Raw genomic sequence first — 57,671 nt, 5'->3', positions numbered from 1 at the left:
AGCAATTCAAGACGCTGTTAACAGTGAGTTAAAAAGACTTCAAACCGATTATATTGATTTATTTCAACTGCATTGGCCCGAAAGACAAACCAATTTTTTTGGAGTACGCGACTACAATCACAATCCAAATGATGCTTGGCAAGATAACTTCAATGAAATTTTAAATACATTAGATGTACTTATCAAATCGGGCAAAATTCGCCACATTGGCATGTCGAACGAAAAAGCTTGGGGTGCTATGCGTTATCTAGAAGAATCCAAAATTAATAATTTACCACGAATGGCAACCATCCAGAACGCTTATTCTTTATTAAATCGTGTTTTCGAAGGTGACATGGCCGAAGTTTCAATTCGAGAAAATTTAGGTCTCTTAGCCTATTCCCCTATGGCCTTTGGAGTACTTTCTGGTAAATACGTAAAAAAGATAGATACCGAAAACTCAAGACTTAATTTGTATCCAAGATTTGCAAGATACAGTAGCGAACAATCTACCAAAGCTACAAAGTGCTACTTAAAAATTGCAGAAGACAATAATATGTCGCTTGCACAACTGTCACTAGCCTTTGTAAATCAACGTCCGTTTCTTACGAGTAACATTATTGGAGCCTCTAACTTAGAACAACTAAAAGAGAATATAAATAGTATTAATATTACTTTATGCGAAGATATTTTGGAACAAATAAATGCAGTACATGCTGCCATTCCAAATCCAGCACCATAGAAAAAGACTTTAAATAAATAAAAGCAAATCAAGATTTTAAATTTATTTACTATATTTAAGTTCTCTATATCAACTAATTACATAGCATTAACGTATTTAAACTTTACATTATGCTAGGAGACACATTAAAAATAGCTTTAGGAGAATTGGGCCAAAAAGAAATTCACGGAGCCCAACACAACGAACGTATTTTAGAATACCAAGAAATGACTGGTCTAAACTTTGGTAACGACGAGGTAGCTTGGTGTAGTATTTTTGCAAATTGGGTAGCCTTACAAGCTAATTTAGACCGATCCAACAGTGCTATGGCTCGTAGTTGGTTAAAGATAGGTCATAAAACCGACTGGCCTCAACCTGGCGACGTTGTCGTGTTTTGGAGAACAAATAAAAAAAGTCCATTTGGACATGTTGCTTTTTTTATGGGGTATACAAAAAGTGGAAAATCTATTTATTGTGTTGGCGGAAACCAAAATGATGAAGTTAACATACAAACCTTTACTTTAGATCGTATTTTAGAATTTAGAAGTTTAACCGATAATGTTGAAGCTCCTTTAATTATACCAACAGGGTACTTACGTAAAGGTGATAGTAATGAAAACGTAAAAATGTTACAAAAGCTATTAATTAAACTAGATTATCTTACCGGAAATGCCGACGGTGTTTTTGGTTCAAACACAGAAAAAGCACTTAAAAAATTCCAAACCGATAATAATATTACGGTCGATGGTATTTATGGAAGTCAATCAAGAACAATCTTCGAAAGTATATCGACCTCTTAATACTCTTACAAATATTTAGGACAAGAAATCAATGTAACCACCTAAGCATCAATCATAAATTGTTTTGATGCTTTTTTATCGCGCTTTTACTTAGTTAATAAATTCAAATTATTTTTAGTATTTATCATTCCTTTTAATTCATAAACAAATGTTAAATCTAATTTCGAGATTAAACACTTCTACATTAATACGGTCCTAGTAGTATTAATAACAATAAAATTAAAAAACATGAAGACCATATTTAAAACAACAATAGCCCTTTTATTAGTAGCAGGATTTACAACAACTAGTTTTGCTCAAAATAGTAATAACAAAAAATCAAAACGAACTACTGTTACCAAAACGGTCACTAAAACAACCTCTAGAAATACGCCTATTTCCCGTAACAAAGTAGTCTACAAAACACCCACTAGAAAAGTTGTATCGGTTAGAAGTATTCCAAAATCTTCCGTGGCAATAAAACATAATGGCGTTTCTATATATTACGATAATAACAAGTTCTTTAGATTGAATGCAGGACGATATATACCAACCGTACCAACTGTAGGATTCCAAATTAGAACTCTTCCTGTTGGATACAAAAGATTAAATTACAACAATAGAAGTTACTTTATACAAAACGGTATTTACTTTGTAAAAGTAAATGATTATTATCAAGTAATTAATCCAGAAATTGGAACCATAGTTTACGAATTACCACAAGATATTGAAAAAGTAACTATAGATGGTGCTAGATATTATGAGTTTAATAATGTGCTTTATGAAAAAATTCAAATTAATGGCGCTCGAGCTTATGAAGTTATTGGTTTTATAGGAAACTAATTTTAAACTTCTATTCCCAAGATATTATAAATATTACTTAGCTTTTGTAGGTGTTTATTTTTAACAAACTAAGCACCTACTCTTCTATAAACTCAAAGCTTTCAAGCCAACCTACTGCTGCTTCGTGAGTTGAAAACACTTTATATTTATATTTCTTATTTCGAGCTATTGCACCATATAAAGTACTTATGGCCGCAGTTGTTGGGCTATTTATCACTACTGCACTTACCACAATAGTATAGCTTTTTAGAGATTCCACTTTAGCCTTATTAAACGATTTTAAGGCTTTATAGGAGAATGTTAAGGTCGCATCTCTAGCATCTACCATGGTTCGTAATTGTCTTGGGTAACTCGTTTTCTCTTTAAAAGACAAAAGATAGTCTACAATATCTTGCATGCCTACTTCATCTTTAAATTGAGTTTCTAAAATATTTAGTTCATGGTTAAAAATGGAACGTATCATGTGAGGCTGTATTATAAAAGAATTATATTTTTAAGCGCGTAAAATTACTAATTATTCGCTGTTTTATTAAATATGATTGTATAAAAGCGCTAAAAACAAGCAAAACACAACCAAGTTAATCGATAAAATGCGTTAGGGATTGGAGCATTGTTGGAGCTCTTTTTGTGTTGTTGCACCTATGCAACACAAAAAAGCGACTGTGAAAAGCCCGACCCATTTCGGGTAACGCCCAAAATTTTTCTCATAAAAAAACCCTTACTAATATTTAGTAAGGGTTTTTTATATTATTTAATTTGATTACCATCTTTATCGAAAAAATGATATTCTAGATACGTGTAAGCATCTCTTGGTAAAATTTTAACCCATTTCTTGTGTTCAAAAAACCATTTTGAACGCATAGATGGAAAGCCCTTGGTAATAAAGGCCGCTATAAAAGGATGTGTGTTTAAAGTCAACTTTTTATAGTCTTTTTTTAATAATTTTTCTAGGTCGTAAGTAATTTTTTCTACGATACCTATTGGTGCTTCTACCTCTGAACCATTAATTATTACATCGGGATTTTCCTCACGTGTTTTAATGTTCATTTCTGGTCGAACGCGTTGTCTCGTTATTTGTATTAGGCCAAATTTACTCGGCGGTAATATTTTGTGTTTTGCTCTGTCGTCCTTCATTTCGTCACGAAGGTGATTGAAGAGTTTTTGCCTGTTTTCAGCATTGGTCATATCTATAAAATCGACTACAATTATGCCTCCCATATCACGTAAACGCAATTGGCGAGCCATTTCGGTAGCTGCGATTAAGTTAACCTCTAGCGCTGTGTCTTCTTGACTGTTGGCTTTGTTGGATCGGTTTCCACTGTTTACATCTATAACGTGTAGGGCTTCGGTATGTTCTATTACCAAATAGGCGCCTTTTGCCATAGATACAATTTTACCAAACGATGTTTTAATTTGTCGTTCGATACCGAATTTTTCGAAAATCGGGGTTTTGGACTGGTGCAATTTAACGATAGATTCTTTTTTAGGTGCAATTTCTTGCAAATATTCTTTAATTTGATCGAAAAGCGTTTCATCGTCCACGGTAATTCCTGTAAAGGTGTCGTTGAATATGTCTCGTAAAATTGATGAGGCTTTATTCATTTCGCCCAATACTTTACTGGGATGATGTGCTTTCGGTAATTTTTTACACATTGCGGCCCAACGGCCTAGCAATGTTTGTAAATCCTTATCCAGTTCGGCTACTTTTTTGCCTTGTGCTACTGTACGAACAATAATACCAAAACCCGGAGGGGTTATGCTTTTTACCAGTCGCTTTAATCTGTCTTTTTCTTCGCGGTCTTCTATTTTTTGAGAAATAGAGATACGGTTTGAGAAAGGGACTAAAACGATGTACCTACCAGCAATAGACAGCTCGGAGCTTATTCTAGGGCCTTTTGTAGATATTGGTTCTTTTACTATTTGTACTAATAGCGATTGGTTTGATTTTAAGGCATCAACGATTTTACCGTCTTTATCGATGTCTTTTTCAAATGGGAAATTTTTTAAAGAAAACTCTTTAAGTTTACCTGTGCTTACACGTTTTGTGAATTTTAAAAGTGAAGGTAGTTTTGGTCCTAAATCGTGATAATGCAAAAATGCATCTTTCTCGTAACCTACATTAACAAATGAGGCATTTAGACCTGGAACAGTTTTTCTTATTTTGGCAATAAACACATCGCCAACCGAAAAATCGTTACCATCTTCATCTTTCTGTAATTCAATAAGTTTTCCATCTTTTAATAAGGCAAAATCAACATGCTCGGAACTAGATCGAATAATCAATTCTTTATCCATTTTGTTAATTTTTATCCACCTCGAAAAATCGAGACAGATGGATTATACAATATTTTGGTTTGATAAATTACTTTACCAAACTCACAGGATTTTTTAATAAATCTGTGGAGTTCATTATTTTTAATTGAATGAACTCATTTCAAAGAACTTTGTTACTTTTTAAAAAACAAAAAAAGTAGCTAATCTAACTACTTTTTTGATTTATTTTTTCTTCTTGTGACGGTTAGCGCGTCTACGTTTTTTACGTTTGTGCGTTGCAACCTTATGTCTCTTACGTTTTTTACCACTTGGCATAAATAGAGTGTTTTAAAATTAATAATTCCGTTTAAAATACTGAATCGATTCCAGTACTTGTGTTTTTATTTTACGTCTACATTTGTTTTAACGCCTTCTACAAATACTTTTGCAGGCTTAAATGCAGGGATATTGTGTGCAGGTATTTTAATGGTAGTGTTTTTTGAAATATTTCTACCAGTTTTTTCTGCTCTAGTCTTTATAATAAAGCTACCAAAACCTCTTAAATATACATTGTCTCCACCTTCTAAAGAAGTTTTCACTTCTTCCATAAATGTTTCAACAGTTGCTTGAACATCTCCTTTTTCAATTCCTAACTTCTCAGAAATTTTTGCTACTATATCAGCCTTTGTCATTATTGCTATTATTTTTAATGTTTCTATAAATTCTAAAAGGGATGCAAATATAGGAATTAAATTTTCAATATTTCAAACCTAATTCATTAAAATTTAAGATTATAAACGTTTATTTTTGCAGCCGCTATAAATTCGATTATGATATTCTCTAAAATTTTAATTAACTGGTACTCAATAAACAAGCGGGAATTACCATGGCGAAAAACCATTAATCCCTATTACATCTGGCTATCGGAAATTATTTTACAGCAAACTCAAGTTAAACAAGGGTTACCATATTATGATTCTTTTACCGCTAAATACTCTACTATTTTCGATTTAGCAAATGCAAATGAAGACGATGTTTTAAAACTTTGGCAAGGATTAGGGTATTACTCTCGCGCTAGAAATTTACACGCTACAGCAAAACATATTGCAAACGATTTAAATGGAGAATTCCCAAACACCTATAAAGAACTACTAAAATTAAAAGGCGTAGGCGATTATACAGCAAGCGCCATAGCGTCTATTTGTTTTAACGAAGTTACCGCTGTGGTGGATGGTAATGTTTATAGAGTATTATCGAGATATTTTGGAATTTCCACTGCCATAAACTCCAGCAAAGGCGCAAAAGAATTTAAACTACTTGCTCAAAAATTAATTGATAAAAAGCAACCTGCGGAATTTAACCAAGCCATTATGGAGTTTGGAGCTACACAGTGCAAACCAAAAAACCCAGATTGTAATGTTTGTCCGTTTAATAAAGGTTGTATTGCTTTCAACAAACATCTAATTGGAGAATTGCCGGTAAAAATTAAATCGGCTAAGGCTAAAAAGAAGCATTTCAATTTTTTAGTTTTTATTTCAGAAGACGAAAAAACTATTATACAACAGCGCCAAGGCAAAGGTATCTGGCAAAACTTATATCAATTCCCTTTAGTTGAAACAGACAACTATGTAGATTCAAAAAGCTTTAAAGCTTTAATTGAAAGCCACGAATTACTTGCGAATCAAAAATTTGAATTATTCCTATATAATAAGGAATCCATTGTGCATAAATTATCACACCAGCATCTTTACACAAAGTTTTGGATTATTAAGGTTGAAAAACTTCCTATAGATGGCATCTCTGTTGATAATATTCGTGATTTCGCTGTACCGATCTTAATAGGTGATTTTATTGAAGCTTTTAATTTTTAATCAATTAACACTTGCAAACAATATTTTTTTATTAATTTTAGAGATAGCAATATAAAATGCTTTTTTGTTAAAAATGACAATCGACTTTGGTTGATTTAATATTAAAGATTAATAGAAATTATTTATCTATTTTTGCATTCTCAAAAAACTAGAAATTATGTCTGGAACATTAAATAAAGTTATGCTAATTGGGCATTTAGGCGATGAAGTAAAAATGCACTACTTTGAAGGTGGTGGATGCGTTGGTCGTTTTCCTTTAGCAACTAACGAAACCTACGTTAGTAAACAAACTAATGAACGTGTTACAAACACCGACTGGCATAATATTGTGGTTAGAAATAAAGGTGCCGAAATTTGCGAAAAATATTTGAGTAAAGGCGACAAAGTATATATTGAAGGCCGATTAAAAACCAGAAAATGGCAAGATGAAAAAGGCAACGATAGATATTCTACCGAAATTCAATGTAGCGATTTCACCTTCCTTTCTACTAAAAAAGAAAGCGAAAATAATGCTGCAAATGCACCCGCACAACAAAAACCTGCTGCCACTAGTCCGCAACCAGAAAGCAAACCCATTGAAGATACCGATGACGATTTACCTTTTTAATATAATGCTCGACCTTGTTTCGAGAATACTGTGTTTAACTAAAACCCCAGCTCTTGGATCCTGATCCCGCCAGTTTGTTCAGTTTATTTATTGCAATCGATTTTTCTATTGCATTAGGATACCTGCTATTATTTTTACTCTTATTCTGCTCGGCGCTAATTTCAGGAGCCGAAGTTGCCATGTTTTCATTATCAAAATCTGATGTGGAAGCCGATTTAGCAGCAAAGTCTAAAAAGATTCAAATTATTTCACAACTTTTAGAACGTCCAAAAAAACTATTAGCCACTATATTAGTTGCCAATAATTTTATAAATATCGCCATTGTTATTTTATACGCTTATATAAGTAGCAGCTTGTTTATGGGTATTACAAATCCCATTTTAAAATTCACTTTAGACCTTATAATTGTTACTTTTTTAATTTTATTGTTTGGTGAAATTTTACCTAAAATCTATGCTAGCCGTAATAATTTAAAGTTTGCAACTTTTATGGCCTATCCTCTTAAAGTTTTAGATGTTTTACTTTCTCCAATTAGCTTACCCATGCGCAGTGTAACGCTCGCAATACATAGTAAGCTAGGTAAGCAAAAATCTAATTTAAGTATAGATCAATTATCACAAGCATTAGAACTTACAAGCGAAGAGGATACTACCAAAGAAGAACAACGAATTCTGCAAGGCATTGTGTCTTTCGGAAACACCGATACCAAGCAGGCTATGCGCCCAAGAATTGATATTTTCGCTCTAAATATCGAGCAAAAATATATGGATATTATGGCGGAAATTGTAGAGAATGGTTATTCAAGAATTCCCGTTTATCAAGACAATATAGATAACATAAAAGGTATTCTTTATGTTAAAGATTTACTACCTTTTATTGATAGAAAGCAATTTGATTGGTCTTCCTTAATTCGTGAACCCTTTTTTGTTCCAGAGAATAAAAAACTAGATGATTTAATGGCCGAATTTCAAGAGAAAAAAGTCCATTTAGCAGTTGTTGTGGATGAATATGGTGGAACTTCGGGTTTAATTTCTTTAGAAGATATTATAGAAGAAATAGTTGGTGATATTAGTGATGAGTTTGATGATGAAGATTTAAAATACTCCAAACTAGATGATAACAATTACGTTTTTGAAGGTAAAACAGCTTTAAAAGATTTCTACAAGATTATTAAAATTGAAGATGAAACTATTTTTGAAGACCATAAAGGTGAAGCAGAAACGGTTGCAGGCTTTGTTTTAGAAATATCAAAAAGCTTCCCAAAATTGAACAGTAAAATAAATTTTAAAAATTACGTTTTTACTATTGAAGCTTTAGATAAAAAACGAATAAGGCTTATTAAGTTCACAATAACATAATTATGAAAAGGTTTTACTTATTATTTTTAACTGTAGCGTGTTTGTCTTGTAACGAAGATTATATACCAAAACCAAAGGCCTATTTGCGCTTAGAATACCCGACACCTAATTATTCCGAATCTCATTTAGATAGATTACCTTTTACGTTTGAAACTAATCAATTAGCCGAACAAATAAAAATAAAACCATTACGTGCTTCAACTGAAAGCTATGGCTTAAACATTGAGTATTCAACTTTAAAAGGCACTATTTTTTTAACTTACAAAGCCGTTGAAAATAATAAAAAGAATTTAGCCGATTTTATTGAAGACGCACAAAAACTCACTTTAGAACACACCAAAAAAGCAGATGAAATCCCAGCATATCCTTACGAAAACAATGAACACAACGTTTACGGTTTATTTTCTGAAGTAAAAGGAAACGTAGCATCTCCAGCACAATTTTATATTACAGATAGCGTGAATCATTTTTTAACAGCTTCACTATATTTTAATATAAAACCTAATTACGACTCCATACTTCCAGCAGCTAATTATTTACAAAATGATATGAAGCGTATTATGGAAACCATTAAATGGAAATAAAAAAACGCTTTAGTTAAAAAACTAAAGCGTTAATTTTTTTTAAAGTATAATAATGATTACTTAACAACTCCTTCTTCTGAAGAAAAAGCATCAACTTTTTTCATATCCTTTACACTATATAAATCTGCAACACTCGTAACAGTTTTAGTAAGTGATTCTGGAGAAACTTTAGCTTCATCATATTCAACCATTGCTAATTTTTTATCAAAATCAACTTTAGAAGATTTTACTCCTTCCATTTTAGCTATCCTTTTCTCAATTGTTGCAGCACATCCTATAGCACACGTCATCCCTTCAATTGTAAATTCAGCTTTAGCATAAGTCGCATTTGGATCTAATTTCGCCACGGCTTCATTAGTATTAGTATGCTCAACGGTTTTCACTTCTGCTTTAGCATCATTTTTACAACTAAATGCAAAAGTTACTACAACTGCAAGCATCAAAATATTCTTTATCATTTTCATAACTAGTTTTTTTAAGTTTTTGGAATTACAAAACTACTAAATACTTGTTATCTAGAACATCAAATGTTCAATTTTTATGATTCTTATAACATTGAAAACATAATAATATTATGATAAATCATAAATTTTCACGAAATTGAAAAGAACTAAACTAAAACAACCATGAAAAAAATATCGCTTTCACTTAGATTCGGACTCGTTACAAGCGCCATTTTAATTGCATACTTCTTAGTTTTAGCGCTATTTGATTTACACAAAAACCCGTTATACAGTTTATTCAATTCTATAATTACTGGTTTTGGTATTTATGAAGTTATTCGTTTACGTAAACTTCAAGACATTAATACTTTTAGTTATGCTGAAGGTTTTAAAACTGGAATATTTACTGGTTTTATAGCTACTCTAATTTTTACAGGCTTTTTCTTAATTTATTCAACTGAAATAGACAAAGAATATCTACCAGAACTTACCAATTCAATGAATGGAAACTTCAATATTAATGCAGGTTTAATCACATTTATTGTTGCTGTAATGGGGTTAGCTACAACGCTAGTTTCGGTGTTTGTTATCATGCAACGCTTTAAAATAAGCCGAAATATCCTTGAAAATAAATAATAACGTTTGTTAATTAATTAATTAGCAGTATATTTGCACCCGCTTATGGACAAAATAAGCACATTTTATAAACAAATTAATTAATAAAAACGTTACGCTATGTACGCAATTGTAGAGATAGCAGGGCATCAATTTAAAGTTGAAAAAGACCAAAGAGTTTTTGTTAACCGTTTAGCAACAGAAGAAGGTAAGAAAGTTTCTTTCGATAACGTACTTCTACTTGGTGATGGTGACAATGTAACTGTAGGCGCCCCAGCTATAGATGGAGCACAAGTAAGTGCAAAAATCTTAAGACACCTTAAAGGTGACAAAGTTATAGTTTTCAAAAAGAAAAGACGTAAAGGTTACCGTGTTAAAAATGGTCACCGTCAATCTTTAACGGAAATTGTAATTGAAAGTATCGCTGCTTCTGGAGCTAAAAAAGCTGCACCAGTAAAAAAAGCAGAGCCAAAAACCGAAGCTGCACCAGCTGCTAAAAAAGCAACAGGAAAAGCTGATGACTTGAAAAAAGTTGAAGGTATTGGACCAAAAATTGCTGAAACGTTAGCGACTGCAGGCATTACAACTTTTGCTGAATTAGCAAAAACAGATGCTGCTAAAATTTCTGAAATCATCACTGATGTTCGTGGAAACCACGTAACTGATACATGGCCAGCACAAGCTCAATTAGCTGCTGATGGTAAATGGGATGAATTAAAAAAATGGCAAGACGAATTAGATGGTGGTAAAGCTTAATCGCTCAATCACTTAAGTATAACAATATAAAACCTTAGATCATGGCTCATAAAAAAGGAGTTGGTAGTTCGAAGAATGGTAGAGAATCCGAATCAAAACGTTTAGGCGTTAAGATATTTGGAGGACAAGCTGCTATTGCTGGAAATATCATTTTAAGACAACGTGGTAACACGCATCACCCAGGTGAAAACGTATACCAAGGAAAAGATCATACATTACATGCATATGTTGATGGTCTTGTAAAATTTACTAAGAAAAAAGATAATAAATCTTACGTTTCTATCGAGCCTTTCGAAGCTTAGAAATTAACGTTCTTAATAAAAACAAAAACCTTTCTGGAAACAGAAGGGTTTTTTGCGTTGTCCAAAATTAGTATTTTCTAAACGTTTTTTTAATGTTAACTACAGATTAAAAGACCGATTTTTCTTCCACACAGTTAACATTAACTTAAAAAATACATAATCCGATTTCATTCTCATTTTTATTATTTCGTCTCGACGAAATAACTAACAATAATCATGAGAAAAAACAATGTAATTTTGATAATAACACTACTACTTTCCCTGACAGGAATATGTCAAGAAGGTAATATTCAAGGTGTTATTACCGATAGCGACGGATTAAAAGTACCTTTTAGTAATATTATAATCGAATCTTTAAAAAAGGGAACAATTTCCGATGTTGATGGAAACTTTACGCTTATTGGCGTTCCTACTGGTAACCAAACCGTAACAGTAAAATATATTGGTTATGATGATAGTAGCTCAAACATTTTAGTAAAAGCAAACGCAACTTCAACTTTAAACTTCACTATTACTCCAAAAGCATTAGAGCTAGATGGTGTAACGATTACAAGTTATGTAAGTGGTCAAGCAAAAGCGCTTAATGCTCAAAAAAACAAGCAAAACATTACCAATGTAGTCTCTACCGATCAAATTGGGAAATTTCCAGATGCTAATATTGGCGACGCTATAAAACGTATACCAGGTATCACCATGCAAGTAGATCAAGGTGAAGCTAGAAACATAATTATTCGTGGTTTAGCACCACAATTAAACTCTGTAACTTTAAACGGTAGTCGTATCCCTTCCGCCGAAGGGGACAACCGTAATGTACAAATGGATTTAATTCCTGCAGATATGATTCAGCTTATTGAAGTGAGCAAAGCGGTAACACCAGATATGGATGCTGATGCTTTAGGTGGTTCGGTAAACTTGGTAACAAGAACTTCTCCAGAAGGTTTCCGTGTATCAGCAACTGTGGGCTCGGGCGTTAATTACATTTCAAATAAAAAAATACTTAATGGTTCTTTTTTAATAGGAAACAGAAGCGATAACGGAAAATTTGGATGGATGCTTTCTGCATCGGTAAACGATAATGATTTTGGAAGTCATAATTTTGAAGCCGAGTGGGAAGATGAATTTGAATATAATGCGAATGATGACGAAGATAATTTAGAAGAAGTTGTCGTTAACCCTTACGCAAAAACCTTTGAAATTAGAGATTATATTGTACAACGTACACGACGTAGCTTTTCAGCTAATTTAGATTATAAACTAGATAAAAATAACAGTATTTATTTTAAATCCATCTACAACTGGAGAGACGATCGTGAAAACAGGTTTAGATTAGAGCATGAAATTCTAGACGGTGAAGATATTGAGCCAGGTGATTTCACGGTAGACTCAAATAGTAACTTAAGCATGTTTCCGGTAGAAGTAAAACGCCAAACTAAAGGTGGTATTGACAACGACAGAAACCAAAACACCAGACTAGAAGACCAACGTATGCAAAACTATAACATTGGTGGTGCACACTTAGTTAACAAACTACAAATAGACTGGATGGCAGCTTATTCTAAAGCTTCTGAAGAGCGTTTAAACGAGCGCTACCTAGAATACGAGAGCGAATACACCATTAACTACAACAACAACTCTAGACACCCTCTATTTACTCCTGTTAACAATAACGATGCACTTTACAATAGCTTTGAATTTGGTGAATTAACCGAAGAAAACCAATACACGGAGGAAAAAGATTTTAATGTTGTAGCAAATTTCAAATTGCCTTTAAATTTATTTGATGATAATAACGGATCTTTAAAATTTGGTATAAAAACAAGGTTGAAAAATAAAAATAGAGATAACGATTTTATTGAATACAGCCCAGAAGGTTCGAGCTTCGATTTATTAGGTGGTATCCCTACTAAAAATTACAGCAATCCAGATTTTTTAGCAGGCAGTCAATATGCTATTGGATCTTTTGCAACGACCGAGTTTCTAGGACAATTAAATCTTAACGATGCGACTTTGTTTGAAGCTGAAGATTTACCAGAAGAATACCTAACAGCGAACTTTGATGTAGATGAAAATGTGTTTTCTGGCTACGCTATGACGAGCCAACAAGTAACCGAAAAACTAAACGTTCTATTTGGTATTAGATTAGAACACACAAGTATTAACAGTACAGGAAACGAAATTATTTTTGATGAAGATGGTGATTTTGCAGGAAGCAATAGTGTTACAGATAAAAACTCGTACACCAATGTTTTACCTGGTTTACACTTAAAATACGACTTAACAGAACAAACTGTGTTACGTTTTGCTTGGACAAACACATTGGCTAGACCAAACTATATAGACCTTGTTCCTTTTAGAGAGATTAACAATGAAGATGAAGAAATTAAGTTAGGAAACTCAGAACTTGATCCAACAACATCAATAAATTTTGATGTTATGGCAGAACACTATTTCAAATCTGTTGGTATTATTTCTGGAGGTGTTTTCTATAAAGATATTCAAGATTTTATTTATGTTTTTCAATATGAAGATGAAAACGAATACGACGTTTATCAACCCTTTAATGGCGATAAAGCTTCTCTTCTTGGATTTGAATTTGCTTTCCAACGTCAGTTAGATTTCTTACCAAGTTTTGCTAGAAACCTAAGTATTTACTTAAATTACACACATTTATCGTCTAGTGCAGATGGCATTAGAAATGAAGATGGTGAAGAACGTACCGATTTAGATTTACCAAACACGGCGCCAAATATGTTTAACGCATCTTTAGCTTATGCCGATAAAAAGTTTAACGCTAGGCTTTCGGGTAATTATTCAGGAGCTTATGTAGACGAAATTGGTGGTCGTGCTTTTGAAGATCGTTATTACGACAAACAATTTTTCTTAGATTTTAACGCTGGTTATAAATTCAACAAAAATCTAAGTATTTACGCGAGTTTAAATAACATTACAAACCAAGCTTTACGTTATTATCAAGGTGAAAAATCGAGAACTATGCAGTCTGAGTCTTATGGACAGCGCTTAACTTTTGGCTTAAAATACGATCTATTTAAAAGAAACTAAACATGACGAATTACAATAAAATAATAATCATAGGAAGCTTAACATTATTAATAGCATGCGGAACTCAATTTCCAGAAATTGCACCAGATGTTATTACAGAAAACACGTTGCATGATACTGATGATCCTGCTATTTGGGTAAACCCAAACGATGCATCAAAAAGCATAATTTTTGGAACAGATAAAGAAACCAATGGTGCTATTTACGCTTTTGATTTAGACGGGAAAATTATAGAAAATAAAACCATTAGAAACATAAAACGACCGAACAACATCGATTTAGAATATGGTTTTAAACTTAACGATTCTACCCAAACCGATATTATTGCCTTTACGGAAAGAGAAAACAAAACCATCCGTTTGTATTCTGTGCCCGATATGCAACCTCTAGACAACGGCGGTTTTCCTGTTTTTGAAAATGAAACGACACCTGAGTTTGATGCTCCAATGGGTATTGCGCTTTATAAGTCGCCAAAAACGAATGATATATATGCTATTGTTGGTCGTAAAAACGGACCAAAAGAAGGTTATTTACATCAATATTTATTGACTTCAGATAGTTTAGGTGTACACTCAAAACTAGTAAGAACCTTTGGAGCCTTTAGTGGCAAAAAAGAAATAGAAGCGATTGCTGTAGATAATGAAACGGGCATGGTTTATTATTCTGATGAAATGCATGGAATTCGTAAATATCACGCAGAACCATCTAAAGGAGACAAAGAAATTTATGCTTTTGGAGGTGAATATTTTGAGCGCGATATTGAAGGTATTGCTATTGCAAAATACGCCGACAAATCGTTTTTAATTGTATCTAACCAACAAGCGCATACGTTTTGTGTTTTCGATTTAAAAACAAATGCTTTTATTAAAGAAATTAATTTAGGTACTTTGGAAACCGACGGTTGTGATGTTACAACAGTTGCTTTAGGCGATAAATTCCCTTACGGCGTTTTTGTTTCTATGAATGATGAAAAGAATTTCTTCTTCCACGATTTAGCGAAATTGAAATTATTAGAATAAAAAACTAACCATTTCTAGTTTTAAAGGTTCTTTGAAAAATTTTCAAAGAACCTTTTTTTATTTATCTAAAATATCACGAATAATTTTTAAATGATGGTTAGTATGTATTTCTATAAAACGAAGTGTTTGTTTTTTATTCAGTACACCAAAAATATGATGATTAAAAAAAGCAGTTTCAGGTAATAATTCAATTTTTTTAAGGTTAGCGTAAGCTTTTTGAAATTGCGCTTCTATATTGGCTTCTAAAATGGTTTCAGGAGGTAAAACGGCTTTCGGAGCTCTAGCTTTTCCTCTAGGCAAGAAGCCTAATCTAAATAACACCGATCGTTTAAAATTAAAGCTTGTTTTATAATCTTCTGGATTCGAATTTATAGCTTGCTCAATTACAGCATTAAACACTTTTATGGCGTGATCTAATTGCCAACCCACTGTAGATTTTGAAATTTCAGTATTAATTTCATCTTTAAACGAAATGTTCTGTTTTATTTTAAATAATATTTTTGTTAAAATCACACTCATTTACTATTAATTTAATAATTTTATTGAAAGATATTGAATAAATCATTAACTTTAGAGTATTGTGTTTGCAATTACTTAATGTTTAATTTAATACTTACGCCTATGCTACCGTTTAGATCTGAAATTAGAAATTCTCCGAACCAGCAAGCTATCAAGATTTTTTTGAGCGATGAATCGTTAGACTCAAGAATTAAAAAACATTTAGAACATTTTAATGAGATTGAAACCATTGAAATTATAGAAAGTATCGGGCAAAATAGAGTTAGTGAAAATATTACCGTGGTTTTAAAGGATCATGCCGATATTACTAAAATGAAATCGTCTATAGATTCTAGTTTATGGTGGTATTTTGAAGAAGACCATGTGGATTAATTATTTTTAATCTAGAATAATATTAGAATTTTTATGTGATGTTTTCCTGACTTAATATGTCGTTTTTGGATTGAAAGCATAAAGTGAGGCCTGAAAACACCAGACTTATATAAAAAAATTAAGGTTCCAATGTCATTTCGACATGAGGAAAAACCACACACTAACAGCGTTTGTTTATATGATGCCTCTCTTTGATTGACCATGACAAATATAAATTCAGTGGTTTATTTATTCGTGTAGCTTTGCCGTTGTTGGACGGTAATTACAGCGATAGCGATTGCAGCGGCATCCTTTTTGGTGCAGCTCTACTCTTTTTACAAAAACTAATTTAACGCATTTAAACATACTTTTTAAAATTTGCTAATACTTGTTGTACCAAAAAGATATAGTGGAAAGCGCGGTTTATTTTGGCCACTAAAAGCCAAAATAAAATTGCCCAAATTATACTAAAACAGCCGCTATAGTTTAAATATTTATTACTTTAGTTGCATGATTTTAGTTACGGGTGGTACGGGTTTAGTTGGAGCACATTTACTGTATAAATTAACTAGCCAAAAGGAAAAGGTTAGAGCTATTTACAGGAGTGAGCACAAGTTACGGTTGGTTAAAAATGTGTTTGCATCTTTAGGCGCTAATTCTGAAACGCTTTTTACCTCTATCGAATGGGTTGAGGCGGATATTTTGAATATCCCTGAGCTGCTTGAAGCTTTTTTTGGTGTTACACATGTATATCATTGTGCGGCATTAGTTTCTTTCGAACCGAATAAATACCATCTTTTACGACGAACAAATATTGATGGAACTGCCAATATTGTTAACTTATGCTTATCTGAAAATATTAAAAAACTATGCTATGTGAGCTCGATTGCCACATTAGGCAGTGAATTAAATAATAAACCTATTAGCGAAGAAACGATTTGGAACCCTGAGGATGATAATAGTGCTTATGCTATTACTAAATATGGTGCTGAAATGGAAGTTTGGCGCGGTACTCAGGAAGGTTTAGATGCTGTTATTGTAAATCCTGGAGTAATTTTAGGTTCTGGTTTTTGGGACAATGGTACTGGTAATTTATTTAAGAAAGCTAAAAAAGGATTTCCGTTTTATACTTCGGGAACTATTGCTCTAGTTACGGTTGATGATGTGGTGCGAGCCATGACTACTTTAATGAATAGCGATATTACTAATGAGCGTTTTGTTTTGGTGGCCGAACATTGGACTTACAAACGCTTTTTAGAAACTTTAGCTACAGCCGTTAATGGAAAACTGCCTAAAAAACTAGCGCCAAGTTGGTTGCTAAATATAGGTTGGCAATTAGATTGGTTTAAAACAAAACTTACGGGTATGCGTAGGCAATTAACTAGTAATTTAGTACGCACGCTATCTACCGATACGCAGTACAATAGCGATAAAATAAAAACAGCTTTAAATTTTAAATTTAAAGCTGTTGATGATGTTATTCGCGAGACCGGACGTCTTTATCTGAAATAGGTTTTACTAATTTCGATTTTATCTTGGAAAGTGTTTCACGATCCACATTTTCTACTTTTTTTAACGCTTCGTCTGTTATAGATTTATTTTCTATTAAGATTTTTTTGAACTTTTTAACTAATAGTGTTGAGTCTAATAAAATTTCTTTTTTCAGACGTGTTTTAATAGAATCGTGAAGTTTTAGGTTAGAAATAGAATCTTTTAAGGTTGTTAACATCTGTAACGAATCTTGCTTCCGTTTTTCTTTAACCACGGCTTCTTCCTTTTCTTCCAGGTCTTTATAAAATATTTTTAAAGCTTCTAAACTATCCTTTACTTTTTGGTAAATCTCGTCGTATTCCTTAATATGAAAAGTATAATACTCATTACTTAAAGCAAATTGAAGGCTATCAATATTATGTTTTTCAAATACGTAGCTTTCTAAATCCACACCATGGCTTTCCATAATACGTTTATTTGCCATATTTGCTGAGCCTACTATTTTGGCATCGATTAAAATATCGACCATGTTTTCCTTAGAAATTAAATTCTTAGGTTTTTTTGGTTCTTTAAATTGATAACAAGCTGTTACCAATAGTATAATGCTTAAATATGTTAGAAATCGCTTTAAAATCATCTATCGAAAGTTAATCGTTTTGCTGCTTTTACGTCGCTAAATTTACCGTTATGGTAAACCATAGATCCGTTTAAAAAGGTGTGTGTTATTCTAGATTTAAATGTAGCGCCTTCAAACGGAGACCAACCACATTTATATAAAATATTGTCTTTTTTTACTGTCCATGGGTTGTTTAAATCTACCAAAACTAAATCGGCAAAATAGCCTTCCTTCACATAACCACGTTTTTCTACTTGAAATAAAATAGCTGGATTATGACACATTTTTTCAACAACCTTTTCAATAGAAATTTTTCCTTTATGATACATTTCTAACATAGCAGGCATAGCATGTTGCACTAATGGCCCACCCGATGGCGCTTTTGTATAAACGTTATTTTTCTCGTCTATAGTATGTGGTGCATGGTCGGTTGCTATAACATCGATACGATCGTCTAGTAAGGCTTCCCAAAGTTGCTCACGATCTTCTTTAGTTTTCACGGCAGGATTCCACTTAATTAGTGTTCCTTTTTTCTCGTAATCTTCATCACTAAACCAAAGGTGATGTACACAAACTTCGGCTGTTATTTTTTTATCTTTTAAAGGTATTTTATTACTAAACAAGCTAGTTTCCTTTCCTGTAGATAGATGAAAAACATGCAATCTTGCTCCTGTTTTCTTTGCTAATTCTATCGCTTTTGATGATGAGATATAGCAAGCTTCCTCACTTCTAATAATAGGATGATATTTTACAGGAATATCATCACCAAATTTATCAACATATTCTTGTAAATTCTTTTTTATTGTAGCTTCATCTTCACAGTGTACCGAAATTACCATATCGGTGCTTTTAAAAATATTTTCTAAAACTGCTGGATCGTCTACTAACATATTCCCTGTAGAGGAACCTAAAAACAATTTTAATCCGGCCACCGATTTTGGATCAACCTTTAAAATTTCTTCTAAATTATCGTTAGTTCCACCAAACATAAATGAGTAATTCGCGTATGATGTTTTTGCGGCAATTTCGAATTTTTCTTCTAGTTTTTCTACCGTTGTAGTTTGCGGATTAGTATTAGGCATTTCAATAAACGAAGTAATACCACCAGCTATAGCTGCTCTAGATTCTGTTTCTATATTAGCTTTATGCGTTAAACCTGGTTCTCTAAAATGAACCTGATCATCTATAGCACCAGGTAAAACATACTTACCTTCTGCATCAAGCACATGTACATCTGCTGATTTGGCACTTATTGAATCGTTAATCTCCTTGATATAATTACCTTCAATTAGTATATCGCCTTTTATTGTTTTTCCATCGGTAACAATATGAGCGTTTTTAATAAGTGTCGTTCTTTGTTTCATATCTTCCTATTTTTTAAATAGACTTTTTAGTTTCATAGTAATCACTCCAAAAATAGCTTCGGAAATAATACCGCCGCTTAATTTAGAAACTCCTTTTGTTCTATCAGTAAAAATCACAGGAACTTCAATAATTTTAAATTCCTTTAAATAAGCTTTAAATTTCATTTCAATTTGAAACGCATAACCTATAAACTTAATAGCATTTAAATCTATAGCTTCTAGCACTTCTCGCTTATAACAAACAAAACCGGCTGTGGTATCATGAATTTTCATTCCAGTAATAACGCTAACATATTTCGATGCGAAATACGACATAAGTACCCGGTTCATAGGCCAGTTTACAACATTAACACCCGTTTTATAGCGAGACCCTATGGATACACCAGCTCCTTCGATCGCACAAGCATTGTATAATTTAATTAAATCTGTTGGATTATGAGAAAAATCGGCATCCATTTCAAAAATATAATCATATTTTCTATCGATAGCCCATTTAAAACCATGAATATAGGCAGTGCCTAATCCCGATTTTTCTTTTCTAACTTCCAAAAATAATCGATTAGGGAATACATCTTGAAGTTCCTTAACCTTTAAAGCTGTTAAATCCGGAGAGTTATCATCAACAACAAGCACATGATTTGCTTCCGACTGACTTAACGCTGCCTTAATAATAGCCTCTATATTTTCTATTTCGTTATATGTTGGAATAATTACAACGCTATCCTTCATCATTATCCTTTTGAAAGCCTACAATTTTTTAGCAAATGTACATTTTTTAAAATACGGGTTCTTTAAAAATTCCTTAATATTTTAGGTGTTTTATTAATAATTATAATAATTTTAACCTGTGATTAGAGCAATACCATCAAACGAACTATTTACCATCCTATTATTTATAGGCTTGGTGGTAATCGCCATAGCGAAACTCATTGAACCTAAGCGATTTAAAGACTTTGCTTTTGTAGTGATAAACTCCAAATACCTCAATATTTATGCCCGAGATCAGAAATTTTTCGACAAATTTGACGCACTTCTATTTGGAAATCTAATACTATCAGCGTCGGTATTTGGTTGTATTATATATAAGTACTTCTATAGTATCTCAAATATCTCTATTGATTTAATGTTTAAAATAGCTGTCGGAATTTCTGTTTTTATATTAATAAAAGTACTACTAGAACGCCTTTTGGGTAGTGTTTTTTCTATGGACGAGCTCTTTGACCAATATGTTTTTCAAAAAATAAGTTACAAAAATTTTTTAGGCCTTATTTTACTGCCTATAGACGGCTTTTTACTTTATACGCTTTCGCCAACAGCACAGCTAATCTACGGCTTTATCGGGCTACTCCTTTTGGTGAATTTAATAGGGCTAATAACCTCATTTAAAAGACATCAAAATCTAATAAAAAACAACTTGTTTTATTTTATTTTGTATCTTTGCGCACTTGAAATCGCACCTTACTTATTTTTATATAAGGTTTTGGCTTCAAAATAACAGAACAAAACTGATTGCGCTTATGAAAGTGAAAACCATTTTAGTATCTCAACCAGAACCTAAAATAGAAAACTCACCTTACTTCGATTTAGAAGAAAAACAAAAGGTGAAAATAGATTTCCGTCCTTTTATTCATGTTGAAGGGGTTTCTGCAAAAGAGATTAGACATCAAAAAATAGATTTAGGTCAGTATACCGCCATTATATTAACAAGTAGAAACGCTGTAGACCACTTTTTTAGAGTGGCTGAGGAAATGCGATTTAAAGTTCCGGATAGCTTAAAATATTTCTGCCAATCGGAAGCAGTTGCTTATTATTTACAGAAATATGTGGTTTATAGAAAACGTAAGATTTATGTTGGAAAACGTACTTTTTCTGAACTTTCGCCACTTATTAAAAAATATAAAGACGAAAAATTCTTACTACCAACTACAGATAAAGTAAAACCAGAAGTACCAAATACTTTGGATGCTTTAGGTGTAAATTGGAAACAAGCTACGTTTTATAAAACTGTAGTTAGTGATTTAACAGATTTAGCCGATGTACTTTACGATGTTTTAGTATTTTTTAGCCCTTCTGGAATTGAATCATTATTTCAAAATTTTCCAGATTTCAAACAAAACGAGACTCGTATTGCTGTATTTGGAAATACCACAATTAAAGCTGTTGAAGAAAAAGGTTTACGTGTAGATATAGCTGCGCCAACACCAGAAACACCTTCAATGACAATGGCTTTACAGAAATACATTGATAAAGTAAACAAAGGAAAATAAAACCTTTTTTTAAATGATAACAAAAACGCCCGATTTAATTAAAATCGGGCGTTTTTAGTTTTATATATTTTCATTACCTCACACTACTCCTTCTCTTCCACCACATCTCCATCATCACTCAATTTAATAACCTCATCTATCATAATGTCACTCTGATTAAAAATTTCATCAAAAGCACCGTTACCAAACAATTGATCTCCTAAAGTTGCTTTAATAAACTGTTTAATTTCTTGATGGTATGCCACAAAAGTTATAGCAGAATCTGTTCTTACATTTAAATAGTCTTGGAAAGCAAGTACCATATCGTCACTAATTTCAAAAGAATCTATAAAATCTCGACGTGATATATCATCATATTTATGACGATCTTTTTCTAATTCTTCAAACACAAAATACCCCATAAAACCACGACGTTGTAAAAACGTTAATGTTTCATTTTGCATACCCGTATCAATAGGTACAAAAACATCGGGAATAATACCTCCGCCACCGTAAACCACCTTTCCGCCAGGCGTTGTAAACTTCAAGGAATCTGCAACTTCTATCTTATCCGAGTCCAGTAATTCTCCACTTTCTAAGCGTTCAAAATAATCATCGTAATAATCCTTATTTCCGTTTTTATATGGCCGTTGAATAGACCGCCCTGTTGGTGTATAATATCGAGATACCGTTAGGCGTACAGCACTACCATCACCCAAATCCATTTCGCGTTGCACCAAACCTTTACCGTAAGAGCGCCTTCCAACAATAATTCCCTTGTCATTATCTTGTATAGCACCAGCAACAATTTCACTAGCCGAAGCCGAGTTTTCGTTAATTAGCACGTAAATTTTACCGTCTTCAAAATCACCTTCATCTGTAGCAAAACTTTTATTAATACGTCCGCTTTTATTTTTGGTAAATAACAAGAGTTTTTCATCTTCAAGAAACTCATCTAAAATTTGCTCTGCAATGGTTAAAAAGCCTCCTGGGTTATCACGTAAATCCAAAGCGATTTCCGTAGCACCTAAATCTTGTAATTTATCTAAACCTGCTTTAAATTCTTTATAAGTAGATTCCGCGAAGCGATTCACCTTAATATACCCCAATTTATTAGTAAGCATATAAGCCGCATCCACACTTTTAATTGGAATATTATCGCGTCTTACAGTAATATCTAAAAGTTCTGGCTCGCCCCTTCTAAAAATCTTAAGTTTCACATTGGTATCAATGCGACCTTTAAGCTTTTTAACCATATCATTTTCTCGCAATTTACTTCCGTAAAGCGAATCACCATCAGCCATCACAATTCTGTCCCCACCTTTAATTCCAGCCTTTTCACTCGGGCCACCTTCTATTGCACGAATAACCGCAATAGAATCTTTATAAGGGTAAAAACTAACACCGATACCCACAAAATCACCTTTCATGTTTTCGGTAACACCCTCCATTTCTTCCTTCGGAATATATACTGAATGTGGATCTAAATTCTCTAAAATGCCATTTACCGTAACATCAACAATACTATCTGTATTTATATCATCAACATAATCGTAATCAATATAATCGATTAATCTGTTAAGTTTTTCTTTTTTGGTATTCTTCGTAAAAACACGATCCGACGACCCCGAAAAGCTCAACTTTCCACCAATAAAAATACCGGCAGCTATAGCTATACCTAAAATTAAGGGCAAATATTTTTTTTGATATGTCATTCTGCTGTTAAATCAACTATTTGTTCTAGTTCAATACCGGCTTTTTCAAGAAATTTCAAGCCCGAATCATCTTTATAAGAGTCATGATAAACCACCTTTACAACGCCAGCCTGATGGATTAATTTACTACATTCCTTACAAGGCGACATGGTAATATATAACGTTGCACCCTTACATGACTGCGTAGAAGCCGCAACTTTTAGAATGGCATTAGCTTCAGCATGCAAAACATACCATTTGGTGTAACCATCATCATCTTCACAAAAATTCTCGAAACCCGATGGCGTACCATTATATCCATCAGAAATAATCATTCGGTCCTTTACAATTATTGCACCAACCTGTCGGCGCTTACAATACGATAACTTCCCCCATTCTTTCGCAATACGCAAATAGGCCTTATCGTATTTTTGTTGTTTATTTTTTGGCATCAATTCGTTTTAATTATGGCGTTACCCTCATTTTAAATTTCAAGCATTAATCATGAAACAAAAGGCATATTCGGGTCGGGCTTTCCGCTATATCTTTTTTCTATTAACCTTCCTGCTTAGGCAGTAATTCTAATAAAAAAAAGGATAACGCATCAATCCCTAACGCAAACCCGTTCGTTCAATTAAACGAATATAGTTCGATTGTATTTTAATTACAACACCTGTAAGTTAAAGTTTTACGAAAATTAAGATAAAAAGTCGCTATTCAATATCATCGGAATAACCAAACCAACTACAATAGATGAGATAACCATAACCCAATCGCGCTTAGAAAATCTAAAAATAGTTTGTATTAAATAGCCCAAAAATAATACCACAAAAACAATTATTACTTGAGCCAACTCAATACCCAAAGCAAACTCTAGGAGTAATAGAATCTTATTATCATTACTACCTAAAAGCATTTTAAATTCACGAGCAAAACCCAAACCATGTATTAAACCAAAGAAAAGTGTGGTTAAAAATAAAATACCTATTTTTTCCTTTTGCGCGCCTTTTCCAGCCGTAAACACGTTAAAAAGTGCCGCAACTAATATGGTAATCGGTATTAAAAACTCTACAACCGCTCCATTTACAGTAACAACGCCATAAGCAGCCATAACAAGAGAAAGTGTATGCCCTAAAGTAAACATGGTAACTAATAAAAGTACGCGCTTCCAGTCTCTAAATAAATACGGGATCGTTAAAACAATTAAAAATAAAACATGATCGTAGGCGTTTATATCAAGTACGTGATTAATACCATACTCCACGTTAAACCAAAAATTTTCTAACATATTAATTACAATTTAGGGATTACACCAAAGTAATATTAAAAGGTTATTCCTAAACTTATAAAACTAAAAGCTATGAGGAAATTTAAAACACATTTGGCATTGCTCAAAGATACAATTAATTACAATTATCTTAAAAACACTTTATTTTTTTACAAATCAAGTATTTACGGGTACTACAATAATAAAACACAACAAAATACAGAGCCATTTTCTCCTGTATTTTATCAAACACATTATGGATTAGTATATATTTGTAACCTATTCTTTTTAATTGAATGACCATGAAGTTTAAAATTTTAATCGCATTAAGTATTCTGCTCTTATTTTCGGCTTGTAAAAAAGTACAAGATACCGAGGTAGAAACTCAAACAGAAGAAACCACCTCTCAAGATCTTTCAGAAAAAAACATAGCTAAACTAAAGTATATAGAATACGCTTTAGATGCCAAAACACAAAAGGCTATTCAAGATTGGCAAGAATATTTTCAATTAGAAACCGTAATAAACAACGTAAAAAAAGCCGATTTAACCTTTTTTTACGACAATGATAAAAATATTAAAACACTTTTAAGAGACTTAAAGAAAGACATCCCAAAAGAAGTAAACAGTCCTGCTACTTTGGCCAGGATTTCCGCTTTGGAAACTCATCTTTATAAACTAAAAAGCTTATCAAACTTAGATTCTACAAGTAAAAAAGAACTGCTTTTAACCATAAAGGATTTCTTAAAATCATTCTCGAACCTCAACTTTCAAATGAATCAAAAAATTGAGGCTGATAACATTAACATCATCAAACCTTAACTATACTTTTCACTTTCGTTTTCATTTTTAAACTAATCCACTTCTATAAAGTGGAATTTATATGTATTTTAGCAGTTAAGATTACATCTTAAAACAATAACTTACTATAAATCTAAAAAATGAAAATGAAACCGAATTATTTATCACTACTAAGTGGACTCGCATTTTTATCTGTTGTTGCCTGTAAAACCGATAAAAAAGAAGCTGTAGCCCAAGTTAAATCCATTCCAGGAATCAATGTAGAATTCATGGATACCGAAACAAAACCAAACGACGATTTTTTTAGATACGTTAACGGAAAATGGTTAGACAACAACGAAATTCCATCAGACAGAACACGCTGGGGAAGTTTTGATGAACTTAGACAAAAAACTGATGACGATGCACTTACTATTCTAAAAGCAGCAATATCAACAGATAAAGATTTAAAGAAAACAGAAGTTATTCCAGGCTCGGATCAAGATAAAGCGGTAAAACTATACCAAACCATAATGGATACTATTGCTAGAGATAAGCAAGGTTTAGAGCCATTAAAACCATACTTAGCAAAAATAGACGCTATAAAAAACATCGAAGATTTACAAAACTATATAATCGAAATGGAATCTAAAAGTGGTTCTGGATTTGTTGGTTTCTACGTGGGTGCTCACCCTAAAGACAGTAACAAAAATGTTGGATATATAGGAGGCGGTAGTTTAGGCTTACCCGATCGTGACTATTATATTAATGACGATGAAAACTCTAGAGAGATTAGAGCAAAATATGTGGCACATATCTCGAAAATGCTTCAATATTTAGGAGAGCCAGAAACAGAAGCTACCTTAGAGGCTAAACATGTTTTAGATTTCGAAACCCGATTAGCCGAATCTAAAATGGACAAAGTAGAGCGTCGCGATGCTCGTAAACGCTACAATCCAAGATCTATAGCTGATTTACAAAAAATGGTGCCAGCTCTAAATTGGGACGCTTACTTTAAAGGTATTGGCGTAAAATCTATCGATACCGTTATTGTGGGAGAAGTAAAATACTTTGACGCCTTACAAACCATTTTAAAAGAAAATAATGTAGCCGATTGGAAAGCCTATTTACGCTGGAATACCTTTAATGACGCTGCTGGACTTTTAAGCACCGAGTTAGATAAAGCAAACTGGGAATTCTACAATAAAGAACTTCGCGGTGCAAAAGCACAAAAACCATTAAACGAGCGCGCTTTAGGAACGGTAAACAATACAGTTGGAGAAGCTTTAGGGAAACTATATGTAGAAAACTATTTTCCACCAGAAGCAAAAGCGAAAGCCGAAAGAATGATTAAAAATGTTATTCTAGCATTTCAAAACAGAATTTCTAACGTATCATGGATGACGGAAGAAACCAAGCAAAAAGCTATTGAAAAACTTTTAGCCTTAAAAGTAAAAATTGCTTACCCTGATCAATGGACAGATTATGCTGAGTTACAAATAGAAGGTCCAGAAGAAAATGGATCTTATTTACAAAACATACTTAATGTTAGAGCTTGGAATCATAAAAAAACTATTGAAGATTTATCTAAACCAGTAGACAAAAGCGAATGGGGCATGGCACCACAAGTAGTGAATGCTTACTTTAACCCACCGTACAACGAGATTGTTTTTCCTGCTGCTATTCTACAACCACCATTTTACAACTTCACAGCCGATGATGCTGTAAATTATGGAGGTATTGGTGCTGTAATTGGTCATGAAATCTCACACTGTTTTGATGATTCTGGATCACGCTACGATAAAAACGGAAACCTAAATAACTGGTGGACTGATGAAGATTTAAAACAATTTGAAGCTTTAGGTAAAAACTTAGCCGATCAATATAGTGCTATTGAAGTTTTACCCGATGTGCATATTAACGGTGCTTTTACACTTGGTGAAAACATTGGTGATTTAGGTGGTGTAAATGCTGCTTACGATGCCTTACAGATGGATATGGAAGCTAACGGCAGACCAGAAGCAATTGATGGCTTTACACCAGAACAACGCTTTTTTATGAGTTGGGCAACTGTGTGGAGATCTAAAATGAGAGACGATGCTTTAAAAACAAGAATAAAGACAGATCCACATTCTCCTGGTATGAACAGAGCTGTTCAACCTTTACTTAATATCGATACGTTTTACGAAGCGTTTAATATTAAAGCTGGAGACAGCATGTATATTGAACCAGAAAACCGTGTAAAAATCTGGTAACAAAACACATTATTCATAAATTAAAAAAGGCGTATTCTACATGTAGAATACGCCTTTTTTAATTTATAATAAATGGTGCTATTTTTTAGCTTGAGCTGCTTGCAGAACTTGTTTCTGTCTTAACAATTCTGTTTTACTAAGTTGTACTAGATTAAAATTAGGTGCATCTTTTAAAGTAGCATCCAAAATATCTACGGCAGCATCAATATTTGCTGTTTTGTCTTTATTATAAACCGACAACGCATTTAAATACATGAAAGCCGATTTTAATGGCACTTCGTAAGGCGTTTGTGTTTCATAGAAAGCTTTTTTCATTTCAGCTGTAGCATTAGCAATACCAAAATCAATATGTTTTTGAGCCTCCTCCGCCTTATTAGTTTGCATATTAAGTTCAGCCAATTCGTAAGCGACTAATGGGTTTGGATTTCTTTTAAACATTTCATTAAAATGCTCGATAGCCAAATCTGGTCGTTTTACAGCTTTTAAAGACACTGCTTTTACTTCAACAGCAATATCAGAATCGGTAGACATTTTTACAACACCTATAGTATTTAGAGCTTGCACATACTTACCTTCACTCATATAAATATAAGCCAATGTATCTTGTCGTGACTCCGATGGTACCAAAACATTTAAATGTGTCATAGCATTTATAATACCTTGTACATCGCCTTGAAGTCTCATTTGTTTATAATAAGCTTCATAATGTTTTATTAAATCTGAATTTGTTTGTGCTTGCATTTGAAAACCAAACGCGATAACAAGAACTATTAAAATCTTTTTCATTTATCTATTTTATATTAAAACGCTAAAACTATAAAAAATAAGTATTTAAACTGTTAAAAGGTTACCAATATTTTGCTATTCGATGGTTATTGATTTTTTAATGATAACGGCATCATTTAAAACAAATGGTTTCGGAATCATGTTAGCAGCTCGTTCTGGTACGCTAAAACTTTCATCTTCTAACAAATCAAAAGATGTTTCATAAATAACAAATGTGGTTTTTTGTTTCTTCGGAAGTACTAATTGTATATCCAAAGGATCTTCACCTGAAATATAATAACTAAACAATCTATTAGTTTTACGTCTACCGAACACCAAGCCTGTTTTTTCATCTGCCCTAATAGCAACGCCATTTAATTTAGCAGCTTTAAAGACATTTAACGAATCTGAAAACACTTCTATTCTATTTGCTTTTCGTTGTGATGTAATACATAACTCTACATGCCTGAAATCACCAATAATAGTATCGTAACCAATAGTCATTTGTGGTGCTTCTAATTTTTGAATAGAAGCCTCGGTAGAATAGGTAAAACTAGTTCCATATTTACTAGCAATGGTATAGTTTTTCATGGTTGTGGCTTCCATAGGGTGTTCACCTAAAAAAGGAATCGTCCAATCGTCCAAAACATTATCATAAGTTGCCCAAACCGCTTTGTTTTCATCTGCATCAAGAATATAGCACAAACTATTTGGCTTAGGGTTATCAGGTGTAAAACCGGAATTAATATGCGCTGAAATCAAAAAATATGTTGTGGCCAAAAAGAAACCATAGGACCATCTTTTTTTATGTTTGAAAATCCCAAAAACGGGTAATAATAATCCAAAAATTAAAACAACCAAAACCATGGAAGACACGAGCATTTTTAAACCTAAACCTACAGGAAACATTTGCACGAAATTAGACAATAACAAAAGTACAGGCAAAGCTAAAATAGCATGATTGATAATACTCAATTTTCTATTTCTAATTAACATGAAGAGGCTTAACAAACCGAAAAACAACGGAATAATTAAGAAACTCGCTCCTTTTAACAAAAATGCAACTGCAACAGAAATAACTAACCATAAAAACAACGGAGCTATTAATAAACTCGGCGTATTTTCAGCCTTGTAAACTTTACTGTAAACAAAGAAACATATGGCTAAAGACAGGCAAGTAAAAGCAGCAATATAAGTATGGCCATTATAACTAAACCCTTGAAGAATTTCTCCATATCCCGGATAAATAAGTTTTAAAACCCGCCAAGCATACAAACCAATTATAGCCGAAATTATTAATGAAGTAAACATTGCTAAAAAACCTTTACCAACGTCGCTTCTGTTAAAAACACGTTTCCTTCCGCCATAGGCCAAAAGTGCGATAAATAAAACAACGGCAAGAATTACCATAGGAATTACCCAAGAAAATGGGTATTTCACCATTTTAAAAATAGGGACATTAAAATAAATAAAATCCTCATTACTTTTTAAAGCACTCAGGTTTGCTTCACTAAAATAGCTTAACAACGGCATTAAATAAGAGCCTTGATGTCCTAAGGTTTTTCTATCTAACCGCTCGTAAGTATCCATAGCCGTGTGATAATCGTAATGATCGTCTACAAATGCGAAATTAAAACCATCGATATCGGCATCTTCTCGAAACCGCGTTAAATCGGTATCATTTGGTAACATTTTATAAATACTATAAAACAATGAGTTTCCAACAGGGTATTCTGGATTTGCTTTCACAAAACCTTCAATTAAACCGGCATTACCATGGTTCGTTTCAACTAGCATTATACTTGGACCACCACTTCCACGAGCTTCAAAATTTAAAACTAAGCCTATGTTTTTTGCCCATTCATGCTGATTTACAAAAATATCGGCTCCGTTTAAGCCTAATTCTTCAGCATCTGAAATAAGAATAATTATATCGTTTTTAGGTATTTTGTTTTCACTTAAAAAGGCACGTAAACCTTCTAAAATAGTTACAACGCCAGAACCTGCATCACTCGCTCCCAATGAAGAGTGCGGATTACTATCATAATGCGTTAACAATAAAAGCGCTTTACCTTTTTCACGACCTTTAATTCGAGCAATTATATTTTTTGGTTTCGCCAAATTCCTCCAATCGCGTATGGAATAGGCTTCTTGAATTTCAGTTTCTAATCCTAATTTCTGTAATTGAGTTTCAATATAATTTCGAACTTCCAAATGTGCTTCACTTCCTAAAAAATGAGGTTCTTTCGAAATTTCTTTAAGATGTATTAGAGCGCGCTGAGTAGAAAAATTTTGGTTGGCTTCATCTAAATCGGATATATTTTGAGGTAGTAACGCCAAAAAACTCCAATAAATTCCGCCAACAATAATGAGTAAAGCCACTGCTTTTTTTATCATAACAATAACATATAAATTTTTATATCTAAATATACAATTTTTATAAATGCCAAGGTTTGGATTGAAGTTATTTTAGGAAAATTGAAATAAATTTCCTATATTTAGAATTACTTTAATCAAAACTAAACAACTATGGGGATAAAAAGTTTTCAAGGCGCGCGAAAGCAGCAAGCTAACGCAGTAGATAGCACACCGCTAAAGGTAAGTGACTATATGACAAGAGATTTAATTACATTTAGCCCGCAGCAAACTATAGAAAGTGTTATGCAAAAACTAATTACACACCGCATTTCTGGAGGGCCTGTCGTTAATGAAAAAAACGAATTGATTGGAGTAATCTCTGAAGGTGATTGTATTAAACAAATTAGCGAAAGTCGCTATTACAATATGCCTATGCAGGATAAAACTATTGAAAACCACATTACCATGAATGTGGACACTATTGATGGCAACATGAATATTTTTGATGCTGCCAACAAATTTTTATCAGCTAAACGCCGAAGATTCCCTATTGTAGAAAACGGTAAATTAGTTGGGCAAATTAGCCAAAAAGACGTTCTAAAAGCCGCTATGACTTTAAAAGGACAAAACTGGAAATAAACATATTACAATACATTAACACGCAACAAAGCTTTTGGTTCATCTGTAACTAAAAGCTTTTGCTTTTTTGTACCCGTAAGTATTAGTATTTTAGAATATGAATAACCTTCGAGAGGTTCGTTTAATTTTTTCCATTCTGCAACACCTTTTACAGCTATATCCTCGTCTAACTCAATAATACCTTCCCTGTAACGCATTTGCTTATTAATCCCAAACAATCCCGTACTTTTTTTACTGTACTCTTTTAAATAAGCTTCTAGTTTTTCTGGTGCATCATTTCTAAATCCAGAGTTTTTATTAAAATCTTTCACTAAATGAATATACTTAAAAGACTTATCTAAATTGGATGCTTTTACAATTGCTTTTTCGGTATTTGTTGCAATAAAAAAATCTTGACTTTTAACATCGTCTATAATTTTACGCCAATTCTTATCAGCTTTCACCTCGACCGTTACATGATAATACACGCATTTTCTACCACTTAGCGGAGCAATTAAAGGAACTTCAATATGTTTGGCCTTACCTATAATTTTTGCGTACTCTTTTCTTTTAATACTATTTACGCTTTTTTTACGACTTTTTTTAAACTCACGAAGCATTCTGTTTTTTCTACTAAAATAGAAAAATAAAAGGCCAATAATTATTACAGTCAAAAACATACAAACAGGAATTAAAACCTGTTTATTTTCTTGAAGAAATGATAAAATATTTTCCATAATTTAATTAACTGTCGCGTTTTACAAGTGCATAATAATCACCTTCAAGTTCTAAATACCCTTGATCGTAAACAAAATAATAAACCGTTTGCGCTTTGGTGGTATAAATACTTGTAAAGTAATTAAAATCGAAACCCGCCTCGATTAATTTTGCTCGCGAAGTTCGTGTTTTTTTATCAGGATTTAAAGTTTCTAGAACACGATAATTTTTCCGAAGCCTATTATTAGTATTTCGAATCAAGTTTTTACTATCCTTATTCACCCTATTATTATAAGCATTTCTGCAACCATCGGAACAGAATTTTTTATCAATCCTACCAATAATTTTATCTCCACATTCTGGACATTGTTTCTGCATAATTTTTCTTGGTTTTTTTAGTATCTGTATACTTTTACTTTTCTAACACCCAATCTATTAAATCCTTCCTATCTATAATTGACCAACTATGAGGATGCCGTTCCCCATTTGAACGAAATTCTTTATCCTTTGTTTGTATATACTCAATATCTTTAAAATTAGCCTTTTTCAAATTTTCTGAAAGTTTTTTAATATAGTAAGCATTCATTTCTTCGTATTCAGACATATAATGTTTCTTCCACCACAGTGTATCTGGCTCTGTGTAAAATCTAATTTTAGTGTTTTTTAAATCCGATTTTTCAATTTTGAGTGAGTTCCGCCAACAAATACCAACTCCCAAATATAATCAAAAACACATCCGTTTACAAACGACTACAAACGATTTTAAATAAGTAATTACCGAATAAAACTTGGAAGCTGTAAGATATTTGCAGTGTTGAATCGATTGAGGTTCAATAGTATTAACTGTTTAACGAGCTTACCATAGACGGTAAGCATAAAAAAATTTAAATTATGAACGCACTTAGAAACAAAGTACAGTTGATTGGTAGATTAGGGCAAGACCCAGAAATTGTAAACTTTACCGATGGTAATAAAATGGCGAAATTTTCGCTAGCTACCGACGATAGTTACAAAGACAAAAACGGAAACAAAGTAGAGCGTGCTTACTGGCACAACATTGTGGTTAGAGGTGGCCTTGTAAAAGTTGTAGAAAGCTATGTTACCAAAGGAAAAGAAATTGCCATAGAGGGTAAATTAACAAACCGAAGCTACGATGATAAAGATGGAAACAAACGTTATGTCACAGAAATTGTTTGCAACGAATTACTCATGCTAGGAAAATAAAATAACACTTAGCCTAAAATATGTTTTATAATGCAGCTTTTAATTGAGGGATTAGGGCTGCATTTTTTTCATAAAATTATGTTATCAAATCTCAGTTTCATATCTCTAAAACAAGGCAAAAAAAATAATATCCATTAATTTTCAAAACTCAAAATTAAATAATAATTCTTATTTGAAGGAATTCAAACACACAAAAAGATCGATGAAATACATTTTTAATAGATTAAATGTAATATTTGTAATCATAAATATATATAAAAACGAATTATTTACTTATGTTTGGCGCTTTCAATGCCCCAAACATGAAGAGTTTCTTATTTATAATCTACATATTTAGTCTATGCTCATATGCGCAAGACGATGTATACTTCCCGGAAAAAAGCAAAGGAGAGTTATACGAATATGCCAAATTCACAAATGCAGGAAGCTTAGATTTAAACCTTAAAGATGTTAGAAGAAGCCCATTACTACATTTTCAAGAATTAGAATCAAATAATCAAAGTGCAGGATTCACATCAGATAATTATTGGATTCGTTTTAAACTCGAAAATAGTAATGCAGAATCTAAAACCTACTATTTAGAAACTGGCCGCCCTATCACAGATTTTGCCGAGCTTTATCAAATTTCAAAAACCAAAACAGAAATTTTTAAAAGTGGCGATCAAATTGATTTTAAAGACAAACAGGTTAATCATAGATCTACCATATTCAAAATTAAACTACCACCAAGCGAAACACAGCAAATTTATATTCATTTAAAGAGCGACGGAGAAACCATAAACTTGCCTTTAAACCTATATGATGAAGCCCTATTTTGGAAAAAAAACTACTTACAGCAATTTTTTCTAGGTTTATTTTATGGTTTACTACTTTTAGCTGGCATTATATACTTATTCTTTTATAATACTATAAAAGAAAAGGCCTTTTTGTATTATGGCCTCTACGTGTTTTCCATTTGTTTAATGCAAGCGGCATTAGATGGTTTTATACACGAATATATTTTTACAAATGCTAGCTTTATTAATAGCAGAATAGTACTTATAACTGCATTGTTTTCAAACTTCTATTTACTTAAATACTGCGAGCATTTTTTACATATAAATACTCATTTAAAATCATATAAAACCGCTTACTACGTTGCGTACGGTATTCTCGCTCTTTTATTTATTTTAATATTTATAAACTCAAAATCGTTGGAAATTGTATATCCAATTAGCAATCTAAATGGCCTATTTAGCTTAATATTAATTTTATCGAGTGTTTTTACACTACGCTATAAAAACATTGAAATAGACTCTTATTTTTCTTTTGGTATTTTATTCTTAGTTATTGGCCTTTTAGGTTTTGTAATGAACAATTTAAGCTTAGTACCCAACAACTTTTATACTTTGAATAGCTCAAAATTCGGATCTGGTCTAGAGGTTATTTTCTTATCACTTTCTATGACCAACTTAATTAAATTTATGCGTATCCAAAAAGAAAAACTACAAGAGGAAGCTTTAATAAAATCGGAAGAAATAGGAGAACTTAAAACCTATTTTATGTCTAATATGAGCCACGAACTTAGAACGCCTATTAATGCCATAATGGGCATTGCAGAAATTGAATTAGGCCGGAAAAAAAATAAAAAAACCAACGAGTCTTTTGAAATTATAAAAAATGCTTCAATAAGTTTATTAAGCAATGTAAACGATATTATAGACTTTGAAAAAATTGAAAACAACAAATTAAAACTTAGCCCTGTAGTATTTAACCCAAGCATTAAACTACAGGAGATTAGCGACAATTGGCAAATTGAAGCGGCAAAAAAAGGACTCGCTTATAAGTTTGATTTAGATAATAGAATTCCAGAAAAAATATTAGCCGACTCTACGCGATTTTTACAAATTATAAATAACGTTTTAGCCAATGCCTTAAAATTTACCGATAAAGGAAGTATTTATTTTAAATTAATTTGCAATGAAATAAACACAGACACTTGCCAGTTTTCCATTCAAATTTCGGACACCGGAATTGGTATTGATGAAAACTCCATTAAAAATGTATTTGAAAGCTTTAGTCAAATGCGCTTAAACCACAAACGCGAATTTGGCGGTATCGGTCTTGGCTTAACCATTGCCTACCATATTGTTAAGTTATTTGATGGCGAAATAAAAATTAACAGCGAGATAAATAGAGGTACAAGTGTATTTATCAATTTAAACTTTAGATACATTTCCGAAGAACAAAAATCAGTTAAAAGCATTATAAACACTTATAGAAACAAACCCTTGAAAATACTAATAGCCGAAGACAATAAGATAAACCAAATGGTATTATCACGAATTCTAAAAACGCAAAAAAACATATCGTTTACAATAACCAATAATGGAAAAGAAGCAATAGAAAACCTTAAAATCGAACATTTTGATATTATTCTAATGGATTTACAAATGCCAATAATGGATGGTTATGAAGCGACACAAATCATTAAAAACGGAAGTTTAGGATCAACGATAGAAAGTATTCCAATTATTGCAATTACTGCAGATGCGATTGATGAAACTAAAGAACATGTACTAAAACTTGGTATGTGCGATTACATTACCAAACCACTAAATCAAGATTTATTATTCGAAAAAATATACACCCACTGCTTTCCTGATAGTATTTTAAAAATTGCTTAAATTAAATTGAAGTTTTCAAACATTATCAATATTAAAATAACCACCCTTATTTTCTTTTCGTTCTAAGGATTGATTCACAATTAAATGGGCTACATTTAGCATATTACGCAATTCGCATAGCGAAGTTGTTATCTTCGATTTTTTGTAAAACGCCTCCACTTCATCATAAATTAAATCCAAACGTTTAACAGCACTCTTAAGTCGGTCGTCGCTACGAACAATACCAACATAATCACGCATAATAGCCTGTAATTGTTTTAAGTTATGCTGAATAATAACATGCTCCTTAGCGATACTCGTACCTTTATCATCCCAATCCGGAATCTCTAAACTTAAAACCTCTAAAGCTTTATTGCTATGGTATTTAAAAATATTATGTGCATAAACCATAGCTTCTAATAAAGAATTTGATGCCAATCTATTTGCACCATGAAGCCCGGTATTTGTACACTCACCACAAGAAAATAAATTTTTAATAGATGTTTTCCCATCCATATCTACATCAATACCACCACACAAATAATGCGAAGCTGGAACTACAGGAATCCAATCGGTTTTTATATCAATATGGTTATCCAAACACTTTTGATAAATATTAGGAAAATGCGCTTTAAAAGCATCAATATCTAAATGAGAACAATCCAAAAACACGTGAGTTTCTCCAGATTTTTTAAGCTCACTATCAATACTTTGAGATACAATATCACGCGATGCTAATTCGGCACGCTCATCGTAATCTGGCATAAAACGATGTCCACTTTTATTACGCAAATAGGCACCAAAACCACGAACAGCTTCGGATATTAAAAAGGACGATTGATCGCCACGAACATCATACAAAGCCGTAGGATGAAACTGAACAAACTCCATATAGGAAATCTTTGTTTTAGCCCGGTATGCCATAGCAATACCATCTCCAGTTGCAATAACAGGATTGGTTGTATGACCGTAAACACGACCTATTCCACCAGAAGCTAATAAAGTGCTACTTGCTTTAATAGTGAATATTTCTCCCGATTTCTGGTTTAAAACATAAGCGCCGTAACAGCCTTTTTTAGATGGTTTTGGCTTTTTAATATGATGATTTGTTATTAAATCTATTGCAAAATGATGCGGCAGTAAAGTAATGTTTGGTAATTGATGCACACGCTTTAATAAAGCCATTTCAATTTCCAAACCGGTAATATCTTTGTGATGTACTATTCGAAATTCCGAATGCCCGCCTTCCTTACCTAAATCTAAATTCCCAATGGCATCTTCATCAAAATTAGCACCCCATTCCAATAACTCTTTTAAGCGATCTGGACCTTCATTAACCACCATTTCCACGACTTCCCTATTACAAAGTCCGTCGCCCGCAATCAATGTGTCATCTACATGTTTTTTAAACGAATCTTTTTCATGGTTTAAAACAATAGCAACACCACCTTGAGCATACTTAGTGTTCGATTCTTCCTCGGAAGATTTTGTTACTATAATAACATTCCTTTCCGGAAATTTCTCAGCAATTTTAACCGAAAACGTTAATCCTGCAATTCCTGAACCAATTACTAAATAGTCTGCCTTTACCATATTATTTTGAGAGTTCTAACATACGTTCAATTGGTAATAATGCGCGTTCACGAATTTTCTCGTCAACATCAATCTGCGGCGATTCGTTAAGTAAACAATCGTATAATTTTTGCATGGTATTCATTTTCATAAAATGACATTCACTACAAGCACAAGTATTATCTTCCTTTGCTGGTGCGGGAATTAATTCTGTGTTTGGCATTTCTTCTTGCATTTTATGCAGAATACCAGCTTCTGTAGCTACAATAAATTTTTCATCGGCATGCTCTCTAACAAAATTTATCATGCCAGAAGTAGAGCCAATATAAGTGGCTGTATCTAAAATATGAGTTTCAGATTCTGGATGCGCTATAATTTTATGAGCTGGATATTTTTTATGTAATTCAATTAATTTATCAATAGAAAATGCTTCATGAACAATACAACTACCGTCCCAAAGTAACATATCACGCCCAGTTTCATTAATTATGTATTGTCCTAAATTTCTATCTGGAGCAAATATAATTGGCGTTTCTTTTGGTATAGATTGCACTATTTTCAATGCATTGGAAGAAGTACAAACAATATCACTTAATGCCTTAATTTCAGCAGAACAATTCACGTAAGTGATTACTACATGATTGGAATGTTCTTTTGTAAACGCTTCAAAATCTGCTGGCGGACAAGAATCGGCTAGAGAGCATCCTGCATTTACATCTGGTAAAACAACGGTTTTAGATGGATTTAAAATCTTCGCAGTTTCGGCCATAAAATGCACACCCGCAAATACAATAACATCAGCATCGGTTTCGGCTGCCTTTTGAGACAAACCTAAACTATCACCAACATAATCGGCTATATCTTGGATTTCTGGTACCTGATAATAGTGCGCCAAAATAACAGCATTTTTTTCCTTTTTTAAACGATTTATTTCTTTTACTAAATCCATGTTATTCCTCATTTAATTACAAATATCTTAATTAAAATGCGTATTAAATTCAGAATCGCCTAAAAAAACCTTGGGAATAAAAAACAAGCATTCTTTTTATAAAATCTTTAAATTATTGTTAAGTAAACTCTTAAATAAATAACAAAAAGAAAAAAGCGCTTTGTTATAATATAAACAAAGCGCTTTAATTTTATGCTTTAATAGTCAAACTTTGAATTTCTAATTGAATCTCGTTTAAAGTAAGTTCTCCTTTAAAAAGTTCTGATAAAACAGATTCTTTAATATCTAAAAACTCATTTTTGAAATTATTAAAAAGTGACTGATAATACGCAACACCCATTTTCATGTTTTTAGTAAAATTGATTAAGTATTTCTCATCTTTTTTACTCATAGAAACTCTAGCCTCTGCTAATTTATTTTTTAAAAAATCAATATAAATATCCAGCTCTTTAATAAATAAATTAGGCCTATCTGTGCGAGAAACCATATTATCACGCCCGTAAATATGATCGGTAATATTCTTCAAGCTCATTATTTTAGAATAATAAGCCATGTTTGGTCCCGGACAAACAGAAACACCTTCGCCTTCCGTTTTAGTATCAAGACCATACGCTAAAAGTGCCGAAGTACCCAAACCTACACAAGTGCAAGATTTTTCAATAATTTTATTGTATTGATTTTGATAGTTTTCTGGAGATAACTCTTGTTCTTTTAAAGCTTTTATTTTAAAATGCTGATATTCTCTTGATGCGGTACAAACTCCAGACTCTTTAAACTCTTTATTCATAGCCACAAATTTCTTAGGGCAAGAACTACCAGGTCTTCCTTTATCTATTAAAACTTGTTTTTCAGCATCTTTCGTGTTATCCCTTAGGTTATTAAAAGGTACACCTAACGGAGAAACATCGCTTAAATACAAATCTTTTTCTTCAGCTTTAGCTAACATATCTAAAGTTCCTTTATCCACAGCTGTGGCTTCGGGTACTAATAAAAATGGACTACCCCAACCTATAGAATCTAAATTATAATGGTTTATTAAAAAATCATGTTCCTCATAAGTTCCTACACCACCTTGTGCTGTAATTTCAAAACTTAATTCTTCATGAGGAATTACTCTATTTTGATTTAAAAGCTCCTGACTTAATACGCTATAAATAGCTTTTTGAAGCTCATCCCTGTTCGCTTTAAACTCAGCCAAAACAGGACCTAAAAGATATCCCTCGGTTGCGAAAGCATGGCCACCACAATTTAAACCAGATTCAATTCTGTATTCCGAAACCCATAAACCTTTTTTTGCTAAAAATTTACCTTGAATTAATGCCGATCTATAATCGCTAACTTTCAAGATAATACGTTTATTTAAAAGGCCATTTTCGTCTGGAAAAAAATCATTAAATTGAGACATATACGCATACAATCTCGGGTTCATACCTGCAGAAAGCACTACGGAAGAATTTAATTTACTATTAGCAAAACCACGCAATGCAGCATGTGCATCGTTAAATTCTACTGGTAATTTTTCATCCTTTATGTAATTATCTTTATCCACCTTTGTCATGATATTAACATCGATGGCTCCCATAGATAAATTACTAGCAACCCAGTTTTTAACCTTAGAAAAATCTAATTCTTTAGATGTTAATTTTTCAAACTCAGACTTCATTTTAGATCCATCAGGCAACATACTGATATAATTAAAAAGTTCTTCGCTTTTTTCTGCCGAAACATTTTTTAATTCTTCAAATTTCTTGCTTGCTAAATCGCTAATTAGATTTAAATAAGAGGTAACTCTTTTGGCTCTAAAATCTTCTATTTTATCTGTAATCTCATGATAAGGAACCTCAAATTTTTCGCTGTACATTTTCCTTAATTTTTCAAGTAGAATATCATCTACCAAAGAAATTACAGAATCCATACCATACTGTGCAACTTTTAAAGGCGTATCTATCGTAAATCCTATTCCCATTACAGGAATATGAAATGAATGTGTATTTTTCATGTTAAGTCAATTAATCAACAAAAGTACAACAGGAATAGGCGCATAAAAATGACATATATCATACTTTTAAACCGTTAAAATGATTTTGTTCTAACCATAGCAGCTAAGAAAAACATTTATTCTACCCCACTTTATTATAAACAATATGACATAATTAACTTTTTTTTTAATTATTCATAATAAGAAATCTACAAACAACAAAAATTAATAAAACTTTACACAGCCTGCTATGATTAAGAATTGCTTTAGTACTTTTATGTTTTAATTCTAGAATAGAAACAAAATCATGTCTGTAGAGCCAAAATTAACACGATTTAATCAAAGTGTGTTGTCTAAATACCAAATTTACAATAGTATTTTTATGACATTACCATTTGATACTATAACAAAAACTGGCGTATTACTGCCGTTGTTTCACGAAACTTGCGAAAAAGGATTTCAGCAAGGTGACGACCCAACAACCATTGTAAATACGTTTTTTAAAAAATATCAAGGTCGTAGGTCTGAAGAAAGTCAAATAAACCTTTTGTTTCGTTTTATTCAATACATAGAGCGTCAAGTAGTATTGTTTGATGCTGTTGAAGATGCCGCCTTCCCTATTGTAAATAATATGGATGGTATTGGAACACTTAGAAACCTTAAAGAAACGGCCACTTCGGAAAACCAATTAGAAGCACTTCAAGATTATCTTGAAGAGTTTAAAGTCCGCATTGTTTTAACGGCTCACCCAACACAATTTTACCCAGGTTCTGTTTTAGGTATTATTACCGATTTATCTAACGCTGTAAAAGAAAACAACCTAAACGGTATTAACGATTTGTTTGCACAATTAGGAAAAACACCATTTTTTAAACGTGAAAAACCAACACCTTACCATGAAGCTAAAAGCTTAATTTGGTATTTAGAAAATGTGTTTTACGAATCGTTTGGAGATATTTACAACTATATCCAAACAAATATTTACGACGATACTAAAAAGCATAACGAAATAATAAACATTGGCTTTTGGCCAGGTGGAGATAGAGACGGAAACCCTTTTGTTAAACCAAACACTACGGTAAAAGTTGCTAATAAATTAAAACAATCTATACTTAAAAAATACTATGCCGATCTTAGAAACTTAAGACGTAAACTAACGTTTAGAGGTGTAGAAGAGCGTATTATTAAGCTTGAAACTATTTTATACAATTACAGTATAAACTTAAAAACCGAAAAAACGATAACCGCTAAAGAGCTTCTTAGAGAGTTATTAAACATTAGAGACATAATTAAAGCCGACCATCAGTCACTTTACATTCACGAAATTAATAGCTTAATTAATAAAATCCATCTGTTCGGGTTCAATTTTGCATCTTTAGATATCAGGCAAGATAGCCGTATTCACCACACGGTGTTTACTACGGTTATTGATAATTTAATTGAAAAAAACCACCCATCATTTCCTAAAAACTATCATAAATTATCAGACGAAGAACAAGTTCAAATTCTTTCGGAAGTAAGTGGTGATAAAATAGATATTGATGTTTTTTTTTGAAGACGAAATGGTAAGCAATACGCTTAAAACCATTAAAGCCATCAAAAAAATCCAAAAAACAAATGGTGAACGCGGTGCAAACCGATACATAATTAGTAACAACCAAACCGCCTTAAACGTTATGCAACTTTTTGCTATGCTAAAATTAGTAGCGTTTAAAGATGATTTAACGGTGGATGTTGCTCCTCTTTTTGAAACCATTCCAGATTTAGAAAACGCTGCAGGCGTTATGGAACAGTTATACAACAACCCTACATATCGCGCACATTTAGAAAAACGAGATAACAAGCAAACTATAATGTTAGGCTTCTCTGACGGTACAAAAGATGGTGGATACCTTATGGCAAACTGGGGAATTTACAAAGCAAAAGAACGCTTAACTACCATTTCTAGAGAACACGGTATTACAGCCATTTTCTTTGATGGTCGTGGTGGCCCCCCAGCACGTGGTGGTGGAAAAACACACCAATTCTACTCATCTTTAGGTCCAACAATCGAGGATAAAGAAGTACAATTAACCATACAAGGGCAAACTATTAGTTCTAATTTCGGAACCTTAGAATCATCTCAATACAATTTAGAACAATTAATAAGTTCTGGCATCTCTAACCGACTTGGTAAAAACAACGAAGCCATGAGCCAAGAAGATAAAGTTGTAATGAACGATCTAGCCGAAACAAGCTACACCGCTTATAAAGATTTTAAAAGTCACGACATGTTTATCCCGTATTTGGAACGCATGAGTACTTTAAAATACTATGCTAAAACAAATATTGGTTCGCGTCCATCAAAACGAGGAAGTTCAGATAAGTTAGTCTTTTCAGATTTAAGAGCCATTCCTTTTGTAGGCTCTTGGAGTCAGTTAAAACAAAACGTACCAGGTTTCTTTGGTGTAGGTAAAGCATTAAAAGCATACGAAGATCGTGGTGAATTTCATAAAGTTGAGCAACTGTATAACAACTCAAAATTCTTTAAAACACTGTTAGAAAACAGTATGATGTCTTTAACAAAATCGTTTTTCGATTTAACAAAATACATGTCCAAAGACGAAGAGTTTGGAGCCTTTTGGGATATTATTCATAACGAGTATTTATCCACTAAAGCCTTATTACTTAAGCTAACAGGCTACAAAGAACTTATGGAGAATGAGCCTGCAGGCCGTGCCTCTATTCAAGTTCGTGAATCTATCGTGCTTCCATTGCTTACTATACAGCAATACGCCCTTAAAAAGATTCAAGAATTAGAAAAAGCCGAAGTTCGTGACGAAGAACAAATTAAAATATTTGAAAAAATTGTTACACGTTCATTATTCGGAAACATTAATGCAAGTAGAAACTCAGCATAATATAAAGTTTACATAAAACAAGTAAAAGCCTCCTAAAATAGGGGGCTTTTTTAATTCAAATAAGTTTGTGTTTTTGGGCGCAACCCTTTGGGTCGGGCTATTCGCTGCAAGTCCTCGCCACCCCAATTACCATTGGTGCAGCTGTGGGCTTTCCACTGCTATCCCTTGCGCATAGATTGCAGCTATGGTTTACATAGGCTATCAAAAGCTAAAACCTCTACTCCTTAAACTATATAAAAGTACGCGTGATCAAAATATTAAAAATCATTCATAAAACACAAAATCGTAATCAATAAATTTCAAACAAAAAAAAGGGTGTTTCACATAAAGCAAAACACCCTTCAATTAAAAAATATAAGTGATTAGTTAAATAGTTCGAATTTAATGATCGTTAGATCTAAAATCAGGATATGCTTCCATTCCATGCTCATGAGAATCCAAACCTTCAAGTTCTTCTTTCTCAGAAACGCGAATACCAACAACCTTCTTCAATGTAAATATAATAATAAACGAGGTTATTAAACAAAAACCAGCATAACAAGCCACACCAATTAATTGCGCCATAAAGTTATGTTCTGGGTTGGTTGAAAATATACCAACTGCTAAAGTTCCCCAAATACCACAAATTAAATGCACAGCAATAGCACCAACTGGATCATCAAGTTTTAAAGCATCAACACAACTAACAGCTAACACAATAAGTACACCTGCAATAGCACCAATAATAATAGCACTAGTAGGCGTCATAACATCTGCTCCTGCAGTAATACCTACCAAACCACCTAAAATACCATTTAAAAACATGGTTAAATCTAGGTTTTTGTATTTTAAAAAAGTAAACAAAGCAGCAACAATACCACCAGCAGAAGCAGCTAAACAGGTAGTTACTAATGTTAAAGATGTTAATTCTGGATTAGCCGAAAGCACAGAACCTCCATTAAAACCAAACCACCCTAACCAAAGGATTAAAACACCTGCGGTTGCTAAAGGTATATTATGGCCAGGAATAGCCTGTGGCTTTCCATTTTTAAATTTCCCGATACGAGGACCTAATAAGAAAACAGCAACTAATGCCGCCCAACCACCTACAGAGTGAACTAAAGTAGAACCTGCGAAATCGTAAAAACCAAGTTGATCTAAAAATCCGCCACCCCATTTCCATGATCCAGCTATTGGATATACAAATCCAACGTAGATTATAGTAAAAATCATGAATGGTCCAATTTTCATACGTTCGGCAACGGCTCCAGAAACAATAGTTGCAGCAGTTGCAGCAAACATACCTTGAAATAAAAAGTCTGTCCAATATGTATACCCTTCATTATATGTTAAATCTAAAGCACCTTCTGCTGTTAATGGAGAATCTAATCCAAAGCCGGCAAAACCAAAAATCCCTGCAGAACCTTCAGCAAAACCAGGATACATTAAATTAAAGCCCACTAAACAATATAAGAGTAAGCCAATAGTAACGATAAAAATATTTTTAAATAATATGTTTAATGTATTTTTCTGTCTCGTTAGTCCAATTTCTAAAAATGCAAAACCTGTATGCATAAAGAAAACTAAAGCCGTACAGATCATCATCCATACATTATTTATTGTAAGTAATTCCATGTTATTAGTTTAAGTCTATAATTATTTTAATGTGTCGCTTCCTTTTTCACCGGTTCTTATACGGTAGCATTCCTGTACATCGGATACAAATATTTTGCCATCGCCAACTTCTCCTGTTCCTGCAGAATCAATAATTGTTTGTACTGTTGCATCAGCAAAATCATCGTTTACAACAATGGAAAGATATCTACGCTGTATATCACTAGTGCTATAACTAACACCACGATAAACATGCCCTTCCTTCTCATTTCCAAGACCGGTTACGTCCCAATAAGAAAAAAAGATAACACCTATTTCATGCAAAGCTTCTTTAACTACACGGTATTTAGATTTTCTAATAATCGCTTCAATTTTTTTCATAATTTAATTCTTAATAAGTTTAGTTCGTTAAAGTAAAAAATATTTAAGTTCTATAAACTAGAATTCAAGTGGTTTCTCAAATAGTTATAAACGTCCAAAAAGATGCCTTGTTCAGGCATCTTTTTGGATATTTATAAATTATAACATATTTTATTCTTCTTCAATTTCTCTTTGTCTCTTACCAGGGTAAGCGATAGATCCATGTTCGTACCAGTCAAGACCATCAATTTCTTCTTTTTCAGAAACTCTTAATCCCCATATCTTTTTCATAATTCCTAAGAAAATAAAAGATAATCCAATAGCCCATGCAGCATATGCTAAAACTCCGATAGCTTGTGCGCCTAATTGAGCAGCACCTCCACCATTAAATATTCCAATTCCAGCATCACCATCAACACCCCAAAGACCAATAACTAAAGTCCCCCAAGCACCACAAACACCGTGTACTGAAATAGCACCTACAGCATCATCAATTTTTAATGTTTTTTCAACAAAACCAATTGCAAATACAACAAGTATACCACCAACAAGACCAGCTAATACAGCACCGCCTTCGCTCATGTTACCACAACCAGCAGTAATACTTACTAAACCAGCAAGCGCTCCATTTAAAGTCATACTTAAGTTTGGTTTTCCATTTTTAAACCAAGTTAAAAGCAAAGCACCTAAAGCACCAGCAGAAGCCGCTAAGTTAGTTACTAAAACAACTTGAGAAGCAGCAACAGCATCATCTCCACCCCAAGCTAATTGAGAACCACCGTTAAAACCAAACCATCCTAACCAAAGAATAAACACACCTAAAGTAGCGTACATTTGGTTATGACCGTGCATTTCAACAGGTTTACCATCTAAGAACTTCCCAATTCTAGGACCTACCATCCAAGCAGCAACAAGTGCAGCCCATCCACCCACAGAGTGAACAATAGACGATCCAGCAAAATCGATAAATTCAGCAGGCATAATTCCATCGGTATTGTTTAACCAACCACCATTCCATTCCCAACCACCAGCGATTGGATAAATGAATGCAGTTAAAACAACACTAAAAATAGCGTACGTTGTAAATTTTGTTCTTCCGGCTATAGCTCCAGAAACAATAGTTGCAGCGGTTGCAGCAAATACAGTTTGGAAGAATAAATCGGCAGCGCCTTGAGAGAATATAAAGCCTCCCCAGTGAAAAAATCCACCACCTTGATCTGCTCCGTACATTAAAGAGTATCCTATAAACCAGAAGGCTAAAGAACCTACAGCAATATCTAGGAAGTTTTTCATGGCGATGTTTACGGCATTCTTAGAATCCGTCATCCCTGACTCTACTAAGAAAAACCCGGCTTGCATAAAGAACACCAGAATACCTGAGATAAGCATCCACAGCATTCCCATATCGCCCTCGATAGCAGCAGTATCCTGAATTAATAAAGGTAAATTTAATATTGACATCATATTATATTTTTTTTGGTTAGTTAATAATAGCACTATTAAATCCCTGCTTGGTTTAAGCAGGGATTTATAATATTTTAAAGCTTAGAAAGAGTAAATCGCAGCTAAAGTAAATGCAGCTAAACTTTTAGAAGCTACCCCATCACTATCTGGAAAGTTAATTACATCTTCAGAAGCACTATCTAAACGTAATTCAGGCTTAATAATTAAGTTTTCTAAAGTATAACTACCTGTTAATGTAACACCTAAAATACTCTCATCAGCTGGTAAGTTTCCTAAAACTCCTCCATCTTCAAGTTGTTGAAAATATTCTGCTCTTAATCCTACTGTAAAAGAATCAGAAGTTGCTAATTGAGGGTATAATGCAGCACCGTAAAAACCAGCACCATCATTATCTTGGTAAGCAGCATTTATTCCTAAAAAGAAATCATCAGATAAATCAAAACCACCTGTATAGTCTACTTCAAAACCAATACCTGCACCACCATCATAATAAAAGTTTAAGAATTGTCCAGAGTATCCTAATTGAGCACCTAAAGCATAATCACCTGTCATATTATTATTAACATCAGTAACATTCATTAAGGCAGCCATTAAGCTAAAATCATCAGATAAAGCAAAATCTGCTTTTAAACCAACATGAGAAAACGGACCATAAGAGAACATATAAGATGTACTATAGTTAAAGTTTCCAACTGGAGAAATCACCTCATAACCTAAGTACGTATTAAAACGACCCATTGTTAAAGTTGTGCTTTCAGATACATTCCAGTAAGCATATAATTGATTAATAAAAACATCTGAACCCGATCCTACTGCTTGCAGACCTCTAGTTCCGAAAGCTAAATCTGCTACCATACCAGTTGTTGCCCCATCATAAGAAGCAATAATGTTAGCCATTCCTAATGCAAAACCTGTTTGGTCAGCAAATGAAGACTCAGTTGCAGGAGATCCAACATCCGATGCCGTTAAAACAGTTCTGTAGTAAGCATCAACACTACCACTTATTGATAATTTTGATTCATCTTCTTGAGCAAAGCCTATTGCAGCAACAAAAAGCATCGAAAGTGTAATAATTTTTTTCATAATTGTGTTCATTTTTAAGTTATTAGTTTTTTGGTTTATTTAATAAGAACTATCCAAAACTATGTTAAAATATCTTAAACCCTGCAAAAAACAGGGTGTTTTACCTCATTTTTATCAATTACACAATTTTACCCCTAATTTTTTAGGGGTCTTCTTGTGATTATTTTTATTTTTTGATTTTTCAACAAACACATTGTTTGAATTATTGTTAGTCTTTTACAAAAAACAATAGCATTCTTTCCATTAAAACAGACAAATACTACCATTAATTCATATATCTATAATTATCATTAAAAAAAACGAATTGAGTATTTATTAAAAAACCATCATACTTATTGATATATACCTATTTTAATCTTCGCTTCGCCTAAAAAATCGAAATAATGAATTGCCCCTATTGTATTTTAAACACTAGTACATATCTTTACAATTCAACTCAAGTTTTTAAACGATTATGCTGAAGAAACAAGGACTCTATTTACCAGAATTTGAACACGAAAACTGTGGCGCTGGTTTTATTTGTAATCTTAAAGGAGAAAAAACAAATCAAATCATACATGATGCGCTAGAAATTCTAGTAAAATTAGAACACCGTGGAGGCGTTAGTGCCGACGGAAAAACCGGTGATGGCGCTGGTTTATTAATAGATATTCCACACGATTATTTTAAACGCGTATGCGATTTCAGTATTCCTGAGCAAAGAGAATATGCCGTAGGTATGGTGTTTTTACCAAAGGTGAAAAATCAATATAACTTTTGTAAAACAACCTTCGAAAACGAAGTTAAAACACAAGGCCTTTCTATTTTAGGATGGCGTGAAGTCCCTGTCGATTCTTCGCAATTAGGACCAATTGCAGCAGCATCCGAACCAAACATTGAGCAATTATTTGTTGGTAAAACAGAAGACATTACCGATGCCGATTTTAAAGCGAAATTATATGCCGCTAGAAAAATAACAGAACACACCATTCGTGATTCTAAAATTTCTGAAAGCATTTACTTTTACGTTCCAAGTTTTTCTACAAGTACCTTAATATACAAAGGTATTATTATGCCCGAAGATATTGGGCCTTATTATACCGACTTACAGCAAATAGATTTAGTGACTCGTTTAGCTTTGGTACACCAACGTTTCTCGACCAACACTATGCCTACTTGGGAATTAGCACAACCGTTTAGATACATGTGCCAGAATGGTGAAATTAATACCCTTCGTGGAAATGTAAGTAGAATGCGTGTTCGTGAAGAAATCATGAAAAGCGATGTTTTTGGACCGCAAATAGATAAATTATTCCCAATTATTCTTCCAGGAAAATCCGATTCGGCTTCTATGGATATGGTTGTGGAATTATTAACACATACTGGCCGATCGTTACCAGAAATCATGATGATGATGATCCCTGAAGCTTGGGAAAAACACGCTACCATGTCTAAGGAGCGTAAAGCATTTTACGAGTATAACGCTTGTATTATGGAACCTTGGGATGGTCCTGCATCTGTACCATTTACAGATGGTGATTATGTTGGTGCTTTATTAGATAGAAATGGTTTAAGACCATCAAGATATACAGTTACTAAAAGCGGAAAATTAATCATGTCATCAGAAATTGGTGTGGTTGATATCGCTCCGGAAGATATTGAAAGACACGGACGTTTAGAGCCAGGAAAAATGTTCTTGGTAGATATGAACAAGGGTCGTATTATCGAAGATGAAGAAATAAAAAGTAAAATCGTTTCAGAAAGACCATATAAAGAATGGTTAGACAAAACGAGACTTCATCTAAAAGATATACCTTATGATAACGAAACTTGCTCGATAGAAACTATTGATATAAAAACAAGACAACGTTTATTTAACTATACGTTTGAAGATATTCAAGAAGTTATTACGCCAATGGCTATTGTTGGAAAAGAAGCTTTAGGCTCTATGGGGATCGATACACCTTTAGCTGTTTTATCGGATAGACCTCAACTTATTTCAAACTACTTTAAACAATTATTTGCACAAGTTACCAACCCTCCATTAGATGGTATTCGTGAAGAAATAGTAACAGATATTAGTTTAAACCTTGGTAAAGACAGAAACATTTTCAGTATTACCGATAGACAATGTAGAAAACTTAGAATTCAAAATCCGGTAATTTCTAATCCCGATTTAGAAAAAATAAGAAACATTTCAGTTGAAGGTTTTAAGGCAGAAACTATTCAAATGTTATATCCAAAAGCACAAGGGCTTAACGGTCTAGAAGATGCCTTGGAAGATGTTATAGTACAAATAGAAAAAGCATTAGATCGCAAAACAAACATCATTATCCTTTCCGATAGAGGTGTAAATAAAGAGTTTGCTCCAATTCCATGTTTATTAGCTTGTTCTTATGTTAACCACCAATTAAACCGTTTACGTAAGCGTTCTCACTTCGATATCATTATCGAATCTGCAGAACCTCGTGAACCACATCATTTTGCAACTTTATTTGGTTATGGCGCAAGTGCTGTTAACCCTTATATGGTAAACGAAATTATTAGAATGCAAGTTAAAGAAGGCTTCATTACTGGTATGGACGAGCAAAAAGCGGTTGATAATTTCAACAAAGCGATTGGAAAAGGTATTTTAAAAGTAATGAACAAAATTGGAATCTCTACATTACACTCATACAGAGGTTCTCAAATTTTCGAAATTGTTGGTTTCAACTCTCAATTTGTTGAAAAATATTTCCCTTATACCGCTTCAAGAATTGAAGGTATAGGTTTGTATGAAATTGAAAAAGAAATTAACGAACGTTATAAACAAGCCTACCCAGATAATACTATTGATAAAAACTTAGGATTAAATATTGGTGGCGATTACCGTTGGAGAAGAAATGGCGAACGCCACTTATTCAACCCAACAACGGTTGCTAAACTTCAACAAGCCGTTCGCTTAAGCGACCAGGCAAGTTATGATGTTTATGCAAAAGCGATCAACGAGCAATCGGAAAACTTAATGACTATTCGTGGTTTATTTGAATTCGACAACTTAGATCCTATTCCTTTAGAAGAAGTAGAACCATGGACCGAAATCGTTAAACGATTCAAAACAGGTGCTATGTCTTACGGATCTATTTCTCGTGAAGCTCACGAAAACTTAGCGATTGCTATGAACCGTATTGGAGGTAAATCTAATTCTGGTGAAGGTGGAGAAGATCGTAGACGTTTCCAAAAAGATAGTAATGGAGATAGTAGAAACTCTGCAATTAAGCAAGTAGCTTCTGGTCGTTTTGGAGTAACTTCTCACTATTTAACTAGTGCAAAGGAAATTCAAATAAAAATGGCTCAAGGTGCAAAACCTGGAGAAGGGGGACAGTTACCAGGACATAAAGTATTGCCTTGGATTGCTGAAACAAGAAACTCAACACCATTTGTTGGTTTAATTTCACCACCGCCGCATCACGATATTTATTCTATTGAAGATTTAGCGCAGCTTATCTACGATTTAAAAAATGCGAATCGTGAAGCAAGAATTAACGTAAAATTAGTTTCTGAAGTTGGTGTAGGTACAATTGCAGCCGGTGTTTCTAAAGCAAAAGCAGATGTGGTTCTTATATCTGGATACGATGGAGGAACAGGAGCTTCACCGCTTACCTCATTAAAACACGCTGGTTTACCTTGGGAACTTGGTTTAGCCGAAGCACAACAAACTTTAGTTTTAAACAACCTTAGAAGTCGTATTGTTGTAGAATGTGATGGCCAATTAAAAACAGGTCGTGATGTTGCAATCGCAGCTTTATTAGGAGCAGAAGAATTTGGATTTGCAACGGCACCATTAGTAGCTTCTGGATGTATCATGATGCGTAAGTGTCATTTAAATACATGCCCAGTTGGTATCGCCACTCAAGATAAAGAGTTACGTAAAAACTTTAAAGGCACACCAGAGCACGTTATTAACTTCTTCTTCTATATAGCGGAAGAATTAAGAGCAATAATGGCGCAATTAGGTTTTAGAACTTTAGGAGAAATGGTTGGGCAAACCCACAAAATCAATTCTAATAAAGCCATAAACCATTATAAAGCAAAAGGTTTGGATTTATCGGCTATTTTACACAGACCAGAGGCATACAAATCAATGCCTATTAAAAACACCGAGCAACAAGATCATAATTTAGATAACGTTATTGATTTTAGAATTCTTAAAGATTCGCATCGTGCACTTTACAGAAAAGAAAAAATGAACTTATCGTATCCTATTAAAAACACAGACCGTTCGGTTGGTGCGATTGTAAGTAATGAAATTTCTAAAATTTACGGACATCTTGGTTTACCAGAAGATACTTTAAATATTAAATTCACAGGTTCTGCTGGGCAAAGTTTTGGCGCTTTCGGAGCTCATGGCTTAACATTTATGGTTGATGGAAATACCAACGATTATTTAGGTAAAGGTTTATCTGGAGCTAAATTAATCGTGAAGAAACCAGAAAAAGCAGATTTCTTAGCTGAAAAAAATATTATAGTTGGTAACGTTTGTTTATTTGGAGCCGTTCAAGGTGAAGCTTATATAAATGGTATTGCAGGCGAACGTTTTGCAGTAAGAAACTCTGGAGCAACTGCGGTTGTAGAAGGTGTAGGTGATCACTGTTGTGAATACATGACAGGTGGTAAAGTAATTGTTCTTGGTTCTACAGGAAGAAACTTTGCTGCAGGTATGAGTGGTGGTATCGCTTATGTTTACGATCCAGAAAATAAATTTGTAAACGGACTTTGTAATACTGAAACTATAGATTTTGAAGATATTACAGCAGAAGATGCAGCCGATTTAAGAGCAACTATCCAAAATCACGTAACATACACGGAAAGTAAATTAGGTAAAAGATTACTGGAAGATTGGGATACAAGCTTAAGCAATTTTGTTCGCGTTATGCCAACAGAATACAAAAGCGCTTTAATACGCTTAGCAACTGAAGAACCAATGGTAGAAGAATTAACAATAGGATAGGCAATGGGAAAAGTAACAGGATTTAAAGAATTTGAAAGACAAGACGAAACTTACGCGCCCGTAGCAGACCGTGTAAAAAACTATAAAGAATTTACCATACCATTAAAAGAAGAAGAGATTACCAAACAAGGATCTCGTTGTATGGATTGTGGAATTCCTTTTTGCCATAGTGGTTGCCCACTTGGTAATTTAATACCAGATTTTAACCATATGGTGCACCAAGGTGAATGGCATAAAGCTTCTTGGTTATTGCACTCTACAAACAATTTTCCAGAGTTCACAGGTCGTTTATGTCCTGCTCCTTGCGAAAAATCGTGTGTACTAGGTATAATTGAAGATCCCGTTTCTATTGAAAATATTGAAAAAAGCATTGTAGAACGTGCCTTTAAAGAAGGCTGGATAAAACCACAACCACCTAAAACGAGAACAGGAAAAGCAGTTGCCGTTGTAGGTTCTGGTCCTGCTGGCCTAGCTACAGCACAACAATTAAATAGAGCCGGACACACCGTTACTGTTTTTGAACGTGACGATGAAGTTGGAGGTTTATTACGCTACGGAATTCCTAATTTCAAAATGGAAAAAGGAGTTATCGATCGTCGTGTAAAAATATTAGAAGCTGAAGGCATCATATTTAAAACCAATGTAAATGTTGGTGTAAATTATAATGTTAAAGATTTAAAAGCATTCGATTCTATAGTATTATGTGGTGGAGCAACCGAAAGACGTAGCTTACCAACACAAGGTATTGATGCCGATGGCGTGGTACAAGCTATGGACTTTTTAACTCAAGAAACTAAAGTGTTATTTGGTAAAGAAGTAAAAAATCAAGTATTAGCAACCGATAAACATGTTATTGTAATTGGTGGTGGTGATACAGGATCAGATTGTGTTGGAACCTCTAACCGTCAAGGAGCAACATCGGTAGTTAATTTTGAAATTATGCCGAAACCACCTGGACACCGTTCTCCAACTACACCTTGGCCATTTTGGCCATTGCAGTTAAAAACGTCTTCTTCTCATCAAGAAGGTGTAGAACGTAACTGGTTGATCAACACCAAAGAATTCATAAAAGATGAAAATGGTAAATTAACAGCTTTAAAAACAGTAAATGTTGAATGGAAAATGGTTCCTGGCGAACGTCCACAACTTATTGAAATTGCTGGTACAGAAAAAACTTGGCCTTGTGATTTAGCTTTATTAGCGTTAGGTTTTACTGGTCCAGAAAGCACATTAGCCGATAAGTTAGGTATTAAAAAAGATGCCCGTTCTAATTACAAAGCAGAATACGGCAAATACCAAACTAACGTTCCAAACATATTTGCTGCTGGCGATATGCGCCGTGGACAGTCTCTAATTGTATGGGCTATTTCTGAAGGTCGTGAGGCTGCTAGACAAGTAGATATTTATTTAATGGGTAAATCTAATTTACCTACGAAAGATATGAGTGGTGATTTAGTTGCTATGTAATCTTTAATAAAATATTAATGTAAAAAAAATGCGAGCCTAATAGCTCGCATTTTTTTATTATAAAAAGTATTTCTTATTTAGCATTTTTCATAAACTCTTCAGCCTTCTTAACCATATTTTTACTACCGCAAATAAACGGTACACGTTGGTGAAGCTCTGTTGGATCTACATCCATAGTTCTCGTAAAACCGTCACTAGCAAAACCATTAGCTTGCTCTGCTAAAAAGGCCATTGGGTTACATTCGTAAAGCAAACGTAGTTTACCATCTGGATTCTTAGAACTTTGTGGGTAAAGATATATACCACCTTTTATCATATTTCTATGAAAATCGGATACCAAAGACCCTATATATCTAGAAGTATAAGGTCTATCTCCTTCTTCTTCTTGACAATATTTTATATAATTTTTTACACCTTGAGGAAAATGAACATAGTTACCTTCATTTACTGAATAAATATTTCCATCTTCAGGGAATTCCATATCAGGATGCGACAAGTAAAACGATCCAATCGCAGGGTTTAAAGTAAAACCATTAACACCATCTCCTGTTGTGTAAACCAACATAGTAGAAGTGCCGTAAACCACGTAACCAGCAGCGACTTGCTTACTTCCTTTTTGCAAAAAATCTTCAAGAGTAACAGGTGTTCCTACTGGAGTTACACGTCTGTAAATAGAAAAAATAGTTCCAACCGAAACATTTACATCAATATTTGATGACCCATCCAAAGGATCAATAAGTACAATATATTTATTCTGATGATTTTCATCTTGGCTATTTATAGAAATAAAATCATCCTCTTCCTCACTTGCAATTCCACAAACAATATTTCTTTTAGTTAACGTTTGTATAAACTTATCATTTGCGTAAACATCCAGTTTTTGTTGATCTTCTCCTTGAATATTAGTGTCACCAGCGGCACCAATAATATCAACTAATCCTGCCTTATTTACTTCATGATTTACAACTTTTGCCGCCAATCTAATAGAATTCAAAAGGCTTGATAATTCACCTGAAGAATATTTAAACGATGACTGATTTTCAATAATAAACTCTCCTAAAGTTTGTTTTTTGTGAGACATAAAAGTGTTTTGTTTTGTTTATACAAATATCTATAAAAATTAGGAAACTACAACGTTTTCGTTAAAGTTATATACCCAAACATATTTAACTTTAAAGTATATTTGAAAAAATATAATGTTCATTATGGATTTTACAATAAGAAATGCAAAAAAAGAGGATATGCCACAAGTGCTCCATCTAATCAACGAGTTAGCTGTGTTCGAAAAAGAACCAGATGCTGTTGAAGTTACCTTAACAGATTTAGAGAATGATGGCTTTGGAATACATCCTGCATTTCACTGTTTTGTTGCAGAAGCTGATAAAAAAGTAGAAGGTATTGCCCTTGTTTACAACCGTTACTCGACATGGAAAGGTAAAATAATTCATTTAGAAGATTTAATTGTAAATCAGAAAATGAGGGGTACAGGTATGGGGACAGCACTTTTAGATGAAGTTGTTAAATACGGCCATAAAAAAGGCGTTAAGCGCATAAACTGGGAAGTTATTGACTGGAACGAACCAGCCATTGCATTCTATGAAAAAAAAGGCGCAAACGTTATGCGCGATTGGGATGTAGTTCAATTAGATGAAGCAGCTATAAAGACGTATATCGAAAAATTGAAAGCGTAACGATCTATTAAACAAAACAACTAAACATGCAAGTCTATAAATTCGGTGGTGCCTCGGTAAAAGATGCTAATGGAGTAAAAAACATAGCTTCTGTTTTGCAAAAGGTGGGCTATAAAAACACATTAATAGTAGTTTCCGCTATGGGAAAAACAACCAATGCTTTAGAACTTGTGATTAAGAATTATTTCGAAAACAAGTCCGAATTACAAAGCGCATTGCAAGAGGTTAAAAAATTTCATAATGAAATTTTATTAGATTTATTCCCAAACGAAAACCATATTGTCTTCTCAAAAATAGATGCATTTTTCGGTGAATTAAATCAATTTTTAATTAGTAACAAATCTCCAGATAATAGTTTTGTTTACGACCAAGTTATAGGTTTTGGTGAGCTTGTTTCAACAACCATAATTAGCGAGTACTTAAACCAAATAGGCCTCAATAATAATTGGATAGATGTTCGAACTCATATAAAAACCGATAATTATTATCGTCGAGCAAATGTAAACTGGGAAACCACTCAACAGCTTATATCAAATACATTTAACCCTTCTATTTTAAATATCACACAAGGTTTTCTAGGTAGTGACGCCAACAATTTCACCACGACATTAGGCAGAGAAGGCAGCGATTACACAGCGGCTATTTACGCCTATTGTTTAAACGCCGAAAGGGTAACGATTTGGAAAGATGTTCCTGGCCTTTTAAACGCCGATCCACGTTATTTTGAAAACGCACAATTACTCAACAATATATCATATAGAGAAGCGATAGAATTGGCCTTTTATGGCGCATCGGTTATTCATCCAAAAACTTTACAGCCATTGCAGGGAAAAGAAATTCCGTTATACGTAAAATCATTTTTGAATCCAGAATCTAACGGAACAAAAATTGGTAAAAACATCTCTTTAGACCCCAAGACTCCTTGTTTTATAGTAAAGAAGAATCAGGTTTTAATATCACTTTCATCCTTAGATTTTTCATATATTGTTGAAGAAAACATTAGCGATATTTTTAGACTTTTACATCAGTATAAAATGAAAGTAGACCTTCTGCAAAATTCGGCTATAAGTTTTTCAGTTTGTATCGAAAACAATTACAATAATCTCGATAAATTATTACATCATTTAAAGTCAAAATTTAAAGTGGTTTGCAACCAAAACGTATCACTTTACACCATTCGACATTATAACGAAACGGCCATAAATAAAATTGAAGCAGATAAAACCGTGTTATTAAAACAATTAACTCAAGAAACCGTTCAAGTAGTTACTATATAATTTAAGCACATATTTTAGTACATTTACAGCCATGACGAAAGCAACAAACATAGGCTTAGTTACACCCAAAGAAGTAGCCAAAGCAATAAAACTAGACAAATATGGTTTTATTGGCACTTTTATTGGCTGGCTACTAATGAAAGCACTCAAAATATCTACTATAAATAAGGTTTACAAGCGTAATAATCATCTTGAAGGCGTCGAGTTTTTAGACAAAATTTTAGAAGAATTTCAAATTAAATTTGAAATACCAGAAGAAGATTTTAAAC

At 33.2% G+C, this 57,671-nt stretch carries 50 protein-coding genes and 1 pseudogene (2 of these 51 running past the window's edge); 27 read left to right on the top strand and 24 right to left on the bottom strand.

What is annotated here, in order from left to right; translation table 11 throughout:
• From GQR97_RS07370 to GQR97_RS07360, 3 genes are all read left to right on the top strand, one after another.
• Positions 1 to 721: the 3' portion of an aldo/keto reductase gene (locus GQR97_RS07370; RefSeq protein WP_158846975.1), read on the top strand. 317 nt of this gene lie to the left of the window's left edge; the window shows 721 of its 1,038 coding nt (coding positions 318-1,038); the start codon falls outside the window, past its left edge; the stop codon is at positions 719 to 721.
• A gap of 110 nt (positions 722 to 831) precedes the next feature.
• Complete coding sequence (locus GQR97_RS07365) at positions 832 to 1,500, top strand: TIGR02594 family protein (RefSeq protein ID WP_158846973.1); 669 nt, start codon at positions 832 to 834, stop codon at positions 1,498 to 1,500.
• Positions 1,501 to 1,728: 228 nt separating this feature from the next.
• Positions 1,729 to 2,322: a DUF6515 family protein gene (locus GQR97_RS07360; protein WP_158846971.1), complete on the top strand. Its 594-nt coding sequence runs from the start codon at positions 1,729 to 1,731 to the stop codon at positions 2,320 to 2,322.
• Between the two features lie 76 nt (positions 2,323 to 2,398).
• Here the strand turns inward: GQR97_RS07360 and GQR97_RS07355 are convergent, their stop codons facing one another.
• The 3 genes from GQR97_RS07355 to GQR97_RS07345 form a co-directional block, all read right to left on the bottom strand.
• Positions 2,399 to 2,785 carry a hypothetical protein gene (locus GQR97_RS07355; RefSeq protein ID WP_158846969.1) on the bottom strand — a complete coding sequence of 129 codons (387 nt, stop codon included), beginning with the start codon at positions 2,783 to 2,785 and terminating at the stop codon, positions 2,399 to 2,401.
• A 284-nt stretch (positions 2,786 to 3,069) separates the two neighbouring features.
• Positions 3,070 to 4,617 (bottom strand): ribonuclease E/G, encoded by a 1,548-nt coding sequence (locus GQR97_RS07350; protein ID WP_158846967.1) that lies wholly within the window; start codon positions 4,615 to 4,617, stop codon positions 3,070 to 3,072.
• Positions 4,618 to 4,976: 359 nt separating this feature from the next.
• Positions 4,977 to 5,267 (bottom strand): HU family DNA-binding protein, encoded by a 291-nt coding sequence (locus GQR97_RS07345; RefSeq protein WP_042496479.1) that lies wholly within the window; start codon positions 5,265 to 5,267, stop codon positions 4,977 to 4,979.
• A gap of 138 nt (positions 5,268 to 5,405) precedes the next feature.
• Between GQR97_RS07345 and mutY the strand changes: the two genes are divergently transcribed.
• The 4 genes from mutY (at position 5,406) to gldD (ending at position 8,995) form a co-directional block, all read left to right on the top strand.
• Positions 5,406 to 6,446, top strand: coding sequence for an A/G-specific adenine glycosylase (mutY, locus tag GQR97_RS07340; protein ID WP_158846965.1), 1,041 nt, complete (start codon positions 5,406 to 5,408; stop codon positions 6,444 to 6,446).
• 157 nt (positions 6,447 to 6,603) lie between these two features.
• Positions 6,604 to 7,053 carry a single-stranded DNA-binding protein gene (locus tag GQR97_RS07335; protein ID WP_158846963.1) on the top strand — a complete coding sequence of 150 codons (450 nt, stop codon included), beginning with the start codon at positions 6,604 to 6,606 and terminating at the stop codon, positions 7,051 to 7,053.
• A 53-nt stretch (positions 7,054 to 7,106) separates the two neighbouring features.
• A complete protein-coding gene (locus tag GQR97_RS07330; protein ID WP_158846961.1) occupies positions 7,107 to 8,411 on the top strand; it encodes a gliding motility-associated protein GldE in 1,305 nt (434 codons plus the stop codon).
• 2 nt (positions 8,412 to 8,413) lie between these two features.
• Positions 8,414 to 8,995, top strand: a complete 582-nt coding sequence (gldD, locus tag GQR97_RS07325; protein ID WP_158846959.1) for a gliding motility lipoprotein GldD — start codon at positions 8,414 to 8,416, stop codon at positions 8,993 to 8,995.
• Between the two features lie 56 nt (positions 8,996 to 9,051).
• Here the strand turns inward: gldD and GQR97_RS07320 are convergent, their stop codons facing one another.
• Positions 9,052 to 9,435 carry a heavy-metal-associated domain-containing protein gene (locus GQR97_RS07320; protein ID WP_233267623.1) on the bottom strand — a complete coding sequence of 128 codons (384 nt, stop codon included), beginning with the start codon at positions 9,433 to 9,435 and terminating at the stop codon, positions 9,052 to 9,054.
• A 186-nt stretch (positions 9,436 to 9,621) separates the two neighbouring features.
• Here GQR97_RS07320 and GQR97_RS07315 point away from each other — a divergent pair, with 186 nt between their 5' ends.
• The 5 genes from GQR97_RS07315 (at position 9,622) to GQR97_RS07295 (ending at position 15,190) form a co-directional block, all read left to right on the top strand.
• Positions 9,622 to 10,074, top strand: a complete 453-nt coding sequence (locus GQR97_RS07315; RefSeq protein WP_158846955.1) for a DUF4199 domain-containing protein — start codon at positions 9,622 to 9,624, stop codon at positions 10,072 to 10,074.
• A 99-nt stretch (positions 10,075 to 10,173) separates the two neighbouring features.
• Complete coding sequence (rplU, locus tag GQR97_RS07310) at positions 10,174 to 10,809, top strand: 50S ribosomal protein L21 (RefSeq protein ID WP_158846953.1); 636 nt, start codon at positions 10,174 to 10,176, stop codon at positions 10,807 to 10,809.
• A gap of 41 nt (positions 10,810 to 10,850) precedes the next feature.
• The gene (rpmA, locus tag GQR97_RS07305) at positions 10,851 to 11,111 is read left to right on the top strand and encodes a 50S ribosomal protein L27 (protein WP_158846950.1); all 261 of its coding nucleotides are present in this window, start codon (positions 10,851 to 10,853) and stop codon (positions 11,109 to 11,111) included.
• Positions 11,112 to 11,327: 216 nt separating this feature from the next.
• Positions 11,328 to 14,171: a TonB-dependent receptor gene (locus tag GQR97_RS07300; RefSeq protein WP_158846948.1), complete on the top strand. Its 2,844-nt coding sequence runs from the start codon at positions 11,328 to 11,330 to the stop codon at positions 14,169 to 14,171.
• 2 nt (positions 14,172 to 14,173) lie between these two features.
• On the top strand, positions 14,174 to 15,190 hold the full coding sequence (locus GQR97_RS07295; protein ID WP_158846946.1) for a phytase: 1,017 nt from the start codon (positions 14,174 to 14,176) through the stop codon (positions 15,188 to 15,190).
• A gap of 57 nt (positions 15,191 to 15,247) precedes the next feature.
• Here the strand turns inward: GQR97_RS07295 and GQR97_RS07290 are convergent, their stop codons facing one another.
• Complete coding sequence (locus GQR97_RS07290) at positions 15,248 to 15,709, bottom strand: DUF1569 domain-containing protein (protein WP_158846944.1); 462 nt, start codon at positions 15,707 to 15,709, stop codon at positions 15,248 to 15,250.
• A 102-nt stretch (positions 15,710 to 15,811) separates the two neighbouring features.
• Here GQR97_RS07290 and GQR97_RS07285 point away from each other — a divergent pair, with 102 nt between their 5' ends.
• Both GQR97_RS07285 and GQR97_RS07280 read left to right on the top strand, forming a co-directional pair.
• Complete coding sequence (locus GQR97_RS07285; RefSeq protein ID WP_158846942.1) at positions 15,812 to 16,081, top strand: hypothetical protein; 270 nt, start codon at positions 15,812 to 15,814, stop codon at positions 16,079 to 16,081.
• Between the two features lie 489 nt (positions 16,082 to 16,570).
• Positions 16,571 to 17,572: an NAD-dependent epimerase/dehydratase family protein gene (locus tag GQR97_RS07280; protein WP_158846940.1), complete on the top strand. Its 1,002-nt coding sequence runs from the start codon at positions 16,571 to 16,573 to the stop codon at positions 17,570 to 17,572.
• Here the strand turns inward: GQR97_RS07280 and GQR97_RS07275 are convergent.
• The 3 genes from GQR97_RS07275 to GQR97_RS07265 are packed head-to-tail and all read right to left on the bottom strand — an operon-like array spanning position 17,538 to position 20,260.
• The gene (locus GQR97_RS07275; protein WP_158846938.1) at positions 17,538 to 18,188 is read right to left on the bottom strand and encodes a DUF4296 domain-containing protein; all 651 of its coding nucleotides are present in this window, start codon (positions 18,186 to 18,188) and stop codon (positions 17,538 to 17,540) included. The genes GQR97_RS07280 and GQR97_RS07275 overlap by 35 nt on opposite strands.
• The gene (locus tag GQR97_RS07270) at positions 18,185 to 19,531 is read right to left on the bottom strand and encodes a dihydroorotase (protein WP_158846936.1); all 1,347 of its coding nucleotides are present in this window, start codon (positions 19,529 to 19,531) and stop codon (positions 18,185 to 18,187) included. The genes GQR97_RS07275 and GQR97_RS07270 overlap by 4 nt, the downstream gene beginning before the upstream one ends.
• 6 nt (positions 19,532 to 19,537) lie before the next feature.
• On the bottom strand, positions 19,538 to 20,260 hold the full coding sequence (locus GQR97_RS07265) for a polyprenol monophosphomannose synthase (protein ID WP_158851657.1): 723 nt from the start codon (positions 20,258 to 20,260) through the stop codon (positions 19,538 to 19,540).
• A gap of 118 nt (positions 20,261 to 20,378) precedes the next feature.
• Between GQR97_RS07265 and GQR97_RS07260 the strand changes: the two genes are divergently transcribed.
• The gene (locus tag GQR97_RS07260) at positions 20,379 to 21,026 is read left to right on the top strand and encodes a DUF4271 domain-containing protein (protein WP_158846934.1); all 648 of its coding nucleotides are present in this window, start codon (positions 20,379 to 20,381) and stop codon (positions 21,024 to 21,026) included.
• A 22-nt stretch (positions 21,027 to 21,048) separates the two neighbouring features.
• Positions 21,049 to 21,798 (top strand): uroporphyrinogen-III synthase, encoded by a 750-nt coding sequence (locus GQR97_RS07255; RefSeq protein ID WP_158846932.1) that lies wholly within the window; start codon positions 21,049 to 21,051, stop codon positions 21,796 to 21,798.
• Between the two features lie 83 nt (positions 21,799 to 21,881).
• Here GQR97_RS07255 and GQR97_RS07250 read toward each other — a convergent pair whose 3' ends face one another.
• The 3 genes from GQR97_RS07250 to GQR97_RS07240 all read right to left on the bottom strand — a co-directional run bounded on the left by GQR97_RS07250 (position 21,882) and on the right by GQR97_RS07240 (position 24,759).
• Positions 21,882 to 23,492 carry a S41 family peptidase gene (locus GQR97_RS07250; protein ID WP_158846930.1) on the bottom strand — a complete coding sequence of 537 codons (1,611 nt, stop codon included), beginning with the start codon at positions 23,490 to 23,492 and terminating at the stop codon, positions 21,882 to 21,884.
• Entirely contained in the window at positions 23,489 to 23,923 is a 435-nt protein-coding gene (locus GQR97_RS07245; protein ID WP_158846928.1) for a deoxycytidylate deaminase, read from the bottom strand. The genes GQR97_RS07250 and GQR97_RS07245 overlap by 4 nt, the downstream gene beginning before the upstream one ends.
• A gap of 245 nt (positions 23,924 to 24,168) precedes the next feature.
• The gene (locus GQR97_RS07240) at positions 24,169 to 24,759 is read right to left on the bottom strand and encodes a HupE/UreJ family protein (RefSeq protein WP_158846926.1); all 591 of its coding nucleotides are present in this window, start codon (positions 24,757 to 24,759) and stop codon (positions 24,169 to 24,171) included.
• A 281-nt stretch (positions 24,760 to 25,040) separates the two neighbouring features.
• Here GQR97_RS07240 and GQR97_RS07235 point away from each other — a divergent pair, with 281 nt between their 5' ends.
• Together GQR97_RS07235 and GQR97_RS07230 are read left to right on the top strand one after the other, a co-directional pair.
• Positions 25,041 to 25,559: a hypothetical protein gene (locus tag GQR97_RS07235; RefSeq protein WP_158846924.1), complete on the top strand. Its 519-nt coding sequence runs from the start codon at positions 25,041 to 25,043 to the stop codon at positions 25,557 to 25,559.
• Positions 25,560 to 25,678: 119 nt separating this feature from the next.
• On the top strand, positions 25,679 to 27,772 hold the full coding sequence (locus tag GQR97_RS07230) for a M13 family metallopeptidase (RefSeq protein WP_410488938.1): 2,094 nt from the start codon (positions 25,679 to 25,681) through the stop codon (positions 27,770 to 27,772).
• 78 nt (positions 27,773 to 27,850) lie between these two features.
• On the opposite strand, the gene GQR97_RS07225 is transcribed toward GQR97_RS07230, so the two are convergent.
• Together GQR97_RS07225 and GQR97_RS07220 are read right to left on the bottom strand one after the other, a co-directional pair.
• Entirely contained in the window at positions 27,851 to 28,558 is a 708-nt protein-coding gene (locus tag GQR97_RS07225; protein ID WP_158846920.1) for a hypothetical protein, read from the bottom strand.
• Positions 28,559 to 28,633: 75 nt separating this feature from the next.
• Complete coding sequence (locus GQR97_RS07220; protein ID WP_158846918.1) at positions 28,634 to 30,934, bottom strand: M28 family peptidase; 2,301 nt, start codon at positions 30,932 to 30,934, stop codon at positions 28,634 to 28,636.
• A gap of 132 nt (positions 30,935 to 31,066) precedes the next feature.
• Between GQR97_RS07220 and GQR97_RS07215 the strand changes: the two genes are divergently transcribed.
• The gene (locus tag GQR97_RS07215; protein WP_158846916.1) at positions 31,067 to 31,534 is read left to right on the top strand and encodes a CBS domain-containing protein; all 468 of its coding nucleotides are present in this window, start codon (positions 31,067 to 31,069) and stop codon (positions 31,532 to 31,534) included.
• Positions 31,535 to 31,539: 5 nt separating this feature from the next.
• Here the strand turns inward: GQR97_RS07215 and GQR97_RS07210 are convergent, their stop codons facing one another.
• From GQR97_RS07210 to GQR97_RS07200, 3 genes are read right to left on the bottom strand one after another with little or no spacing between them, the layout of a single operon-like run.
• On the bottom strand, positions 31,540 to 32,250 hold the full coding sequence (locus GQR97_RS07210) for a hypothetical protein (protein WP_158846906.1): 711 nt from the start codon (positions 32,248 to 32,250) through the stop codon (positions 31,540 to 31,542).
• A gap of 7 nt (positions 32,251 to 32,257) precedes the next feature.
• Positions 32,258 to 32,608, bottom strand: coding sequence for a hypothetical protein (locus tag GQR97_RS07205; RefSeq protein WP_158846904.1), 351 nt, complete (start codon positions 32,606 to 32,608; stop codon positions 32,258 to 32,260).
• A 34-nt stretch (positions 32,609 to 32,642) separates the two neighbouring features.
• Entirely contained in the window at positions 32,643 to 32,834 is a 192-nt protein-coding gene (locus tag GQR97_RS07200; RefSeq protein WP_158846903.1) for a hypothetical protein, read from the bottom strand.
• A gap of 287 nt (positions 32,835 to 33,121) precedes the next feature.
• Between GQR97_RS07200 and GQR97_RS07195 the strand changes: the two genes are divergently transcribed.
• Entirely contained in the window at positions 33,122 to 33,454 is a 333-nt protein-coding gene (locus GQR97_RS07195) for a single-stranded DNA-binding protein (RefSeq protein ID WP_158846901.1), read from the top strand.
• A 302-nt stretch (positions 33,455 to 33,756) separates the two neighbouring features.
• Positions 33,757 to 36,120, top strand: coding sequence for a hybrid sensor histidine kinase/response regulator (locus GQR97_RS07190; protein ID WP_158846899.1), 2,364 nt, complete (start codon positions 33,757 to 33,759; stop codon positions 36,118 to 36,120).
• A gap of 15 nt (positions 36,121 to 36,135) precedes the next feature.
• On the opposite strand, the gene nadB is transcribed toward GQR97_RS07190, so the two are convergent.
• The 3 genes from nadB to GQR97_RS07175 all read right to left on the bottom strand — a co-directional run bounded on the left by nadB (position 36,136) and on the right by GQR97_RS07175 (position 40,619).
• The gene (gene nadB / locus GQR97_RS07185; RefSeq protein ID WP_158846897.1) at positions 36,136 to 37,692 is read right to left on the bottom strand and encodes an L-aspartate oxidase; all 1,557 of its coding nucleotides are present in this window, start codon (positions 37,690 to 37,692) and stop codon (positions 36,136 to 36,138) included.
• A 1-nt stretch (position 37,693) separates the two neighbouring features.
• Positions 37,694 to 38,620: a quinolinate synthase NadA gene (gene nadA / locus GQR97_RS07180; RefSeq protein ID WP_158846895.1), complete on the bottom strand. Its 927-nt coding sequence runs from the start codon at positions 38,618 to 38,620 to the stop codon at positions 37,694 to 37,696.
• 190 nt (positions 38,621 to 38,810) lie between these two features.
• Complete coding sequence (locus tag GQR97_RS07175; protein ID WP_158846893.1) at positions 38,811 to 40,619, bottom strand: hypothetical protein; 1,809 nt, start codon at positions 40,617 to 40,619, stop codon at positions 38,811 to 38,813.
• 286 nt (positions 40,620 to 40,905) lie between these two features.
• On the opposite strand from GQR97_RS07175, the pseudogene GQR97_RS07170 reads away from it, so the two are divergent.
• Positions 40,906 to 43,498 (top strand): annotated as a pseudogene (locus tag GQR97_RS07170) (phosphoenolpyruvate carboxylase).
• A gap of 381 nt (positions 43,499 to 43,879) precedes the next feature.
• Here GQR97_RS07170 and GQR97_RS07165 read toward each other — a convergent pair.
• From GQR97_RS07165 to GQR97_RS07150, 4 genes are all read right to left on the bottom strand, one after another.
• Positions 43,880 to 45,112, bottom strand: coding sequence for an ammonium transporter (locus tag GQR97_RS07165; RefSeq protein ID WP_158846891.1), 1,233 nt, complete (start codon positions 45,110 to 45,112; stop codon positions 43,880 to 43,882).
• Between the two features lie 21 nt (positions 45,113 to 45,133).
• Positions 45,134 to 45,472, bottom strand: coding sequence for a P-II family nitrogen regulator (locus GQR97_RS07160; protein WP_158846889.1), 339 nt, complete (start codon positions 45,470 to 45,472; stop codon positions 45,134 to 45,136).
• 150 nt (positions 45,473 to 45,622) lie between these two features.
• Positions 45,623 to 46,912, bottom strand: coding sequence for an ammonium transporter (locus GQR97_RS07155; RefSeq protein WP_158851655.1), 1,290 nt, complete (start codon positions 46,910 to 46,912; stop codon positions 45,623 to 45,625).
• An 84-nt stretch (positions 46,913 to 46,996) separates the two neighbouring features.
• Positions 46,997 to 47,998 carry an outer membrane beta-barrel protein gene (locus tag GQR97_RS07150; protein WP_158846887.1) on the bottom strand — a complete coding sequence of 334 codons (1,002 nt, stop codon included), beginning with the start codon at positions 47,996 to 47,998 and terminating at the stop codon, positions 46,997 to 46,999.
• A 454-nt stretch (positions 47,999 to 48,452) separates the two neighbouring features.
• Between GQR97_RS07150 and gltB the strand changes: the two genes are divergently transcribed.
• Positions 48,453 to 52,967 (top strand): glutamate synthase large subunit, encoded by a 4,515-nt coding sequence (gene gltB / locus GQR97_RS07145; protein WP_233267622.1) that lies wholly within the window; start codon positions 48,453 to 48,455, stop codon positions 52,965 to 52,967.
• A gap of 3 nt (positions 52,968 to 52,970) precedes the next feature.
• A complete protein-coding gene (locus GQR97_RS07140) occupies positions 52,971 to 54,434 on the top strand; it encodes a glutamate synthase subunit beta (protein ID WP_158846885.1) in 1,464 nt (487 codons plus the stop codon).
• 73 nt (positions 54,435 to 54,507) lie between these two features.
• Here GQR97_RS07140 and fbp read toward each other — a convergent pair whose 3' ends face one another.
• The gene (gene fbp, locus GQR97_RS07135) at positions 54,508 to 55,515 is read right to left on the bottom strand and encodes a class 1 fructose-bisphosphatase (RefSeq protein ID WP_158846883.1); all 1,008 of its coding nucleotides are present in this window, start codon (positions 55,513 to 55,515) and stop codon (positions 54,508 to 54,510) included.
• 124 nt (positions 55,516 to 55,639) lie between these two features.
• Between fbp and GQR97_RS07130 the strand changes: the two genes are divergently transcribed.
• The 3 genes in view from GQR97_RS07130 to GQR97_RS07120 are tightly spaced (at most 31 nt apart) and all read left to right on the top strand, a layout consistent with a single transcriptional unit that may run on beyond the window.
• Positions 55,640 to 56,125: a GNAT family N-acetyltransferase gene (locus GQR97_RS07130; protein ID WP_158846881.1), complete on the top strand. Its 486-nt coding sequence runs from the start codon at positions 55,640 to 55,642 to the stop codon at positions 56,123 to 56,125.
• Between the two features lie 26 nt (positions 56,126 to 56,151).
• Entirely contained in the window at positions 56,152 to 57,402 is a 1,251-nt protein-coding gene (locus GQR97_RS07125; protein ID WP_158846879.1) for an aspartate kinase, read from the top strand.
• 31 nt (positions 57,403 to 57,433) lie between these two features.
• Positions 57,434 to 57,671, top strand: the 5' portion of a protein-coding gene (locus tag GQR97_RS07120) for a GNAT family N-acyltransferase (protein WP_199269916.1). Its footprint extends 1,595 nt past the window's final position; the window shows 238 of its 1,833 coding nt (coding positions 1-238); it begins with the start codon at positions 57,434 to 57,436; the stop codon falls past the right edge of the window.

Source organism: Algibacter sp. L1A34 (assembly GCF_009796805.1).
Lineage (GTDB): Bacteria > Bacteroidota > Bacteroidia > Flavobacteriales > Flavobacteriaceae > Algibacter.
The sequence above is the reverse complement of the archived record's forward strand: the minus strand, read 5'-3'. Positions and strand labels throughout refer to the sequence as shown.

Bases quoted from the DNA above. Each gene is read 5' to 3' on its own strand.
- GQR97_RS07210 (WP_158846906.1), bottom strand. From the start codon at position 32,250: ATGGAAAATATTTTATCATTTCTTCAAGAAAATAAACAGGTTTTAATT.
- GQR97_RS07350 (WP_158846967.1), bottom strand. From the start codon at position 4,617: ATGGATAAAGAATTGATTATTCGATCTAGTTCCGAGCATGTTGATTTT.
- GQR97_RS07220 (WP_158846918.1), bottom strand. From the start codon at position 30,934: ATGATAAAAAAAGCAGTGGCTTTACTCATTATTGTTGGCGGAATTTAT.
- GQR97_RS07175 (WP_158846893.1), bottom strand. From the start codon at position 40,619: ATGAAAAATACACATTCATTTCATATTCCTGTAATGGGAATAGGATTT.
- GQR97_RS07295 (WP_158846946.1), top strand. From the start codon at position 14,174: ATGACGAATTACAATAAAATAATAATCATAGGAAGCTTAACATTATTA.
- GQR97_RS07250 (WP_158846930.1), bottom strand. From the start codon at position 23,492: ATGACATATCAAAAAAAATATTTGCCCTTAATTTTAGGTATAGCTATA.
- GQR97_RS07300 (WP_158846948.1), top strand. From the start codon at position 11,328: ATGAGAAAAAACAATGTAATTTTGATAATAACACTACTACTTTCCCTG.
- GQR97_RS07205 (WP_158846904.1), bottom strand. From the start codon at position 32,608: ATGCAGAAACAATGTCCAGAATGTGGAGATAAAATTATTGGTAGGATT.
- GQR97_RS07320 (WP_233267623.1), bottom strand. From the start codon at position 9,435: ATGCTTGCAGTTGTAGTAACTTTTGCATTTAGTTGTAAAAATGATGCT.
- GQR97_RS07190 (WP_158846899.1), top strand. From the start codon at position 33,757: ATGAAGAGTTTCTTATTTATAATCTACATATTTAGTCTATGCTCATAT.
- GQR97_RS07335 (WP_158846963.1), top strand. From the start codon at position 6,604: ATGTCTGGAACATTAAATAAAGTTATGCTAATTGGGCATTTAGGCGAT.
- GQR97_RS07240 (WP_158846926.1), bottom strand. From the start codon at position 24,759: ATGTTAGAAAATTTTTGGTTTAACGTGGAGTATGGTATTAATCACGTA.
- GQR97_RS07165 (WP_158846891.1), bottom strand. From the start codon at position 45,112: ATGGAATTACTTACAATAAATAATGTATGGATGATGATCTGTACGGCT.
- GQR97_RS07140 (WP_158846885.1), top strand. From the start codon at position 52,971: ATGGGAAAAGTAACAGGATTTAAAGAATTTGAAAGACAAGACGAAACT.
- GQR97_RS07200 (WP_158846903.1), bottom strand. From the start codon at position 32,834: ATGTCTGAATACGAAGAAATGAATGCTTACTATATTAAAAAACTTTCA.
- GQR97_RS07230 (WP_410488938.1), top strand. From the start codon at position 25,679: ATGAAAATGAAACCGAATTATTTATCACTACTAAGTGGACTCGCATTT.
- GQR97_RS07355 (WP_158846969.1), bottom strand. From the start codon at position 2,785: ATGATACGTTCCATTTTTAACCATGAACTAAATATTTTAGAAACTCAA.
- rpmA (WP_158846950.1), top strand. From the start codon at position 10,851: ATGGCTCATAAAAAAGGAGTTGGTAGTTCGAAGAATGGTAGAGAATCC.
- gldD (WP_158846959.1), top strand. From the start codon at position 8,414: ATGAAAAGGTTTTACTTATTATTTTTAACTGTAGCGTGTTTGTCTTGT.
- GQR97_RS07155 (WP_158851655.1), bottom strand. From the start codon at position 46,912: ATGTCAATATTAAATTTACCTTTATTAATTCAGGATACTGCTGCTATC.
- GQR97_RS07160 (WP_158846889.1), bottom strand. From the start codon at position 45,472: ATGAAAAAAATTGAAGCGATTATTAGAAAATCTAAATACCGTGTAGTT.
- nadB (WP_158846897.1), bottom strand. From the start codon at position 37,692: ATGGTAAAGGCAGACTATTTAGTAATTGGTTCAGGAATTGCAGGATTA.
- rplU (WP_158846953.1), top strand. From the start codon at position 10,174: ATGTACGCAATTGTAGAGATAGCAGGGCATCAATTTAAAGTTGAAAAA.
- GQR97_RS07270 (WP_158846936.1), bottom strand. From the start codon at position 19,531: ATGAAACAAAGAACGACACTTATTAAAAACGCTCATATTGTTACCGAT.
- GQR97_RS07130 (WP_158846881.1), top strand. From the start codon at position 55,640: ATGGATTTTACAATAAGAAATGCAAAAAAAGAGGATATGCCACAAGTG.
- GQR97_RS07360 (WP_158846971.1), top strand. From the start codon at position 1,729: ATGAAGACCATATTTAAAACAACAATAGCCCTTTTATTAGTAGCAGGA.
- GQR97_RS07245 (WP_158846928.1), bottom strand. From the start codon at position 23,923: ATGCCAAAAAATAAACAACAAAAATACGATAAGGCCTATTTGCGTATT.
- GQR97_RS07315 (WP_158846955.1), top strand. From the start codon at position 9,622: ATGAAAAAAATATCGCTTTCACTTAGATTCGGACTCGTTACAAGCGCC.
- nadA (WP_158846895.1), bottom strand. From the start codon at position 38,620: ATGGATTTAGTAAAAGAAATAAATCGTTTAAAAAAGGAAAAAAATGCT.
- GQR97_RS07365 (WP_158846973.1), top strand. From the start codon at position 832: ATGCTAGGAGACACATTAAAAATAGCTTTAGGAGAATTGGGCCAAAAA.
- GQR97_RS07285 (WP_158846942.1), top strand. From the start codon at position 15,812: ATGCTACCGTTTAGATCTGAAATTAGAAATTCTCCGAACCAGCAAGCT.
- GQR97_RS07125 (WP_158846879.1), top strand. From the start codon at position 56,152: ATGCAAGTCTATAAATTCGGTGGTGCCTCGGTAAAAGATGCTAATGGA.
- GQR97_RS07195 (WP_158846901.1), top strand. From the start codon at position 33,122: ATGAACGCACTTAGAAACAAAGTACAGTTGATTGGTAGATTAGGGCAA.
- GQR97_RS07280 (WP_158846940.1), top strand. From the start codon at position 16,571: ATGATTTTAGTTACGGGTGGTACGGGTTTAGTTGGAGCACATTTACTG.
- GQR97_RS07150 (WP_158846887.1), bottom strand. From the start codon at position 47,998: ATGAAAAAAATTATTACACTTTCGATGCTTTTTGTTGCTGCAATAGGC.
- GQR97_RS07235 (WP_158846924.1), top strand. From the start codon at position 25,041: ATGAAGTTTAAAATTTTAATCGCATTAAGTATTCTGCTCTTATTTTCG.
- GQR97_RS07215 (WP_158846916.1), top strand. From the start codon at position 31,067: ATGGGGATAAAAAGTTTTCAAGGCGCGCGAAAGCAGCAAGCTAACGCA.
- mutY (WP_158846965.1), top strand. From the start codon at position 5,406: ATGATATTCTCTAAAATTTTAATTAACTGGTACTCAATAAACAAGCGG.
- GQR97_RS07255 (WP_158846932.1), top strand. From the start codon at position 21,049: ATGAAAGTGAAAACCATTTTAGTATCTCAACCAGAACCTAAAATAGAA.
- GQR97_RS07275 (WP_158846938.1), bottom strand. From the start codon at position 18,188: ATGATTTTAAAGCGATTTCTAACATATTTAAGCATTATACTATTGGTA.
- GQR97_RS07290 (WP_158846944.1), bottom strand. From the start codon at position 15,709: ATGAGTGTGATTTTAACAAAAATATTATTTAAAATAAAACAGAACATT.
- GQR97_RS07265 (WP_158851657.1), bottom strand. From the start codon at position 20,260: ATGAAGGATAGCGTTGTAATTATTCCAACATATAACGAAATAGAAAAT.
- gltB (WP_233267622.1), top strand. From the start codon at position 48,453: ATGCTGAAGAAACAAGGACTCTATTTACCAGAATTTGAACACGAAAAC.
- GQR97_RS07345 (WP_042496479.1), bottom strand. From the start codon at position 5,267: ATGACAAAGGCTGATATAGTAGCAAAAATTTCTGAGAAGTTAGGAATT.
- GQR97_RS07225 (WP_158846920.1), bottom strand. From the start codon at position 28,558: ATGAAAAAGATTTTAATAGTTCTTGTTATCGCGTTTGGTTTTCAAATG.
- fbp (WP_158846883.1), bottom strand. From the start codon at position 55,515: ATGTCTCACAAAAAACAAACTTTAGGAGAGTTTATTATTGAAAATCAG.